Raw genomic sequence first — 56,771 nt, 5'->3', positions numbered from 1 at the left:
GCCCAGCCAGCGCTCCAGCGACGTGACACCGATATCGCCCACCTGGTCCCGGTCGGTGGCGGCCGACAAGGCCCGGGCATAGGTCAGCAGCCGGTGAGTCTGTTCCCGGCTGGAGCGCAACGCCAGCAACCGGCGTCGCCCGCTGCCGGCCAGTTGGCCGACCACCACCGCCACCAGCAGGAAGAAGACCACGGTGAGCAGCTGTCCGTGCTCAACGATGGCGAAGGAGAAGCGTGGCTGGGTGAAGAAGAAGTTGAAGGCCAGGAAGCCAAGCCCGGCACTGAACATCGCCGCCCGGGTGCCGGCCAGGGTGGCACTGGCCAGCACCGCGGCGAGGAACACCAGCGACAGGTTGGCCAGTTCCAGCCAGGACTCCAGTCCCCAGGCCACCACCAGAGCGCCCAGGACACTGAGCAGGGCCACCACCGGCTCGCGAAATCGCAGCGGCTGCCAGACGTGCCGCGGCCGAAAGCGCGAGCGCTGCCGGGCCTCCGCCACCACCACCAGGTCGAAGGTCCCACCGCGGCGCAGCAACTGCTCGGCGAGGGTGCGGCGCCAGACACGCCAACCTGAAGGCCGGGAACAGCCCACCAGCAGGGTGGCAATACGATGCTCGCGGGCATAGTCGTGCAGCTCCGCGGCCCGGTCCTGCCCCTGGAGCACCCGGGTCTCGCCGCCCAGCCGGTGCACCATGGCAAAGTCCTTTTCCAGCACCAGCCGGCGTTCGGCGTCATCGCGGCCGTTGTCCACGTGTATCGCGCGCCAGCGCACGCCGTCGCGCTCGGCCAGGCGATGGGCGGTGCGTACCAGGGCTGCGTCCTCGCTGCCGCCGCTGAGCGCCACCAGCAGGCGCACACCTTTCGCCGCCCCCCGGCGAACTTGCTCGGCATCGCCTGGCGCCGCTGCCGGCGGCGGATCACTGGCGGGGCGTGAATCGGGAGTGGCGTTCATCGATCCGGTCGTCCTCGGGGTTGAGTTCTTCAGACTACTTGCGCCAGAACATTGGGGTCAGCAATACCAGCACGGTAAGTATCTCGAGCCGCCCCATCAGCATACCCACACATAACAGCCATTTGGCCGCATCCGGTAGCGGTGCAAAATTGCCGGACGGGCCGATGGTGTCACCCAGCCCCGGCCCGACGTTGGCCACGGCGGTGGCCGCACCGGAAAGCGCGGTGACCAAATCGAGGCCCAGCAAGGAGAGCCCCAGGGCCAACCCGGCAATGGTAAGAAAAAAGAAGAAGGAGAAGGCCACCACGCCGCGAGTGACTTCATCGGTCAGCGGTTGGTTATTGTAGCGTGAGGCAAACACACCGCTGGAGTGGGTCAGGTAACGCAGCTGGTTGCGCAGCAAAATGGTCGACACCTGGAAGCGGAATATCTTCATGCCGCCACTGGTGGAGCCGCTGCAGCCGCCGACGAAGGTCAGGTAGAAGAACGCGACGAAGGCCAGCGGCCCCCAGACACTATAGTCATCCGAGGCGTAGCCGGTGGTCGTAACGACGGATATCACATTGAAGGCGACATGGGTGAGCGCCTCGAAGGGCGGCGTACCCAGCCACATTCTCCATAGGGTAAGGCTCAGGATGACGATCAGCAGAAGCAGCAGCAGCCCCTGCACCTGCTGATCTCGCCACAGTGCCAGCCGGGAACCGCGCAAGACACGGATATAAAGCACGAAGGGAAGCGCACCTGCCAGCATGAAGAGGCTGGCCGCCCAGAGCAGGAAGGGGCGATCGCCATAGGCCCCGAACGAGGCATCCGAATTGGCAAAGCCGCCCGTAGCCACCGAGGTCATGCCGTGCACCACCGCATCGAGCAGCGCCATGCCACCCAGCCAGTAGGTCAGCATGGCGATCAGGGTGAAGCCGCAATAGATGCCCAGGGTAGCCTTGGCGATACCACCGGTGCGAGGCATCACCTTGTCGGACCAGTCCGAAGACTCGGTGTGAAAGAGCCGCATGCCGCCGACCTTGAGGAACGGCAGGATGGCGATCCCCATCACGATGATACCGATGCCCCCCAGCCACTGCATGATCCCCCGCCACAGCTTGAGGCCATCGGAGAGGGACTCGATGCCCTCGAGAATCGTCGAGCCGGTGGTGGTGATCGCAGACACCGACTCGAAGACGGCATTGGTGAAAGAAAGCTGGGGGGCACCCAACACCAGGGGCAGGCTGGCAAAACCACTGATACTGACCCAACTGAAGGTCGTCAGTACGAACATCTGCCAGGGTTTGAGTTCTATCGCTACTTTCAGCGTGGCGAGCCAGCTCAGCGCCACCGCACTCAGCACGATGACCATCGACAGGCCGAATGCCGTGGCATCGGGCTCCCCCTCGATCAACAACACCACCCAGGGCAATGCCATGAACAAGGCCAGCACCATCCAGAGGACGGACAACACCTTGAGCACCGGCGCCCAGCTCCGCCATTGATAACCGAGCCGCTGATGCAGCCCCCGCTGTTCGAACATGCCGTCTTCGCCCATGACAATCCGAGTAAAAACCCGAGCCCATCACTCTCAAGCCGACATGACATCACGCCAACGCCTAAAAAGTCCGTAAAAAAACCTGCCTGCCAGTCAGGTCGATTTTATGGTCGGAAAGAGATGCGTCGGCACCAGTCGAAGGAAGGCCAGCATCCCGAACAGTTCGACCAGGGACTGGAAGACCACGACGACGACAGCCACCTCGAAGCCAGCGGGCAACGCCAGGGCCAGCGGCAGGATAACGAAGGAGTTGCGTGAACCGAAGCTGAAGGCAAGTACTCGCCCCTGGGCCGGGGGCAGCCGGAAGGCAGTGGCCAACAGCCGTGCCAGCAGCAGGGCCGCCAGCAGGAAAGCAACGAACAGCAGGGCCAGCCGGGGCAACAGGGCAAGTGAGCCGGTTACCTGACCCACCTGGCCCGCCGCCACCGTGAACAACACCAGGCCCAGCAGCGGTATCGGCAACCAGCCCAGCCCCGCGACCCAGCGCTTCCGCGCTGTTCGTTCCGCCGACCAGTGCTCGAGCGCCCAGGCTCCTGTCAACGGCAGCAGGATCAACCCGCCAAAGGCCAGCAGCAGCTCACGCTGGACGAGACCAGCCATGGCCGTATGGCCGAGAAACAGCCAGAGATAAAGGGGCAACAGCAACAGTTGCAACAGCAGGCTGAGCGGGGTGAACGCCAAGGCCCTGGGGGCATCGCCGCCGCCCAGGTGGGTAAAGGTGAGAAACCAGTCGGTGCAGGGAACCAGCAGGACCAGCAGAACCCCGAGCCGCAGCGCCGGATCCGCCGGCAGCCACTGCACCATCAGCCAGACGATCAGCGGGATCGCCACGAAGTTTCCCAGAACCGCTGCCGTGAGAAAGCGCGAGTCAACCAGCGCCCGGCGCAGTCGTACCAACGGAACCTGGGTAAACGTGGAGAAGAGCAGGACGGCGAGCAGCGGCCAGAGCAGGCCTTCCACAACGTCGGCGACATCGGGCCGGTGCAGCCCCAGCCCCAGGCCGGCAAGCAGCGCTAGCAGATAGAAGAGAACCTGGTACTTTTCGATTTGCTCACGCAGTGGCATGGCCCGCTCGCGCCTGGGACAGGGTGGACCAGCAATCAGGCCTTGGTGACGTAGCGCAGGATCTCGACCACCTGATCGGTCGTGGTCGCCCAGGCCATGGCCGAGGCGTCGACTTCCTTGAGCGGATGGATGATTTCCTCGCCATGCAGGGTGACATACGGCTTGCCCAGTGCCGCGCAGTAGCCGGCATCGAAGGCGGCGTTCCACTGCTTGTACTTGTCGCCGAAGCGAACCACCACCAGGTCGCTCTGTTCGATCAGCGTCTTGGTGCGGATGGCGTTGACCTTGGACGACTTGTGGTCACGCCAGAACGGGTTGCTCTCCTCTCCGAGGTGGTCGCCGGCGGCATCGCTGGCCGCGTGGTCGGTCACCGCCGAGGTGAAGACGATATCCAGGCCAGCCGCCTCGGCGCCTCGCTGAATCTCGTCACGCCAATCGGTGTGGATTTCACCGGAAAGATAGACATAAAAGCTCATTGGGACTCCAGCAGATGTGAAATGGGGACTCATCATAGCCTATGGAACCGCCGTTGACTCCCGACCGGTCTCGGTACCATCACGTAAGCCATATCACACAAAAAGGAACACATCGTACTGACAGGCAACTATTCATGAACCAACTACAATACAGCACAGCCTGCATAGCAGTCGTAAGCTCCCTTGCTTTTGCCCACCTATTGGGGGTCAGTCCAGCCTCTTTGGGTTTGTTTTACTGGTCTTGTAGATCAGTGATGAGCCGCTTCATGTCTGCAATCTCCTCACGTTGCGCCTTGATAATCTCATCTGCCAGCTCTCTGACTCGCGGATCGGAGATGTTAGCGCGCTCACTCGTCAGGATGGCAATCGAATGATGGGGGATCATCGCGCTCATGTAGGAGACGTCATCGACAGTGGCCTGGCTTCTAACCAACCAGAGCGAAAGGCCAAATACCAGTGCGCTGCCCAGATAGATGCCAGCGTTGAGCTTGCGGTTAGGGTACATACCGATCATGTAGGTCAGCATGATGATCGCCATGCACGAACCCATGATGAGCGCCATGTATGCTCTCGTCTCACTGAAGGTGAGGTGGTCGAGACGAAAGGTATTCAGATACATGAGGCCGTACATGATCACAGTGGATGTAAGTATCATGGCGGCAAATTTAAGGTACATTTTCATGCTTATGTCCTTGATGCTGGCCCTGGCCAGCGCCTGCCGGGGCGTCCTTGAATGCAGCTTCGACGATGTTCGTCACCCCTCCCTGCGAACCAGTTCTTCGCGTATGGGAGTCAGATCGTAGCCTGCCGCCTCGGCAGATGCCTGCAACTCAACTAGCGGGCAATGGGGCGCCTTGGCCAGAGCCCATAAATGGGCCACCCGCATGCCTGTACGACAGAAGCCTACAATAGGGGGCGGTCCATCCTCCAAGGCACGGCTAAAGGCATGAATGTCCTGCTGCGCATATTCTCCTGGCTTCACAGGAACCTCTTTCCAACTCATGCCCAGCGCTTCCACTTTGGCCCGCAGATGTTCCGGGTCCGGCTGGGCCTCGTCTTCGCCTCGTGGCCGATTTGAAATGACAGTCCTGTAGCCACGCTCAGCTAACAACTCCAACTCCTTTTCGGTTGGCTGAGCCATGACACTGAGACGATCATCCAGTAACTTGACGTCCATGATCACATCTCCTTTCCCAGAGTAGCGAACGATTAGTCATCCCAAACCGCACCCGGTAGGGCATCCAACGGGATCTTGAGGTAGCGTCGGCCGTTGTCTTCAGGCTCCGGGAGGCGGCCACCCATGATGTTGACCTGCAGAGACTGCAGGATCAGCTTAGGCATGGGCAATTGGGCATCGCGTTCGTTGCGCAACGTAATAAATGCCTCTTCCGTCTGCCCCTCTGCCACATGCTTATTGGTTGCTTTTTGCTCTCGCACCGTACTCTCCCACTCAGGCTCACGTCCGTCCGGCATGTAGTCATGTCCAGTAAACAGGCGCGTGTCGTCCGGCAAGGTGAGGATTTCCTGGATCGACTGCCAGAGCTTACGTGCGTTCCCACCCGGAAAATCGGCCCTGGCCGTGCCCGAGTCGGGCTGGAATAGCGTATCGTGTACGAAAGCGGCATCGCCGATCCAGTAGGTGATCGACGCCATGGTGTGGCCAGGTGAGAACAGCACACGCCCTTCCAGATCACCAACACGGAAGGTGTCGCCTTCAGCGAACAACCGGTCCCACTGACTCCCATCAGCAGGGAAATCGGGCCAATGGTAGAGCTCGCTCCAGAGCTCCTGGACCTTTTGGACATAGATCCCGATGGCAGTGGGTGCGCCGGTTCTGGCTTTCAGGTACTGGGCGGCCGAAAGATGGTCGGCGTGCGGATGGGTATCAAGAATCCATTCCACCTCGAGCTCATGCTGCTCCACATAGCGCAGAAGCGCATCGGCATTATGGGTAGCGGTCGCTCCCGACTTCTCCTCGAAGTCGTGCACGGGGTCGATGATTGCGCACCGGCGCGTGGCCATATCGGACACCACGTACTGAACGCTGGAGGTACGGGGATCAAAAAACCCTGCCACGCTTGGCGTACCCTTGGATTCAGTAAATGTCTGCATGCTTCCTCCTGAACCAATGCTCGTCTGGTTATTACGTTAGTTCAGAATGGAAGAAGTTAAAGGGGTGGAGATAGAACTCAAACAATAAGTAACACTCCGCTACGTGGGTGAGTTCTCATACGCAGAGTACATCCCCAACGGCAATGGCTTGTTCAGCTCCGGCCAGCAGGGTGGCATTCTGGCCAAAGTAGGCCCCGGGGCGAAACGGCTGGGTCTTCAACTCCATCAGGGTCTTGAGTGGCTCACCGGGAACAGCGATGCTTCCGGTCGACTGATCCACCGTGGTGATCTTGCAACGCTGGCAGGGCTTGCGAATGCCGAACCGGTAGCCCTCGGGAGAGCCAAGTTCACTCCACCCATCCTCGGCAAAGGGGGCGGCTCCCTCCACCACGATATTGGGGCGAAAGCGGTTCATCGGCAGAGGCGCCAGCCCCTTGCCCTGAAGCGCTTGATTGAGCGCCGCCAGTGACGCCTTCGAGGCTATCAGGAAGGGATAGCCATCGGCGAAGGCAGTGTGGGCGTTCTCTCCCTGCTGGTGGAAGGGCTCGACGGCACGACGCTCATCGGGAGCAAAGCGCACCAAGCGCAGTCCACTGCCTTTCCAGTCGCCCAGCACGTTTTTCAACCATTCCGACGCCTCGGGGCCTTCGTCCAGTGCCCGGCAGGCATCTTCCCAGACATAGGCGGTCAGTGACGGCTGGTCGCTGCGCGCCAGCTCGATGACCAGCGGCGCCGCCTCGGGATGCTCCAGCAGCAGCCGGTCGCATTCCAGATGGACCGCGACCCGGGCCATAGCCGGGATCTGACGCTGGGTCACGAAACGCCCCACATCGTCCACCACCATCCAGTTTCGGTCATGGGCGATACCTCGTTCGCCAAGTACCGCGCGCTCCAGGGAAATGCCTCTCAGCGACTTGACCGGGTAGACGTTGAGCTCCGTGACTCTCATCGTGTGCTTCCTCTGCTTTACATTTAATGACTCGCTTTCGGGGCTGAGCAGCCTGAGCGATCTCGAGGATTAACCTTGCCCGCCTTGCGTGGCAGACACTGACAAGCGGGCCGGCATTGGCGACAATGTGAGCTCGCCTACATTACGAGGACAATCGGCATGACTCAGGCCTGGCAACAGTATCGTAGCGCACCCGCACTTGGCACGCGCCTCGCCAGGCTCGACGAAGTCAATGTCGGCAGCACTCATAGCCTGACGCTGAAATGCGAAAAGGGGAGCTTTCCCCTGCTGCTGGTCCGCCTGGACGATACACTGCTCGGCTACGTCAACGCCTGCCCGCATCAGTACCTGCCCCTGGACCAACGCGGCTCGCGAATTATCAGCCGAGATGGCGAAACACTGCGCTGCACCAACCATGATGCCAGCTTTTCTAGCCGTACCGGTGAGGGTATCGGTGGATTTGGCGTTGGCTGTAAGCTCGACCCGGTGCCGGTGAGCGTCGACGAAGAGGGCTGGATCGTCGTCGGCACGGCCGCTTGACGTATGCATATCATTGATAGCTAAGATCATGATTATTGATGGATCGAGGGCTTTCCATAGTCTGGCAGCATAGATTACGCTCCTCCTTCTGCCATCGCCTGTACAAGGACGCCGCATGACACCGGCCGATTCTCTGCGCCTGATCCTGCTCTCGTCGCTATGGGGCATGTCGTTTATATTCATGCGGGTAGCGGTGCCCGAGTTCGGCCCCGTGCCGCTGATCCTGGTGCGGATGGGCGTGGGCGCACTGCTGCTGATCCCACTGCTGCTCAGCCTGCGCTACCTGAAGCTGGTCTGGGAAAACAAGGGCGGGCTGCTGCTGCTGGGCCTGGTCAATCACGTGCTGCCCTTTGTCCTGCTGGCACTGGCCACGGTGCGCCTGGAGGCTGGCTTCACCTCACTGATCAACGCGACCACCCCGATCTTCACCGCGCTGCTGGGAGCCCTGTTCTTTACTACGCCGGTGCAGCGCCAGCAGTACCTGGGACTTGCCCTCGCCTTCGTCGGGGTCTATGTGCTCTCGGCCAATCGCCTGGACTTCGCGCTGGGTGGAGACGGCTGGTTCATTCTGTCGGCGCTGGGGGCCACCTTCTGCTATGGAGTGGCCAGCAATTATTCCAAGACCTATCTCTCGCATCTTCCAGTTCGCGTCCTGGCGGCGGGCAGCACGGCAATGTCGGCCCTGATCCTGCTCATCCCCGGCCTGTTGCTGTGGCCGACCGAACCCATCAGCGGACTGGCCTGGGCCAACGGCCTGAGCCTTGCGGTGTTCAGCACCACCGTGGCATTCCTGCTCTATTTCGGGCTGATCGCCAGCGCCGGCGCCACCGCCACCTCGACGGTCACCTTCCTGGTGCCCATCAGCGCGCTGTTGTGGGGCTATCTGCTGCTGGGCGAGCGACTCAGCCTGCAGATACTGGTCGGCATGGCAATCACTTTGGTGGGTACCGCCATCGCCACGCGGATGATCCGGCTGGGCCACAGGAAAGTGGCCTGAATAATCGTCTGCGCAGCAGGGGATAAAAAAAGGCAGCAGTGGCAAACAGCCACTACCGCCTTTTCGCGTTCCGCAGAGGCTCAGAAGTTTGGCTTGCGCTTCTCGACGAAGGCGCTCATACCTTCGCTCTGCTCATCACTGGCGAAACAGAACGCGAACAGGGCCGTTTCCAGCGCCAGGGCGCTGTCCAGATCTTGCTCCATGCCGTCGTGAACCGCCAGCTTGGCACCGCGCACTGCCAGCGGGCCGTTGCCGGACAGCTGCTTGGTCAGTTCATCGGCATAGGCTTCAAGCTCGGCCTGGGGCATGACGCGGTTGACCAGGCCGATACGAAGCGCCTCCTGGGCATCGATCTTGCGGCCGGTGGTGACCAAATCCAGCGCCATGGCCGGACCGACCCGGCGCGGCAGGCGCTGAGTGCCGCCGAAGCCGGGAATGACTCCCAGCAGCACCTCGGGCTGTCCGAAGACGGCATTATCGCTGGCTACTGCCCAGTCGCAGGCCAGCGCCAGTTCGCAGCCGCCGCCAAGACAAAAGCCGTTCACCAGGGCGACCACCGGCACCGGGAGCGTTTCCAGTCGCTTGATAGTGCGCAATGCCTGGCTGGCGAAGGCCCGCGCCTCCTCCGGCGTCTTCTCACGCATTTCGGTGATATCGGCGCCGGCGACGAAGGACTTCTCGCCGGAGCCGGTAATCAGCACGGCGCGTAGGTCGTCGCGCTTTTCCAAATCCGTCAGAACCGCTTCCAGTTCAGCGAGCACTGCACTGTTCAGCGCGTTCAATGCCTTGGGGCGGGTGATGGTCAGGCGTACGATGCCATCGCGATCGTCAATCTCAATCAGCTTCTCGCTCATGTGGGGCTCCTGATCAATGCAAACGCATTCTTGTTGAAGGGATACCGACCTACCCTAGCGAACGCTTGGTAGGTCGGCAATCCCCATTTTCGTCGCAGTGAAGAACATGATTACTCGATCCATCAGGCCGATGGGATGTTTGTCGCGGCGGGGCGCGAGCGCGAGCGCGGCACTTTCTCGCTCGGCGGCGGCGCCGAGCTGGCTTTGGCGATCCGCACCTCCAGAACCTATGTGCGAACTGCGCAGGGATGGCGACAGCTGCACCATCATGGCTCCATCGAGTCGCCGGAACTGTTGCGCGACTACCAGAACGCCATTGCTGGCATGAATCCATAACGACAAACTGCAGGAGACGACACCTGACATCAATATACGCATAATACGCGGGCCGGTCTCAGCAGAGCAGAAGGCCGCCCTTATCGAGGGCGCGACTACGCTGCTGGTGGAAGTCCTTGGCAAGAATCCGCAGACCACCGTCGTGGTGATCGACGAGGTCAGCGAGGAGAACTGGGGCATCGCTGGAAAGACCGTGGCCGCGCGCAAGCGAGGGCCCGGGTGATGGCGCATCGACTGACCAACTGATGTTTTACTGGGCGGCGGATTTGGCAATCCAATAGATCCGCAGCCCAGTTCATGCAATCCAGGAACAAAACCTCGATTGCCAGTTGGGCTACTCGACTGAACTCGAAGAATCCTTGTCGGTGGCCTTCAACATGGCCCGAATGCGGTCGATGTGGATTTGAGAATCTTTGGCCCGCTGGTGGACTGACGAGGTCGTTTTTTTGCTTTCATTTTTGCTCATGGTTACCAGTAGGTTCTGGCGTTCTTCAAACATTCGCAGTGCGACCCAGAGTGTCTCTTCCACTTTTACCGTTTGCTGAGCCAGCAGCGCCGAGGAGGTAAACGCATGGCCCGTATGGCAGCGGTATCTGAGCAGGTTTCCTTCCTGCATCTGCCATAACACGCCACCACAGTCCGGACAATTGAATGGCACCTGATCACCGAGTGCCTCAACGGACGGTAAATCGCTTAAAACCCGCCGTGCGATCTTTGCTTCGATGACGATGTCTTCGGGCGCTGACTCGCTCTTGGGTAGTTCGCGTTGTACAAGCTCGGACAGCAATGCCCCCATCTTGGCGACCGGCAAGCAATAATCCACGCCAACATTCGCTATCACCGATTGCGGCATGTCAGGGTAAGACGCATCGTCAGGGTCTTGCGCTATGCAGACGCCCCCGCATCGCTTGATTGCCATCATGCCGCTGGTGCCATCATCCAGGTATCCGGTAAGGATGATGCCAATAACCCGGTTGCCGTAGGCGACCGCTGCGGAGCGAAACAAGGGGTCAATAGCAGGGCGTGATCGGTTTTCCCTGGCGCCTTTGGTAACCAGGATCTTTCCGTCAGCCACCAACATATGCTGATCGGATGGCGCCACATAGATATGGCCGCTTTCAAACGCCTGTTGATCATGCCCATGCATGCAGGCAAGACTGCCGCTTTGATCCAAGACCCTGACAAGCGCCTCGCCGGTGGTATGCGCCCCCATATGATTGACAACAAAAATGGGCGCCGGAAAGTCTTTCGGAAGTTGCGCTACCAAGGCTTTTAACGCCGCCATGCCTCCAGCGGATGCGCCAATAACAACGAGCATTGGCTCTCTGCTTTGATCCATCGCCACCTCCATCAATGGAGCAGATTCCATAAGTCGGGCCCGACCAGGCTGGATAAGCCACGCATCCCTCGGAAATCAAGGAATTTCGAAGACCTGCCAGATCACTGGTACCTAGCGTCCACCTTACTCCGCCAACCGTTAGGTGTCATATGCAGGTTTGGCTCTTGAGGGAACCCAAATCTCGATCGCAGCGACGACAAACCCGCCGGGAACACCCACAGACACGCGGATGGCTGGTGCCCAGTTGTGCCCCCACCTCGTGGTCAATCGGTTCGAATGCCAAATTCTCAACACCACGAAGAACACGAAGAGCACGAAGCTGTTCGCCGTTGGCTGGGTTGGCGGCGAGTTGTTACGGGCGCTCAGCTATGCCAGTGGGTTCCTCGGCACGGCACTGGCTTTTTTGATTGGTTTTCGCAACAACATGGTGGTTCCCAGCACAAGGGGCGCCGAGAATGGGTCCAAAGAGGAGGTCATTTGCCATGGATGGCAAATGTAGCGCCCATGGAAGGGTTCACAGCGCCTCCTCGATGGACCCGTTGCCGGGATAGCCCCGGGCTACGGTTAGCTGTAGACGTGGAAGCCTCGCCCCGACTTCCGCCCCAGGTAGCCGGCGGCCACCATGCGCCTGAGCAACGGGCAGGGCCGGTACTTGGGATCGCCGAAGCCCTCCTGCAGTACCTCCATGATCGCCAGGCAGACATCCAGGCCGATCAGGTCACCCAGCGCCAGCGGCCCCATGGGGTGGGCGGCACCGAGCTTCATCGACTGGTCGATGTCCTCGGCGGTCGCAGCCCCTTCCTGCAGCAGGAAGGCCGCTTCGTTGATCATCGGCACCAGCAGGCGGTTGACGGCGAACCCGGGTGAGTCGGCAATGGCCACCGGCGTCTTGCCCAAGGCCTCGGCCAACGCCTCGATCTGCGCCACGGTGGCATCAGAGGTCTGCTCGGCGCGAATCACCTCGACCAGTTTGAGCACCGGCACCGGGTTGAAGAAGTGCATGCCCACCACACGCTCGGGACGCTCGCACACCGCGGCAAGCCGGGTCAGCGACAGCGATGAGGTATTTGAGGCAAGGATCGCCTCATGGGTCAGCCGGCTGAGGTCGCGGAACAGCTTCTCCTTCAATGCCGGCTGCTCCGGCGCCGCCTCGATGATCACGGCACAGTCGCGCAGGGCGTCCAGTGCCGTGGTCACCGCCAGCCGCTCCAGGGCCGCCCCCTTGTCGGCCTCGGAGAGCTTCTCCTTGGCCACCAGCTTGCCAAACCCCTTGTCGATAGCCGCCTGGGCACGGGTAAGCTGTTCGTCGGCCACGTCATAGAGCTGAACCGAGAAGCCGCTTGTCGCCAGAACCTGTGCAATGCCCTGCCCCATGGTCCCCGCGCCGACCACACCAATCTGCTGTGAGTTCATCTATTCACTCTCCTGTAGGCGTTATGACTTGCGCGCTTCTTCACGCAGCACGAACTTCTGGATCTTTCCGGTGGAGGTCTTGGGCAATTCGCTGAAGATCACCGTCTTGGGCACCTTGAAGCGGGCCAGGTGCTCCCGGCAGTGCGCGATGATGTCCGCTTCGGTGACCTCGCCGAATCCCACCTTGAGCTTGACGAAGGCGCAGGGGGTCTCGCCCCACTTCTCGTCGGGCTTGGCCACCACCGCGGCCTCTTCCACGGCCGGGTGCGAATAGATGGCGTTTTCCACCTCGATGGTGGAGATGTTCTCGCCTCCGGAAATGATGATGTCCTTGGAGCGGTCCTTGATTTCGATGTAGCCGTCCGCATGCCAGACCGCCAGGTCGCCGGTGTGATACCAGCCACCCTCCAGCGCCTGCTCGGTTGCCGCCTCGTTCTTGAGATAGCCCTTCATCACGTTGTTGCCACGCATCAGGATCTCGCCAACGGTCTCGCCGTCCTTGGGTACGGGCTCCAGGGTATTGGGATCGGCGACACAGAGCGCCTCGAGCATGTGGTAGCGCACACCCTGGCGCGACTTGATCCTTGCGCGCTCCTCCACCGGCAGCTCATCCCACGCCTCGCGCCAGGCACAGACGGTCACCGGACCATAGACCTCGGTGAGGCCGTAGACGTGGGTCACCTCGATGCCCATCTTCTCCACCCCTGAGATCACCGAGGAGGGAGGCGCGGCGCCGGCGGTGGTAACCTTCACCGGATGGTCGAAGTCGCGCTTGTCCGCGTCGGGGAGATTGACCAGGCCGTTGAGCACGATGGGCGCCCCGCTGAAATGGGTCACACCCTCGTCGGCGATAAGCGCCATGATCTTCCTGGGATCGACCCTGCGCAGGCACACGCTGGTACCGGCATTGGCGGCGATGGTCCAGGGGAAGCACCAGCCGTTGCAGTGGAACATCGGCAGCGTCCAGAGATAGATCGGGTGGTGCGGCATGGCCCACTCGAGGATATTGCTTACCGCATTCAGGTAGGCGCCACGGTGATGGTAGACCACTCCCTTGGGCTTGCCGGTGGTACCGGAGGTGTAGTTGAGCGAGATCGCCTGCCACTCATCCTCGGGCAGCCGGTAGGCGTAGTCCGGGTCGCCTTCGGCCAGCAGCGCTTCGTACTCCAGCTCACCGATATGGCGGACTTCACCCTCGAAGAGGGCATCGTCCACGTCGATTACCAGCGGCTTGATGGCCAGCTGCGAGACAGCCTGCTCGACGACGTCGGCAAACTCCGGGTCCACCAGCACCACCTGGGCCTCACCGTGCTCGAGCATGTAGGCGATGGCCTCGGCATCGAGGCGGATATTCAGCGTGTTTAGCACGCAGCCGGCCAGCGGCACGCCGAAGTGTGCCTCGAACATGGCGGGCACGTTAGGCAGCATGGCGGCTACCGTCTCGCCGGGCTTGATGCCGCGCCTCTCCAGCGCCGAGGCGAGCCGGCGACAGCGCGCCCAGGTCTCGCTCCAACTGCGGCGGACATCGCCATGCACCACCGCCGGATAATCCGGGTAGATGGAGGCGCTGCGCTCGATGAAGGTCAGCGGCGACAGCGGGACAAAGTTGGCCTGCGTCTTGGGCAGGCCCTGTTCGAAGATGCTGTTGTTCATGGTGGGCTCCATTATGGCGTTGTTATCGTAGTGCTGTGCTTTGCCGCCTGGCTCCTGTGGCCTGACTCTTGCGGACAGTACCGGCGGCGGAATCAGATGGCCTTGACATCGAAGCTGGCCAGACTCGCCATACCGGCATCGATCACGCTGCGATTGGCGCGGCCGGCCGGCAACCACTGGCGCAGGGCGAAGTCGGCAGCGACCAGCTTGGCCTGGTAGAACGGCTCGCCGCTGCCGGCAGCCTGGGCGGCAGCGGCCTTGAGGGCGGACTGCCCCATCTGCCAGGCGCACAGCACGTGGCCCGCCAGATTGAGGAAGGGCGTGGCATAGGCCTGGATGGCATCCACACCGCTCTCGGGATCACTGCCCTGTTCCAGCACAATGGCCATGGCGGCGCGAAGGTCGGCGGCCCCGGCAGCCAGGCTCTCGCCAAGGGCGGCCAGTTCACCATTGCCGCGCAGTGCCTCGGCGGTGGCTTCGACCCGCCCGAGCAGGTCGTTGAACGCCGCGCCACCGTCGCGCTGCAGCTTGCGCCCGGCCAGGTCGAGCGACTGGATGCCGTTGGTGCCTTCATAGATCGGTGCGATGCGGGCGTCCCGCAGCAGCTGGGCGGCGCCGGTCTCCTCGATATAGCCCATGCCGCCGTGAACCTGCACCCCCATGGAGGCGATATCCACCGCCTGGTCGGTGGAGAAGCTCTTGACCACGGGAATCAGCACGTCAACCCGGGCCTGGGCGGCCTTGCGCTCGGACGCGTCGCCGGCATGACGAGCCACGTCGAGTTCGGCGGCGCAATAGAGCGCCAAGGCACGCAGGGCGTCGGTGCGGGCACGCATGGAAAGCAGCATGCGCCGCACGTCGAGATGCTCGCTGATGGTGGCGTCACTACCACGGACCTTGCCCTGCACGCGGTCCAGCGCATAGGCGAAGGCATGCTGGCAGGCACGCTCGGCCACGCCGATACCCTGAATGCCGACCTTGTGGCGCGCCTCGTTCATCATGGTGAACATGTGGTTGAGGCCGCGCCCCTCCTCACCCACCAGGTAACCTATGGCACCCTCGCCCTCGCCGAAGCTCAGGGTGCAGGTGGGCGAGCCGTGGATGCCGAGCTTGTGCTCGATGGAGGCGCAGACCACGTCGTTGCGCTCGCCCAGCGAGCCGTCGGCATTGACCAGGAATTTCGGGACCAGGAACAGTGAGATGCCCTTGTTGCCCTCGGGGGCATCGGGCTTGCGCGCCAGCACCAGGTGGATGATGTTCTCGGCGGCGTCGTGCTCGCCCCAGGTAATGAAGATCTTCTGGCCGAACAAGCGATAACGATCCGCCTCTTCATCCGGGCATGGCACCGCGCGGGTACGCACCCTGGAAAGATCGGAGCCGGCCTGGGGCTCGGTGAGGTTCATGGTACCGGTCCAGCTCCCCTCCACCAGCCTGGGCAGGTAGGTTTCCTTGAGCGCGTCGCTGCCGTGGTGTGCCAGCGCCTCGATGGCGCCGGCGGTCAGCATCGGGCAGAGCCCCAGCGCCATGTTGGCGCCGTGGAGCATCTCCTGCACGCTGCTTGCCACCACCTCGGGCAGGCCCTGGCCACCCAGAGCCTCGGAGACGCCGATGCCGTTCCAGCCGCCTTCGGCATAGGCCCGATACGCCTCGATGAAGCCGTCGGGCAGGGTCACGCTGCCATCGTCACGGCGGGCACAGCCCTGCTGGTCACCGCTGGCATTCAGCGGCCCCCATACCTCGCCCGCCAGCTTGGCAGCCTCCTCCAGTACCGCCTCGACCAGATCCGGGCTGGCCTCCTCGAAGCCAGGCAGGGCCAGCGAGCGATACTCGAGCAGTTCCTCGAGCACGAAGCGAAGATCACGAACGGGGGCAGCAAAGGGAAACATGACAATACCTCGGAAAAATGATAGCCGGAATAGTAGATTCACTACTTTTCGTTAACCATTATCCCTAGGTCGCAGGCAATTCACCAGACAAAGGCGAACCACCTGACAAAGACAGTGCGCCCGATACACAAGGCATCGGGCGCAGAATAACGACGGGCGGAATAGTCAATCGCTTCAGCCGCGGGAGGGGCTCGTCGCCTCGTCAGCTACCTGCTCCTGATCGGGCTCTGCCGCGTGGCGCGGTTCCTCATCCTCATAGTAAGCGATACGCGCCTCATCGGGAGGCGGCGGGCCAACCAGTGGCTCGACCGTCTCCACTTCCGGTACTGCGTCGGACAGGTCCTCGACATGCTCATGCTCGGTGGCGCCTTGCATCAACTCCTCGGTCACCGCCAGTTCGGCGCCAGCCGACGACATGGGCGTCGTTGGCGAGAACGGCGCCACCGGCAGCGGCGCCGGACGTACGCTACGCCGCCAGCTGAAGAAAGCCACCATGCCGATGCTCATGACTCCGAAGGCCCAGAACAGGCCGGCATCGCCCATCGCCGCCATGACCGGCGAAATCAGCGGCGGGCTCACGGTGGAGCCGATGGCATTGATCAGCAGCAGGCCCTGGCTCATGCGCACCAGCGCACCTGCCGGGGCCCGGTCTGCGGCATGGCCGACCGCAACCGGATAAAGCGCGAAGACGCCGCCACCGAGCAGGAAGAGCAGACTCGCCATCACCCAGATATTAGGCGGCAACAGCAGCATGCCAGCCGATATCAGCGCACAGAAGGTGCCGATCAGGATCAGCACCATCTGGCGATCGTGGCGGTCGGACCAGCGGCCGATGGGGTACTGCAGCAACATCGCCCCCAGGATCACCACCGCCATCATCTGGCCGATCTGATTCACCGTCAGGCCGATACGCTGCAGATAGAGCGGCAGCAGCGAATAGACGGCTGCCACCGCCAGCCCGGAGCCGAAGCTGCCCATGACCCCGGTAGGTGTCAGGGTAATCAGGCGCATCGGCGAGAGCGGCTCGGCATGCTCGATCAGGGGGGACACCCGCGGGATCATCGCCATGGGCAGCACCGACAGCGAGGCCAGCATGCCGATCACCATGAACGGCGCAGTGACACCCATGGCGTCCGTCACACCCAACAGCAGCTGGCCGAGGACACCGGCGGCATACAGCGAAATCATGTAGAGCGCCAGCAGTCGGCCGCGAACCTTCTGGTCGCCCGACGTGAGCAGCCAGCTCTCGATGACCAGATAGACCCCCACGGTGGCCCAGCCGCCGATCAGGCGCAGCCCGAACCAGGAGATGGGGTCGAGCCATAGCCCCTGCAGCAGCACGGTGACCGCGACCAGCGAAGCAAAGGTGCCGTAGGCACGGATATGACCAATGCGCAGCAGCAGCCGGTCGTTGAACATCGCCCCCAGCGCCAGGCCGATGAAGTAGGCCGACGAGACCCAGCCGATGACCACCGGAGACTCGCCGGCGGCGTCCAGGCGCAGTGTGATCAGCGTGGCCAGGAAGCCGTTGCCGATCCCCAGGATGAAAAGCCCCAGCAGGGGTGCCAGGGCCATGGCCAGCAGTTGCCGCGACATGAAGGGCCTCTCGACAGCAGTGGAAGAAACAGGAATTAACGCATGGATGGGAAACAGTGTGGCAGGACCTGCCGAGAATGCCTGCCAGGCTTCTCACGCTATACAAGCGCCCGTGAGGTGGGATGACGCGGCGCAAATCATACGCCGCCGCCCCCATAAGTCAACGCCAAAGCAACACTTCCAGGCTTTCATAACAGCAACTTATCGAAAAACGACCGCTACCCACACTGACCGTTGGCTTTCGGTCTGCACTACCTTGGCCTGCGCTGCAACAGGGCCACATCGGCGGCCGGCAGCTCAAGGCGCATATCGAGATGACAGGCCAGCCACTCGAAGGTGGTGTCGCTGAAGAAAACCACATGGGTGGGGTCGAGAATGTAGTGCCAGCGGGTAAAGGCTTGCAGCGTAGTGACCCGCTTGGTCATCAGCCCCAGCCAGCCATCGGGCCTCAGCAGGCTGGCCAATCGCTCGAGCTCACGCCCCGGTTCGAAGAGATGCTCCGCCACTTCGGTGGCGGTCACGAAATCGTAGTGACACGCCAGGGCCGCGGGGTCGGGGGCATAGAAGGGATCGTAGATCGCCATGGGGTGTCCCGCCTCCTCGAACATGACCGAGAGGGTCGGGCCGGGGCCGGCACCGAAATCGAGTCCGCAGGCACCCGGTGCCAGCCGTTCGCGCAGCGGCGTATAAAGCCGTGACAGGAACTGCCGATAACCGGAGTCGTCGGGACTGTTCCGATGCTGATCGTAAACCGCTTTCTCCGCCGCGGGAGCAAGACGCTGGACGGGAGGCACGAAGACCAGCTCGCACCGTTCACACTGGTGGTAGTCGCGTCGGACATCGCGATGGTAGTGGCGCGTATCGCGAGATCCGCATAGCGGACAGGTCTGCATCATCGTATCCTCTGTGCCAGTACAACCTTTCAAGGAGATGTGAATGCTGTCAGGTCTGGACCACCTGGTCATCACCGTGACCGACATTTCCCGCGCCGTGGACTTCTATTCCCGAGTGCTGGGTCTGGAGGTGCGCTACCGCGACCGTGAGCGCGTCGACCTGATGCTCGGCGACGTCGCCCTGCGCCTGCACTGGACGGCCACCGACATCGAGCCCCGTGCCGCCACCCCAACACCGGGGAGTCTCGACCTGTGCCTGCGCAGCCTGCTGCCGCTGGACGAAGTGCAGCGACACCTGGAAGCGCTGGATGTCGAGGTGGAGCTGGGCCCGGTCGACCGTCAGGGCGCCACCGGCCCCATCGAGTCGCTCTATCTGCGCGACCCGGACGGCAATCTGCTGGAGATCAGCCGTCCGCTGAAGACGGCCAGCGAATAGCCGCTCCACTGGTATTGTTTCATCTGGCCGGTATCATTGGTGTTACTGGCCAAATCAGCAACATACCTCGCCATTCAATTGCTGGACGTGACATGACCGATAACCTGCATCCTGATGATAACCGTGACCAACGGGCCGTGACCGATCCGGGTTCTCCCGACACCACCATTCCCATCGTCATCTACGCGCTGTTTCTCGCCGGCATCATCAGCGGCGGGCTGACTCAGGTGGTCGGTGTGGTGATCGCCTATGTCTACCGCGGCAAGGGGCCTCACTGGCTCGACGAACATTATCGCTATCAGATCCGCACCTTCTGGATATCGCTGCTCTATTTTGCGGTCTCCGGCCTGCTGACGCTGATCATGATCGGTTTCGTCACCTGGCTACTGGCGGTGGTCTGGCTGGTGATTCGCTGCGCCAAAGGACTCAAGAACCTGCAGGAGAAGCGCGCGCCCGATAACGTGGACACCTGGCTGTTTTGACGCTCATGAGCGCATCACGATCCTATTCCAGCGTCATTCAGGCACGTCTCGCCACCACGCTGTGGCGCACCCTCGCCGGCCGCCGCCTCCCCGGCCTGTGGCGCCTTTCCCGGCTGGTCGGTCCGCTGGTGTATCGCCTCAGTCGGCGCGAACGCGACGTCACCGAGATCAATCTCGCCCAGGTCTATCCAGACCAGAGCGAGGCAGCACGTCGCGACCTGGCCCAGGAAAGCCTGACGCACTCCACCGCCACCATGCTGGAGCTGGGCTTCGCCTGGATGGCCCAGCCGGCCAGGGTCGAGGCCTCGATCATCGAAGTCCATGGTCGGGAGCTGCTCGACGAGGCCCGCGCCCAGGGCCGTGGCGTCATCGTGCTGGCGCCGCATTTCGGCAATTGGGAGGTACTCAACTTCTGGCTCTCCAGCCACTTTCCCTTCACCGCCATGTACGAGCCGCCCAAGGTCGAAGGGCTCGACCCCGTGACGCGTGAGGGCCGTGAGCGCATGGGTGCGACGCTGGTACCCACCAACCCACGCGGCGTGGCGGCACTGCTCAAGGCACTCAAGCGCTGCGAAGCCATAGGCATCCTGCCCGACCAGGAACCCAGTTGGGGCAGCGGCGTCTTCGCCCCCTTCTACGGCCGCCTGGCCTATACCGCCACCCTGCTGCCCAAGCTGGTGGCCCGCACCGACGCACGCGTTGTCACCGGCGTGGCGCGGCGCATTCCCGGCCGCGGCTTCGCCATCCACTTCCTGGCCGCCGACGAGCGGGTCTACTCTCCTGATGAAGAGCAATCGGCGACCGGTGTAAACGCTTGCGTCGAGGATGCCATCGCGCTGGACCCGGCCCAGTACCAGTGGGAGTACAAGCGCTACCGCAAGGTGATCGAGGAGCAGGAGGGGCATCCGGAGCATCGCTCCTTCCGGCTGTACTGAGAGCTGCTGTCTTACCGTACCTGTGGTGCACAAGCCGCGCGGATATCGAGATCTGCGCCGTAAAAGCTCCCAGCCTCGCGGGTGGCTATCCGGCAGCTGCGGAGGAATTTATGCATTCCCTTTTTCGCACAACCATTCTCCACCACTAATAACTCATCGAAATACCGTTCTTCACACAGTCCTTCATAATTCCACGCGTTGTAGCGGCAACGTCATTTGACATGAAAAGCTTCTTGCGCTCATTTTCAAGAAAGTCAGCCCCAAAGTCTTTCGTCAAGTGGATAGAAGCATAAGTAAGCCCATCAAAATCTTCTCTACTAAAATACCACCCACCTACATAGCCGCCTATTTCATAATACCGAGAAAAAGCCCACTCCATTTTTTTAGAAATCTCGTGCATTTCATCTTCGCACTCAGCTGGAATATAATAACTTATCGCCACCTCCCCCACATTAACCTGCAATCGCATAACTATAGACTCACCACTCTCACGAGATATATGATAATACGCATCAATTTGACCAGGGATATGATTGACCCGGATAGTAGTCTTGCTATTCCTCAATGCCTGTGCAATATCATTGCCATTTACCTTCTTGCTCTCCCACAGCTTAAACTCGCCTTCTGGAAAATCAATAAGCAAACAGGCTCTTGGGAAAGTTTCTAAAAAAAGTCGTTCTGCACGTTTCTGAAGATTTATCACATTCACATCTTTTTCAGAAAAAAACACCACAATTGCTATCACAATACCGGAGGCCGCCACTTGCCCAAGCGACATAGCGACCAATATCCAGTCTTGCCGATTTTCTTTTCCAAGAAAATAGACAGAAACCCCTATAGCACTTATAAGCGCAAAGGCAAGAACACTTAAAGCAACCACCTTGACCCAGCCGGGGGCATAAATAAAATTCTTACTTTCCATGCCTAAAACCCCTAATAAATATGCAACAAGACAATAAGGAATGAGATGACAAACAACCCCGCATCTCAAGGATTAACTATCGCCTACACATAACACCTATATACGAGAGTCATTATAGAATAATGGATGGCATGATTTTTTACAAAGCCATTAACCAGATAATGGCGGCCTTCACTGCCTGCTCCGTCAATTCCCACCAGCGCCCGAAGCGACTGGGGGATGATCTGCGGGGTAGACAACGGCATCGTCGGCGACAAGGTGGATCTGATTTTTGAGTTGGATGCGTTCAGGCAATAGACGGCCCCAGATATTCGCGGGCTGGCATCTGCCCCCTACCCTGCTAGACTGCCTGCAATGCTTGACGGGGTGCCGGTGATTCCGGCTGAGATGGCGCAGGGAGCCCAAGGGCGACCTCAGCGCCGATCCCGTGGAACCTGATCCGGGTGAGTAGGGCCGCTGGCCCCGCATGAACCGGCGTAGGGAATCAGGCGAAGGGGTTTGATGACACGTCTCTCTGCGCTCCCCTTCTCTCACGATCTCCCCTGCCCGACTTCAGCCTCGCTCCGGATCCTCGATCACCCGGAGGCTAGATGGGCTACCGCTTTACCGACCTCACCGCCGCCTGCCAGGACGACTGGCGCGCCTATATCGAGCACGACTTCGTGCGCAGCCTCGGCGCCGGCACCCTGGCCGAAGGCGCTTTCCGACACTACCTGCAGCAGGACTACCTGTTCCTGATCCACTTCGCCCGTGCCTATGCCCTGGCCGCCTACAAAAGCCGCACCCTGGCCGACCTGCGCCAGGCCCACGAAGGCTTGAAGGCCATCGTCGACGTGGAGCTGGGCCTGCACGTGGGCTACTGCCGCGAATGGGGAATCAGCGAGGAGGCGCTCGCCAGCCTGCCCGAGGCCCGGGCCACCCTAGCCTATACCCGCTATGTACTGGATACCGGCAATCGGGGCGACCTGCTCGACCTACACGTGGCCCTGGCGCCCTGCCTGATCGGCTACGGCGAGATCGCCAACTGGTTGAATGGCCGGCAGGACACCGTCCGCGGCGAGGCCAATCCCTATGACGCCTGGATCGCCATGTACGAAGGCGAGGAGTTCCAGAGCGCCATGCGCGCCGAGCTGGAGTGGCTCGATGCGCGACTGGCCGACGTCACCCCGGCACGCTTTCAGGAGCTGTCGGAGGTATTCCGCGATGCCACGCGACTGGAGATCGATTTCTGGCAAATGGGGCTGGACCGCGCGGACTAGCCCACTGCCATGCAAGACCGTTGCCGCTGCGACGACGTGAGGGGCGCCGGAGGCAGGTCTAAGAGGGGGTCCTATTCCAGGGGTGAGGCGGAATCAGAAGAACATCCAGTGAGTGTTCTTCCCGCCGAACGGGTTGGCCATGGATGGCCAACCCCGGCCTTGCAAGCGAAGCGGGATGCGAGAGCGCAGCAGGGAATCGGTAGCGCCCAGGGAGGGGTTCACAGCGCCCCTCGCAGACCTGTCACCGGATCAGCCCCGGGCTTGAGGCGCAAATGTAGCGGCGACGAACCTGCCCACCGATGATGGCGGGCACCACACGCTTGACGGGGTGCCGTTGAAAACGGCTGAGATCATGCAGCGCCAGCCGGCGTTGGAGCATGGATCCCGTTGAACCTGAACTGGCTAGGACCAGCGTAGGGATCAAGCGACACGCAGAGAGGCCAAGGCCGCTCTGCCCCTGTCCTCCCAGCTGTCCTCCCTGACAACGCACAACAGCCGCAATACCCTAGGGAGAACACTCCATGAGCAAGACCCAGCACTTCCTCGCCGATACCGCCATGGTCGACGAGGCCGCCATCCAGCCGCTGCCCGGCTCACGCAAGATCCATATCGAAGGCTCACGCCCCGACATTCGCGTGCCCTTCCGCGAGATCTCGCTGTCACCGACCAGGACCTCCGGAGAGGACGAAGAGAACCCGCCGCTGCTGGTCTACGACACCTCGGGGCCCTATACCGACCCCGAGATCAGCGTCGATCTGCGCCGTGGCCTGCCGGCGCTGCGTCGTACCTGGATCGAGGAGCGTGGCGACACCGAATTCCTCGATGGCCCCACCTCCGAGTACGGCAAGCGCCGGGCCAACGATCCCATGCTGGCCAAGCTGCGCTTCGACCTGAAGCGCACGCCACGGAGAGCCAAGGCAGGGAAAAACGTCACCCAACTGCACTATGCCCGCCAGGGAATCATCACCCCGGAGATGGAGTTCATCGCCATTCGCGAGAATCAGCGCCGGCAGGCGCTCGGCACCGCGGAAGTCGAGCGCATCCTCGGCCACCAACACCCGGGCCAGGGCTTCGGCGCACGCCTGCCGGAAGAGATCACCCCGGAATTCGTGCGTGCCGAAGTGGCCGCCGGGCGGGCGATCATCCCCTGCAATATCAACCACCCGGAGTCCGAGCCGATGATCATCGGTCGCAACTTCCTGGTGAAGATCAACGGCAACCTGGGCAACTCGGCGGTCACCTCCTCCATCGAGGAAGAAGTCGACAAGATGACCTGGGGCATCCGCTGGGGCTCGGATACCATCATGGACCTCTCCACCGGCCAGAACATCCACGAGACCCGCGAGTGGATCATCCGCAACGCCCCGGTGCCGATCGGCACCGTGCCGATCTACCAGGCCCTGGAGAAAGTCAACGGCGTGGCCGAGGACCTCACCTGGGAGGTGTTCCGCGACACCCTGATCGAGCAGGCCGAGCAGGGCGTGGACTACTTCACCATCCACGCTGGGGTGCTACTGCGCTACGTGCCGCTGACCGCCAAGCGTGTCACCGGTATCGTTTCCCGCGGCGGTTCCATCATGGCCAAGTGGTGCCTGTTCCACCACCGGGAGAGCTTCCTCTACACCCACTTCGAGGAGATCTGCGAGATCTGCAAGCAGTACGACGTGGCGTTCTCCCTGGGTGATGGCCTGCGTCCCGGCTCGGTGGCCGACGCCAACGACGAGGCCCAGATGGCCGAGCTCAAGACCCTGGGCGAGCTGACCCACATCGCCTGGAAACACGACGTCCAGGTGATGATCGAGGGCCCCGGCCACGTGCCCATGCATCTCGTGAAGGAGAACATGGACAAGCAGCTGGAGTACTGCGACGAAGCGCCCTTCTATACCCTCGGCCCGCTGGTCACCGACATCGCCCCGGGCTACGACCACATCACCTCCGGCATCGGCGCGGCGATGATCGGCTGGTTCGGCTGCGCCATGCTCTGCTACGTGACGCCCAAGGAGCACCTGGGACTGCCCAACAAGGACGACGTCAAGACCGGCATCATCACCTACAAGATCGCCGCCCACGCCGCCGACCTCGCCAAGGGGCACCCGGCCGCCCAGCGCCGCGACAACGCGCTGTCCAAGGCGCGCTTCGAATTCCGCTGGGAGGACCAGTTCAACCTCGGCCTGGACCCGGACACCGCCCGGGAGTACCACGACGAGACCCTGCCCAAGGACTCCGCCAAGGTGGCGCACTTCTGCTCCATGTGCGGGCCGAAGTTCTGCTCCATGAAGATCAGCCAGGAAGTGCGTGATTATGCGAATGAACACGGGCTGAACGGCGATCAGGAAGCGGTGATGCGCGGAATGGAAGAGCAGGCAGAGAAATTCAGGCAGGAGGGGGCCGAGCTCTACAAGGAGGTCTGATCTTTCTCGATGACAGGAAAACGTTGCACGCCGGCCAGTGCCCGGCGTGTTTTTTTTCATCCCATGGCGACAGCGAAGAAGGTGCGGATGTAGCCTGTAGCCATGACGGTGGCCGGTACCTGCTTATGCCACCCCCTCGTGCAAGGTACTGTCTGAAAAGTCGGCGAGCGCAGCCAGTTTTCGGACAATGCCTAGGACCCGGTGCAGAAGGACAAAGACCATGCCCCACCTGCATGTAGCGCTAGTGACAGAGCATCCCGAAGCCAGCCTGATCCCCCTGTTGCAGCTGCGACCCCAGCGGGTCGTACTGGTTGCCGGACGACAGCAGCAACAGACCGCCGAGCGGCTGCAGATCCTGCTGCAGCATGAGCTGTCCTCCCATACAGAGATCCATCGGTGGGACGAGATGCCGGAGCGCGACCCGCAACGCATCAGTGCGTTCGCCACCGGCCTGGCCCAATGGCTGTCTCGGCAACAGCGGGACACCCCAGAGCTCACAGTCACCTATGACCTGGCCGATAGCGACAAGCTCACCGCCCTGCTATTCCAGCAGGCCATGCGGCACTGCAAGGCCGACTGGCTCTATGTCGACAGCCGTGCCGGCGCGCTCTACCGTATGGGGCCGGGCCTGAACCCATCGACGCTGGAGGCCGTGGCCATCGAGCCCGTGCTTGATGTCGATACCTTCCTGCAGGCCAACGGCCGCAAGCGCATCAAGGCACTGTCCGACAACCCGGCCTGGCGTAGCGCCGCCGAGCGGCACAAGGCCCTGACCCGCTACCTTGGTCACCAGGCCGACAAGCTGGCGTGGCTGTTGAGCGAGCTCCATGAACGGATTCACGGTTCCCAAGGCGTACTCGGCATTGCCGACCCGGGCGAAGGCCCACGCCTCGACCCAGCCGCCCGCCAGCAGCGGCTGAGTCGTGCACCGCACTTCCCCTGCACCGACGCGCTGAACGAGTTGAATACCGCCGGCATGCTCGAGTGGTCGAGTGCCGACCCTCAGCGGGTGAGCTTTTCCTCCCTGGCGGGGGCCCTCTATCTCGGCGGTGGCTGGCTAACCGAATACGCCTGGCTCTGCGCCCAGGAAGTCGGGCTGCACCAGGCCTGCTGTGGGGCCCATGTACTCGATCTCAGCGGGCAGCACAACGGCGAACCCGTGGTCTCCGACTGCCTGGCCGTACACCACAACCAGCTGCTGTTCATCGAGTGCCTGACCACAGGACCCGGTCCCGATGCCTGCCTTCAACAAGGGCTCAAGCGGCTGCACGACATGCTCGACCACTCGGCCGGACTGGCCAGCACCCGCCTGCTGCTGGCCTGCGGCGAATTCGACCGCGCATGCCAGCACCTGACCGACCTGCAGCGCAGCCAGGGGCTAGAGGTGGCCGTCATTGAATGCGGCGAGCTGAAGCAGCTGCCCGTCTATCTTCGACACTGGATGGAGACCGGCCGCTGGCCACAGCCCTGAGCGTGTGGACAGCCCTGAGCTGGTAGACAGCCCTGAGCCCGTAAACCAAAACGCCCCCATCAGGCGACAGGGGCGAGAAAATGGCTGATGAATTCCGGGATCTGGCAGATGCCGATGCCGTCTGATCAGAAACGGAAGCGCACACCGACGCTTGCCGCATCGAAGGTGTGGTCTGACTTGTCCAGGTAGCGCATGTAGTCGGCGCCGACCGCCAGGTTTGGCGCCACGTCGAACTCGGCGCCGGCTCCATAGGAGAAGCCGCTCTCACGGTCCACGTCGAAATCCACTTCGGTCATGCCAACCATGCCGTAAAGCCGGAACTCCTGGGAAATGGGTGCAATACCCTTGGCGTAGGCACCCACCAGGTAGTCCAGCTCGACATCACCATCGGAACCGCCGGTACCGACGTGAGCCTCGGCGGCAAGGAATTCATTGAATTGGGCACCACCTCTGATGCGTAGCCCCGTCGAGTTGGCGGACGAAGCGCCATCCGGATCGAGATCCCAGAACATGGCATCGCCACCGACATATCCCTGAGGATACATCGGTGCCTGGTACTGGGCCTGTGCTGCGGTTGCGAAGGCGCCGGTGATCAATAGAACAGCGGGGATTGCTATCAGTTTCATGATGCACCTCCAATTAAAAAACAGCGTTTCCTTACACGCAGAGCTAGTCTGGTACAGCCATGGCAATCGCGCAAGTGAATTTACCGGCTGAAAAAGCTCCCCCCTTGTCAGGGGCGCCGCGAAAGACTCAACAGCACGATGCCCCCCAGCACGATACCCCCACCGATCAGTTGTATGCCGCTCAACATCTGCCCCAGCACCAGGTAGCCCAGCGCCAGCGAGGCCACTGGTTCGACGTTCATCACCGGTGCATTGCGGGCCATCTCCAGCCGCGGCACGCTGATGAAGAGCACCGAAAACGCCACGCTGTAGAGTACGGCCAGTGACACCAGCCCCGCCCAGCCGGTAGCGCTCGCCGGCAGCGCCATGCCACCGGGCACCAGGCTCATCGCACCGGCCAGCAGCATGGCGACAAGTACCGTCAGCATGGTAAGCAGGCTGCGCAGGGTGCTGCCCACCTCGGCAAGGCGATGCTCGGTGATCCACAGCGCAAAAGAAAAGGCAGTAGCGGCGCCGAGACCGAAGGCCACACCCGTCAGCCACTCCTCTCCCAGGGCCTGGGGCGAAGCCACCAGGGTCGGCACATCGAGTACCACCACCAGCCCCGCCAGAATCACGGCCATGATCAACGCCGCCCGCAGGGTCGGGCGCGGGCCTCCCAACGCCCAGGTCAGCAGCGCCAGCTGTATGGGAAAAGTGTTCATCAGCAGCAGCGCTACCACCACCGGTATGCGTGCCACCGCCGAGTAGAGGCAGAGGCTCTGTACCGCTACCATCAGCCCCGCCAGCAGCTGCCAGCGTCTTGCCCCCGCCGGCAACACCAGGCGCTTGCCCTGCGCCAGGAACAGGACGATGAGCACGGCCAGCGCGACGGCGGAGCGGACGAGTACGGCCAAAAGCAGCCCGGTACCCTCGTCGAAGGCCAGGCGAGCCGCCACATGATTGCCGGCAAACAGCGTGGCGACACCGGCCAGCAGCAAGACGGCAACATGGCGGGGCAGCAAAACGGGTACGGCCATCGCCGATGACGGTGACGACATGAGTGGTTTTCCAGTGTTTGAAGGGTGGCGGTCAGCATGCCAGCGTTTTCAACAGAAGCCCATTCTCCCCTGCTCATGCACAATGGGCGCGTCGAATGATAGCCTGCAAATCATTACATGGTAGACTAAGGTCTAACGTCTATGCTACCCCTAACTCATACCACCGGGAGAACCGATGAACTCTTCGGTACTGGTCATCAACTGTGGTTCGTCCTCGATCAAGTATGCGCTGATACCCGCCGCAGCGGACCAGCCGCGCCTCGCTGGCATTGCCGAACGCCTGGGCAGCAGCGACGCCTTCCTGAAGGGGGTCGATAGTCGCGGCGAGCGTTTCGAGAAGGCCCTGCCCAGCGCCGATCATACCCGGGCGCTAGAGGCCATCCTGGAGCATCTCGAGGGCCACCGGCCCACCGCCGTTGGCCATCGCATCGTTCATGGCGGCGAGCGCTTCACGCGGGCCGCACGGATCGATGATGAGGTGATAGCGGCCATCGAGGCCACCGCAGCCTTGGCCCCGCTGCACAACCCCGCCAATCTGGAAGGCGTGGCGGCCACATGCAAGCTGTTTCCCGATCTCCCGCAAGTGGCCGTGTTCGACACCGCCTTCCACCAGTCATTGCCGCCCCAAGCCTTCCGCTACGCCCTGCCGGAAGCACTCTATCGCGACCATGGGATCCGTCGCTACGGCTTCCACGGCACCAGTCACGCTTTCGTGAGCAAGCGTGCCGATGCCCTGAGCGGCATCGAGGGTGGCTGGCTGACCGCACACCTGGGTAATGGCTGCTCCACCTGCGCCGTCTGGGAGGGCCGCAGCCTCGACACCAGCATGGGCCTGACCCCGCTCGAAGGCTTGGTGATGGGCACCCGCAGCGGCGACGTGGATCCCGGCCTTCACGCCCATCTGGCACGCCAGCTCGGCTGGAGTCTGGAGCGCATCGATGAGGTCCTCAACCGCGGCAGCGGCCTGCTGGGACTCTCCGGGCTTACCAACGACATGCGCGAACTGGAAGTCGCCGCCAGCGAAGGGCACGAGAATGCCCGGCTGGCCATCGAGGTGTTCTGCTATCGCATTGCCAAGTCACTGGCTGCGCTCTCCTGCGCCCTGCCCCGCCTCGACGGCATTGTCTTTACCGGCGGCATCGGCGAGAACTCGCCGCTGGTCCGCGAAAAGGTCGTCAGCCATCTGCCCCACTTCGGCCTGGGCCTGGATCGTGCCGTCAACGCCCAGACGGTGCGTGGACGCGAAGGCCGCATCGACGGGGGGCATCCGGCGGCACCTCACCTCTGGGTCATCCCCACCGATGAAGAGGGCCGTATCGCCGAAGAAACCCGCCAGCTACTGGACGAGACCACCCCATGACACCACGCAATGCCCGCCCGCAACCCCAGGTCCTGCTGATGGTGCCGACCAGCGTGGGTGTCGGGCTGACATCGGCCAGCCTGGGCCTGATGCAGGCCCTCGACACCATCGGCCTCAAGGCCGGCTTCCTGAAGCCGTTTCGCCAGGACGAACTCAACGGCCCCGGGCCCGACCGTTCCACCGCCTTGGTCAGCAGTACCCTGGGGCTGGAGGCGCCGCCACCCATGCCCCAGGCCGAGATGGAGCGGCTGCTGCGCCAGGACCGGCTCGATGTACTCATGGAGCAGGTGATCGAACTGCATGACCAGGCCATCGAGCGCCAGGCGGGAACAGCACCGGAACTGATCGTGGTGGAAGGGGTGGTGCCGACGGCTCACGGCACCTACGCCACACAGCTCAACACCCACTTGGCCCATGCCCTCAATGCCCGCATCATCCTGGTGGGCAGCGGTGACACGGTCGAACCTCAGGCTCTGGCCGAGCAGCTGGACATGCATGCCCAGGCCTTTGGCGGCATCGGCTCCGCTCGCACCCTGGGCTGCATCCTCATGCGCATGCCCAACCCGCCCGGCAGCGAAGCGCCGCCCCTGCTCGCTCCCGGCGGCCGAATGCAGGTCGATGACCGCCTGATGGCCGAGCTGCGCCGTTATTCGCCAGCCCTGGCCACCGACCGCTTCCACCTGATCGGCGTGGTGCCCTATAACGCCGCCCTGATCGCCCCGCGGGTCGTCGACGTGGCCCGTGCCCTGAACGCGCGCTTCCTCAGTGAGGGCGACGCAGCCAACCGCCGGGTGCTCTCCACCAGCCTCTGCGCCCGTAGCGCCGCCAACGCCCTCCATGCCTTCCGTCCCGGCAACCTGATCGTCACCTCGGGCGATCGTGACGACATCGTGCTCGCCTCGGCGCTGGCCACCATGAACGGTGTGCCCATGGCCGGGGTCCTGCTGACCAACGGCTACATGCCCAACGACAACATGATCGAGATGTGCCGACCCGCCCTGAAGACCGGCATGCCCGTGCTGGCCGTGGATACCGACAGCTTCACCACGGCCAAGGACCTGGGGCGGATGGGCAATGACATTCCCATGGACGACCTGGAGCGTGCCGAGCAGGTGACGCGCTTCGTGGCCGAGCACATCGACCTGCAGTGGCTGAAGGACCACCTGAGCCGAGGCTATGCCAGCCGGCTCTCGCCCTCGGCCTTCCGCTACCAGCTGGTCAAGCTCGCCCAGCAGGCGGATCGACGCATCGTCCTGCCCGAAGGCAGCGAACCGCGCACCGTGGAAGCCGCCGCCATCTGCCAACAGCGAGGGATCGCACGCTGCGTGCTGCTGGCGCGTCGCGAGGAGGTCGAGGAGGTGGCGCGAAACCGCGGCATCGAGCTGCCGGAAGGGCTGGAGATCATCGACCCGGAATCGATACGGGCCCGCTACATCGCGCCCATGGTCGAACGGCGCGGCGGCAAGGTTAACGCGCTGACCGCCGAGGATCAGCTCCAGGACAACGTGGTGCTGGGCACCATGATGCTGCAGCTCGACGAGGTCGATGGCCTGGTTTCGGGCGCGATTCATACCACCGCCAATACCGTGCGTCCGGCCTTCCAGCTGATCAAGACCGCCACCGACTACCGCCAGGTATCGTCGATCTTCTTCATGCTGCTGCCCGAGCAGGTAGTGGTTTATGGCGACTGCGCGGTCAACCCCGACCCGGACGCCGAGGCGCTGGCCGAGATCGCCATCCAGAGCGCCCGCTCCGCCCAGGCCTTCGGTATCGAGCCCCGGGTCGCCATGATCAGCTACTCCACCGGCGAGTCGGGCAGCGGCGTCGACGTGGAGAAGGTCCGCGAGGCCACCCGGCTGGCACGCCAGCAGGCGCCGCACCTGCTGATCGACGGGCCGCTGCAGTACGACGCCGCCGCCATCGAGAGCGTCGGCCGCCAGAAGGCGCCCGATTCACCGGTGGCCGGGCGCGCCACGGTGTTCGTCTTCCCCGACCTCAACACCGGCAACACCACCTACAAGGCGGTGCAGCGCAGCGCCCGGGTGGTCAGCGTCGGCCCCATGCTTCAGGGCCTCAACAAGCCGGTGAACGACCTCTCCCGCGGCGCCCTGGTGGACGACATCGTCTATACCATCGCCCTCACGGCGATCCAGGCAGCGCAGCGGGTGAAACCCTAGAGCGAGAATGCCCGGCTCTCCTCCGTGTCACTACAGCCCCGCTCCCGGAGGCGCTTCGACGGCTGGTAGGGAGCGGGGTCGATCCGGGTGGGTCGACCCAACAGCTGGTCGACCAGCAATCGTGTCGCCGCCGGCGCCAGCACCAAACCGTTACGATAGTGCCCGGCGTTGACATGGAGCCGCTCGATGTCGGGCACCGCGCCGATGAACGGAATGCCATCCGGCGCCGCGGGCCGGAGCCCGGCCCAGTGGTGCTCGATCTCGCACTCGGCCAGTGCCGGCAACATGGCGATGGCGCTCTGTCGCAGCGACTCCCGCGCCGCCTCGGTGGGACGTTTGTCGAAATCCGCCTGCTCCAGGGTCGAGCCGACAAGCACACGTCCATCGGCTCGCGGAATCAGATAGCGTCCATCGGCCAGCACCACGCGCTCCAGCAGCTGCCTGCCACCGGGCATCGGCGGCGTGCGGAACAGCATCATCTGGCCCTTCACGGGCCGCACAGGTAGCGCGACCCCGATGCTACCCAGCAGGACCCCGCTCCAGGCACCACCGCACACAATCACCTGCCCTGCCGTGATACGCCCCAGGGAGGTATCCACCCCTGTGACACGCCCCTCTTCCATGCACAGTGCTTCGACCGATGCCCCCTCCTGCAGGGTAACGCCGGGCAACGACATGAGATGGGCTCGCAGTGCCTGACAGAGCCGTGGGTTGCGGACACTGCCCAGGGTCGGCATCCAAAGGCCGCTGGCCACGCCTGCCGCCAGCCAGGGCTCCTTGCGATAGATGAATGCCGCATCGACGGCCTCAAGCGGCTTGTTGGCACGTTTCGCCCACTCGAACGCCCTGTCGCCGTCGTCGACCCGCAGGTAGAGCAGCCCCTTCTGGCGATACTCGGCATCGATACCCGTCGCCTCCAACAGCTGTGCCGTCAGCGCGGCGTACTCGTCCTCGGCCTGCCGTGCCAGGTTGGAAACCGGCTCGCTGTAGCGCCAGGGATAGAGGGGCGAGACGATGCCTCCCCCGGCCCATGACGCCTCCTGCCCACACTTTCCTCGCTCCACCAGGGTGACGGTATGCCCGGCTGCAGCCAGCTGCCAGGCAGTCATCATGCCGATTACGCCCCCACCGATAATCAGAAAGTCTTTCACCATGGCCCCTTAAGTCGTGAAGCCGAGTACCAAACCAGCGGCCCGGCCGGCATCGCCATTCCACCTGCCGACATAGCTTACCTTGCCAGCTTCCCCGTCGTCTTCAGCACATGTGCTCCGAACGAGATACGCCCCAAACGCAATACGCCCCACGAAGGCGGGGCGCAGAGGGTAATGGAGCGGAAACTTCGCTGCGTCGTCACAACAGCTCCATGGGCATCACCTTTAAACGTAGGCGCTTTTTCAAGCGCCCATCTTGGACGAGTCACGCTGTCAAAATAGCCCAGCCGAGACGTGACGGACGAGGCAGCAGCACAAAGCGTCCTTTCCCACGTGCGTCCGCTAGCCTAGAGTGGAGTCATGTTACGCTGTAAATCAGGAGGCTAGCCCATGACGGCTCAAGACCGACCCTCGGTCATGGCAGGAACCGAGCGACGCGCTCAGCTCTCGCTATTCGCTCGCAACTTCTTCAAGCACCCCCGGATGCTGGGCTCCATCATACCCAGCTCGCCCTATCTGGTGAGGCGGCTGCTCGAGCCGGTCGACTGGGAGCGCGCTCGCGTCATCGTCGAGTATGGTCCCGGGGTCGGAACGATCACCAGGGAGATCCTGAGCCGCCTGCATCCGGAGGCGACACTGGTGGTCATAGAGACCAACGAGGAGTTCGTCGACTTCCTGCAGCGCTCCATACTCGATCCACGCCTGCAGATAATCAGCGGCTCCGCCGAGACGATTCAGGCCGAACTCGAACGACTCGGCCTGCCCGCTGCCGACTACGTGGTGGCGGGCATTCCTTTCAGCACCATGCCAGCGGAGATTCGCGAACGTATCCTCGAGGGCAGCCGGAAAGCGCTGCTGCCGGAGGGCGCCATGCTGGTCTACCAGTTTTCACCCAAGGTCCTGCCCGACCTGCGTCAGGTCTTTTCCGCCGTGGAATGCGGCTTCGAACCCATCAACATCCCCCCGGCGAAAGTCTATTTCTGCCGCCCCTGAGCCGCCCTCACACCGGGGCGGCATGCGAATGCACGTCCCGGCCAGGCATCCCCCACCTATCCACGACGGTTCACCCCAGGCACCGAAACTGGTTCAGGAAGTTCAATGGGAATATCCTCTAGGGATTGCCTACCCCCGAACTGTACACAGGGAGAAAGAAATGCCCGGCCTGCTGCCCGATGTCGACCCCGATGGCCTGCTCGAATACTCGGTGGTCTATACCGACCGTTCACTGAATCATATGTCCCAGCGCTTTCAGGGCGTGATGCGGGACATTTCCACTACCCTCAAGCAGGTCTACCAGGCGCATAGTGCCGTGATCGTGCCCGGCAGCGGCACCTTCGGCATGGAGGCCGCGGCACGACAGTTCGCCACCGGCAAACACTGCCTGGTGATCCGCAACGGCCAGTTCAGCTACCGCTGGTCACAAATCCTCGAAATGGGCGCCATTCCGGATTCCACCACGGTACTCAAGGCACGTCGAATCGACCCGGCCGATCCACAGTCGCCCTTTGCCCCGGCGCCTATCGAGGAGGTCGAACGCACCATCCAGGAAGAGCGCCCTGCCGTCGTCTTCGCCCCCCATGTCGAGACCTCCGCCGGCATCCTGCTGCCCGATGACTATCTCAAGCGCATCGCAGCCGCCGTGCATGCGGTGGGAGGGCTCTTCGTCCTCGACTGCATCGCCTCCGGCACGCTCTGGGTGGATATGCGCGAGATCGGCGTCGACGTGCTGCTGAGCGCGCCGCAGAAGGGATGGAGCGGCCTGCCCTGCTGTGGCATGGTCATGCTCTCCGAGCTGGCCCGAGAGCGGATCGAGGAGACCACCAGCACCAGTTTTGCCTGTGACCTGCGCAAGTGGCTCACCATCATGGAGACCTACGAAAACGGCGGCCACGCCTACCATGCCACCATGCCCACCGATGGCCTCGCCCGACTGCGCGACATCATGGAGGAGACGGCCGCCTACGGTTTCGACAGGGTACGCGAGGAGCAATGGGCGCTGGGCGAGGGTGTACGCTCGCTGATGGCCAATTACGGTTACCGCAGCGTGGCGGCTGCCGGGTTCGAAGCGCCCGGTGTCGTGGTCTGCTACACCCGTGATCCGGGTATCGCCGGCAAGTTTGCCGGCGCCGGCATCCAGGTGGCGGGTGGGGTACCGCTGATGTGCGACGAAGGTGAGGGCTATCAAGCCTTTCGCATCGGCCTGTTCGGCCTGGACAAACTGCACCATCTCGAACGCAGCCTGGCCAATCTGGAAGCCGCCCTCAGGCAGGTCGACTAACGGAAACAGGTGACGATGAATTGAATGGATGAATCGAACGGGGCGGCCATGAGGCCGCCCCATTCGTTCATGGCGCTTGTCGGTCGCCCGTCTGGTCAGTAGCCGCCAATTCCCCGAGGTATCATGCCCAGGTTGTTCTCCACCGCCTTCACCCCTTTCATGTTCTCGGCAGCCACCTGTACCGCCATCTTCTCTTCCTGACTCTCGACCAGCCCCCAGAGCTGCACTTCGCCATCGGTCACGATGACGTTGATGCGGTCGACCCAGACGCCGGTACGGTCCTCGATTTCCTTGAGAATGGCATCGCGGATCTCCCGGTCATCCGCCGTAACAGGGGGCTCTCCCTCGCTGGTGGTGGTGGAAAAACCACGCAACAGGTTGGCGCGGCTGACGATACCGACGAGGCGACCGTCGCGCACGACAGGTACCCGCTTGATATGGTGACGCTCCAGCAGCTTGGCGATACGTTGCAGCGACTCGTCTTCGCTGACGGTGACAGGCTTGGGAGTCATGATTTCATGTGCCTTGCGCGCATGGGACTTGATGTATTCGCTGGCGTTATTGGCACCGGAGAAAATCGACTTCAACCACCAGGACTTGCGCCGCTCAGTGCCATTCTCGACCCGTCGCATCAGGTCGCCCTCACTGACGATGCCCAGTACCTTCTGGCTTGCGTCCACCACCGGCAGGGCGCTGATGTTGTTGTCGAGCAACAGCTGTGCGATTTCCCGAACGTCGGCGTCGGGCGATACGGTAATGACCTTGGTAGTCATGACATCAACGGCTTGCATGGCGACATCTCCGAACAAGGAAAACGGGAAGGCATAGGTTTGAATCTAGTCTGACACGGAGGCTCTCACAAACCGTACCCTGGCAGTTACATTAGCAGAGAGGAGGATTCACCACTTGATGTGAGGCAAATATTACCCTGCAAGCCAACCTCATCATGGTGATGCCTTATTCGCCCTAGCCCTCTCCCTCTACTCCCCCTTCCTGATGGACCTGCTCGACATCGACGATCCGGGAACGGCTCATGACGATCTTCCAGCGTTGAATGACCGGCCGCGCATTGATGCCCTCTTCCCGAATGACCAGGTTGAGCAGGTGACGCTTCTCCACCGACTCATGGGTCACCTGCCCATCCTTGAGGCGATAGACATGGTGCTCGCCCTTGTCCATCAGGCGCGCCAGAAGCGACAGGTCCAGCGACAGTGTCTCGCGGGTCTTCTCGTAGCCGCTGAGAAAACGGGTGGGCGACATTCGTGAACTCGATCGATAGTGGAGCACCACCTCCTCTCGCTGTGCCACATTGCGCTTGCGCACCCTTTGGATATCGTCATCGAGCTTGCCGAATCGCTTGTAGTCGAACCATTCGAGCTGGCGGCCCACCAGCGCCCCGCTGGTGGCATCCAGGTATTGGCGTCGCCACTTCGGGCGACCCTTGCGCAACCAGCGCCACAGCGTATTGCGAAGGTCGTCCTTGAACACCTCGCGCATGGCATAGAGAACGGCTATTACCAGCACCAACAGGGCCGTGATGTCGCCCAAGGTGGCGCGGGCCTGGAGCAGCCCCAGCGTCACGAAGATCATGACCACCGCCGTGGCCAGTCCCTTGACCGCCTTCTGCTCGCCACCGCCCAGTTCCTGGCTCTGCTGCTTCAGCGTTACAGGGTATTCGATCAGCCGCCGCAGCAGCCGCATCTTGTTGGACATCCGGGTGGGATCCTGGGTGACTCGTCGGGAGTTGTACTCCTCCTGCTCGCGGTAGTCGCTCTCGGTGGTGCAGATCGCCAGCAGCCGCTTGCGAATCGAACGAAAGCCCTTGCCCCGAGGCAGGTTTGCTACCAGCGCCAGCAGCTGCTGCTCGGTGAACCAGGAAAGGTAGTTGTCGATATTCGCGTAATACTTGTGAAGCTTCTCGTCGCCGGGCTGGTTGCGACGCAGCCTGCGAAGTATGCCCTGCGCCAGCTCGCACAGTTCCTCGAGCTGCTCACTCAGGCGCACCGCCGGGGACATCGTCTCCTCGGATCGCTCGTTTTCTGCCGTGGGCGAGTCTTCTTCTGCGCTTGACTCATCCCGAGTGTCCTGGCGCTGCGCCTCCTCCTTCACTTGTCGGGCGGTGTCCAGCAGGGTCTGGGTCGAGCGCTCCAGGGCGATGACGTACTGGTAGGCGTAGAGACTGAGGCTCAGCCGGTACTGGTCACTGGTCAGCTTGCCTCGGCTTGCCAGGCGGCTGAGCACCAGCGGCAGGTGGTGCTTGTCGCTGTAATAGGTGCGCTTGCTGTGAATGGCGCTGTGGTAGAAGGCGTCCTCCGAAATGACGTGATCATTCAGTCCCAGCTCGCCGGGCACGAACAGGAAAACGTCCACTCGGTGCGAGGTTTCCTCCTGCAGTACGCGGGAAATCTTGAGATGAAAGCTATCCTTGCGCTCGACGGTAATCACGTCGTCGCTGCTCCTGGTCCAGGGGGCGATGGAGACCGTATCTGGTTTCGATGGTGGCCGACGCTGATTTCATAGTACGGCGGAACACTACATCCTTACCATGGCTCCACCCAACGCCCTGCGCTGACGACACGCCCGTCAGTCAACGCAGGGTCGCCGTCATTCGGGTGAGGCCCGCTGCGGATTGGTGTCGCCCTGCGGGTCGGCGATGCCCGCCTCGCCGGGCTCACGCCCCTTGGCATCACGGAAGCGTCCCTGCTGGCCTTCGCTGTTCGACCCTGCCCTGATGGCCATGTCATCGTCGGGCAGCCCCTCCATGCTGATACTAAGCCTCGGCATGCCCAGATCGATCTCCTGAGCTTCCATACGCTGCTTGAGCAGCAGGTTGAAGGCGCGCATCACGTCCCACTGCATCTCCGGGGCGGTGCGAAAACGCATGCGCAGGATCGGGCAGCCATCCTCGAACGCCTGGATGCCCTGCATCTCCAGCGGCGACCAGATATGGTGGCGCATCATCGGGTCCTGGCGCAGCTCCAGTGCCGTCTCGTGCATCAGGGTGATAGCGTCATCGATCTTCATGGTGTGGGGAATGCGCAACCGCATCAGGGCAATACCGAACTGCCGCGACATGTTGTGGATAGATTCGATACGGCTGAAGGTGATGATATGTACCACCGCGTCCAGGTCGCGCAGCCGCACGGTGCGCAGGGTCAGGCCCTCGACGGTCCCGATGTGGCCGTTGATCTGGACGAAGTCGTCCACCGCCAGTGAATCCTCGATGATGATGAAGATGCCGGTAATCAGGTCCTGCACCAGCGTCTGGGCACCGAAGCCCACCGCCAGGCCGATCACGCCGGCACCGGCCAGCAGCGGTGTGACGTTCACCCCCAGATTGGCCAGCCCCACGATACTGGTAATGATCACGATAGTCGCGAAGATCACGTTGCGGATCATCGGCGTGATGGTCTGGGCCCGTGCCTGGTTGACCCGGCGGCCACGGGAGCGTCCCGAGGTGATCAGCGCCCGCTGGATCGCGGTATCGGCAAAGATCCACACCAGCCACGCCAGCAGCACGGTGAAACCCAGTGCCAGCAGTGCCTGGCCAATGCGCATACCGGCGACTCCCTCCCGGCCCAGGCCAAAGAGCGAGCCACCCCACACCTGCAGCGAGAGTTCAGCAAAGACAATCCAGGCGACCACATGCGAGAGCGCGTAGCCAAAACGTTCGAGTCGACGCCGATACTCGCTGATGCGCCGCCGCTTGGTGCGCCGCTCGGTGTGGCGCTGGATCAAACCGGTGACCACCAGCGTCAACACCAGCAGGCCGGCAGAGACGATCGAGCGAGCCAGAGCCGTGCCGACATCACCTACGGTAATGAAGATCGCCAGCAGCGAACCCGCCACGATCAGCAACGCCGGTACATGCCACAACCCACCGACGATACGCGCCAGCTCCATGATGCTCCCGCCGTCACGGCGCACACCCCAGGAGCGGTTGCGGATCAGGTGCTTGATCGGTCGCTTGAATCGGAGAATGAAGCGAATACTGAGAATGGCGGCGAGCATATTGGCCAGCACCGAGCCCAGTGCCGCCAGTTCATCCCCTACCATCTGTGACAGCCGTTCCGAATTGAGCGCATCGCCAAGGGCGATCAGTGCACCGATCACGAACAGCATGCGCAGGGCGCGCTGCTGCAGGATCAGCACCGCAGTGAAACGATGGCCTCGGGTAAAGACCGATACCACGCTCTCCACGATCACCGACAGGGTGCGACCGCACAGCGCCAGGTAGGCGACGATCAACGCCAGGGTTCGGCCGGGACTGGGCGGCAACACTTGGGCCAGGCCCATGATCAGCACGAAAGCGAGCGCCCAGGGCAGCATGCGGCGCAGGAAATGCAGCGCCAGCAGCCAGCCACGCGGTTCCCGCGGCAAGTCGAGGGGTAGCCCTCGCCTCACGAACAGCAGCCTGCCCAGGGCGATCAGGATGACCAGCAGCCCCACCCAGATCGCAATCAGCACGGCACTCTCGATCATGAATCGTGCAGTCTCGGCGCTGCCGGTCTCGACCATCAAGTCACTGAGGTCACCCCAGCCCTGCTCCAGCTGACGCCGCCAGTCGTCGATCGGCGACTCGCCGGCCTCGGCCTGTTCGCCCAGTTCGCTGAACGTCTCCGCCAATGCCCCGAGCAGCCCCTGGCGCTGCCCGCCCCCCTCCTCGGCCCGCTCTGCATGCACCTGTTGGAGTTCGCGCAGGTTCTCGAGCAGCGCCTCGCGCTGCTGGGCATCCTCAAGTGTGCCGATCACCTCGTCCAGCGACTGCTGGAACGCCTCGGGGTCGTGGGCTGCGTCCTCTTCGCCTGTCCCCAGTCCGCCAAGCGGCAAGGACTGAGCACTCAGCGGTGTACTGAGGAGAAGCAACAGGACGGCAAAGGCAACCATGAACGGCAACCAGTTCCCGCTGCTGGTACCTCGCCTGACATCCGTCACTGCCTGAAAGAAACCACCTGGCATTACATCATCACTCCTTGTCCATGTTAGCTGCCTCGCTCTGTGACAGTGGCCGCCCAGCACCGATTCCTCCGAGCCAGCCCAGCACTATGCTAGGCTGGCCGCCAAGAACGCGCGACTCGCACAGGATGCCTCCATGCTGCCTCAATCACCACCTGCACCGCTGAGCTATCAAGGTAGTACTCGACGTGTGGGTGTCGAAATCGAATTTGCCGGCCTGCCTCCACAGGGGACCGCAGAGCTGGTGCACAACCTCTTTGGCGGCGAGATCAGTGTGGTGAGCCCCCATCGTTTCAAGGTGGAAGGAACACGCTGGGGGACCTTCGTCATCGAACTCGATACGCAGTATGCGCACCCCGATGCGAAGCTGCTCGAGGAGGTGCCACGCAAGGAGAGCGAATGGGAGCGCCAACGTCATCAGATGCGTGTGGATTTCCATAACCGGACGCGTCAACTGATCGGCGATGTCGTCACCGGCCTGGTGCCGACCGAAATCGTCTGTCCGCCGGTGCCCTGGGATGAGCTCGGTGAATTGGACGCTCTCTTCACGGCGCTCTACAGCCAGGGTGCCAAGGGCACCGATGCCAGCCTGCTCTACGGCTTCGGCCTGCACCTCAACCCCGAGGTGGCCAGCCTCGACGTCGCTGACATTCTCAGGCAACTGCGCGCCTATCTGCTGATGGCGGAGTGGCTGCGCCGGGAGATCGATATCGATATCACCCGCGAGGTGCTGCCCCACGCCAACCCCTTTCCCAAACCCTACGCCCTCAAGGTGCTGGCGCCCGACTATGCCCCGGATCTCGATGGTCTGATTGCCGACTATATCGAGCTCAACCCGACCCGCAACCGGGAGCTGGACCTCTACCCCCTGTTCGCCTTTCTCCGGCCGGATTACCCGCACGAACTATTCCACGACAAGCTGGTGAAGGCGCGCCCAACCTTTCACTACCGCCTGCCCAATGCTCAGCTGTCACAGCTCGGCTGGGGAGCCGTCGTGGAGTGGAACCGGTGGGTGGAAGTCGAGCGCCTCGCGGCCGATAACGAAGCACTCACCAAGCAGGCAGCCACCTATGTCACTTATCACACACGGCCGCGCCTGATCCGCTGGGTCGGAAAGCTGCGCGACTGGATTCGGGAGGCTCGCACACCCTCATGAGCCGCCCCCTCATCGGAATCACGACCTCTGATTACAAGAGCCGAATCGCCTGGTGGTTCGACTGGTTCGCCGTATGGCGCCACGGCGGCCGCCCACTGCGGCTCTCCCCTTCGCGCCCGTTGCCGGCCTACCTCGACGGCCTGATCATCGGCGGTGGCGACGATATCCAGGCCCACCTCTACGGCGGCGAGGTCCAACTCGATGTCCGGGTGGATCCCCAGCGGGACGAACTGGAACTGGAGCTCATCGAGCGCTTCGTGCCCGAGGGCAAGCCGGTATTGGGTATCTGTCGCGGTGCCCAACTGCTCAATGTCCACCTGGGTGGCACCCTCGACCCGGACATCTATACCACCCATGAAGGGCTGAAACGGCGTCGAACCGTACTGCCTCGAAAGACAGTGGATATCGTCGCCGACAGCCAGCTGCATCGTATCCTCAAGGTTACCTGGTGCCGCATCAACAGCCTTCACCACCAGGCCGTCCAGCAGACCGGGCCGGGCATCGAAATCGTGGCCCGCGACCGGGACGGCCTGGTCCAGGGCATCGAATCCCGGGAGCACGAGTTCCTGATCGGTGTGCAGTGGCATCCGGAGTGGCTGATCTTCAATCGCCCCCAGCAGCGGCTCATCAATGCCCTGGTCGAAGCGTCCCGTCGCGGCATGGCCACTGAGTGCTCAGCGAACGCCGAATGACTGTCGAATGCCCCGAACGACAGCGGCCACCCCAAGGTGGCCGCTGGCAGTCGTCATTGTCAGGGAGGTGTCAATTTTCCAGCTTGGCATCCAACGTGATTTCGGCATTCAGCAGCTTGGAGACCGGGCAGCCCACCTTGGCCTTGTCGGCGGCTTCCTGAAAAGCGGCCTGGTCGGCGCCCGGGCTACGCACCCGTGTCTTGAGATGCACGGCGCTGATGCTGAACCCGCCATCGTCCTGGCTCAGCGTGACCGTCGCTTCGGTCTCGATCTTCTCGGGTTCGAGGCCTGCCTCCCCCATGATCATCGACAGCGCCATGGAGTAGCAGCTGGCGTGGGCCGCGCCGACCAGCTCTTCCGGATTGGACCCCGGCTTGCCCTCGAAGCGCTGACCGAAATTGTAGGACACCTCCTTGAGCGCACCGCTCTCGGTCGAAACCTGACCGCGTCCCTCTTTCAGACTACCCTGCCAGACAGCGCTAGCGGATTTCTTCATGCTCATGTCGACTCCTTGCGATGATGGGAACTGGTCAATATGGAATGGCGAGAACGGCAGAGCTTGCCGCCACCATCCCTCACCATAGCGCATGGGCTTGTCTTCGCCATTTCTTTTAGGCAATTATATGGAAATATTTTTCATTAACTTTCAGCCAAGAGCGCCTCACTGCCATGACACACCCTAACACTCCCCGTGTCACCTTGCCCGCCACGGCACACGAAACCGCCATCGAGCTGCCGGTCATCGGCCTGGGAACCTGGTATATGGGCGAAGGGCTGGCCCCACGCCGCGACGAGGTCCGTGCCCTGCAGCAAGGCCTCGATCTCGGCATGACGGTGATCGATACCGCCGAGATGTATGCCGACGGAGGCGCCGAGGAGGTCGTCGGCGAGGCATTGACCGGGCGTCGCACCCAGGCCTTCCTGGTCTCCAAGGTCTACCCCTGGAACGCCGGTCGCCAAAGCGCCATCGACGCCTGCGAACGCAGCCTTTCCCGCCTGGGCACCGACCATCTCGACCTCTACCTGCTGCACTGGCCGGGCAGCATACCCCTGGAGGAGACCCTGGAGGCCTTCGAGCGACTGCGCGAGCAGGGCAAGATTCGCCGCTTCGGCGTCTCCAACTTCGACGTCGATGAACTCGATGCGCTCCATGCCCTACCCGGCGGCGGTGACTGCGCGGTCAACCAGGTGCTCTACCACCTCGGCTCCCGGGGCATCGAGACGGCGCTGCGACCCTGGGCACGCCGTCACGACCTGCCGCTGATGGCGTACTGCCCGCTGGCCCAGGCCGGCCAGTTGCGCCACGACCTGTTCGGTCATCCTGTGGTCCGCGAGCTTGCCGACGGGCTGGGCATCACCCCCGCCCAGCTGCTGCTGGCCTGGGTCACCCGTCCGATCGAGGGGCGTCGCGACGTCATCGCCATTCCCAAGGCGGTGCAGCCGGCGCATGTCGCAGACAATGCCGCGGCGCTGGCGATCGAGCTCGATGACGAAACCGTGGCGCGGCTCGACGACGCCTGTCCGGCGCCGACGCGCAAGGTGCCGCTGGATATCGTCTAGGCACAGTTACTGTTCAGGTACCGCTCAGGAAGCGTTCTTGTCGCGCAGCTTCGCCAGGTTGGCGGCCAGGTGCCCCGCGCCCAGTCGACGCATCACCTCGATGTTGCGCTCGGGAATGGCCTCGGGGTCGGCATAGTGCGCCAGCACCTGTTCCAGGCTCGCCTCCCGCAACAGGTGCAGCATCGGCCAGGGGGAGCGATTGGTGTAGTTGGCGGGGTCGTCCGGCTCGGCATCCTCAAAACAGTAGTCGGGATGGAAACTGGCCAGTTGGTAGATGCCCTCATAGCCCTGGTCGGCCATCAGTGCTTCGGCGACGGCCAGGAAATCGAGGTAGTCGTCGAAATCTCCCAAGCCATGACGCAGCACCAGCAGGGTGGTCTCGATCGCCGGGGTCTCGTCAAGGCGATGGCACTCTTCGATCAGCGTCAGCAGGGCCGGCTCCCACTCGCTGGCCTCCACTTCCGTATAGCGAATGGTGTCGCGGGCAAGCTCCCGACCGGCGAAGGGGCAGACGTCGTGGGCCACCACGAAGCTCTCGACCCAGGTGCGGGTCGCGGCGAGGACGGGGCTAATCGAAGCGGACATGGCAGGGCTCGGCAGGTGACGGAACCCCATGGTCGAACGCGGCGGCCAGGAATGCAAAGCCCAAGGGGACCCTCAGCGACTTTTCTCGTCACGCCGGGAGGCCAACCGGTCGGCCAGCCGCGTCGGTTCGGGCAGCTTGGTGCGTCCCAGGCAGCGCACCACCCAGTCGAGCGAGGTCGCAAGCGAGAGGCGATGACCGAGTGAGACATAGAGAGGCTTCACCCCCAGGCGAGAGCGCAGCACCGCGCCGATGGTCTCGCCGCGATGACGCAGCGGCGTCCACTCCCCCTTCGCCTCGGGCACCTCGCCGTGGGTGCCGCAGAGCCGCGACTTGGCCACGCCGATGGTCGGCAGGTCGAGCCACAGCCCCAGGTGCGAGGCCACCCCCAGGCGACGCGGATGGGCGATACCCTGGCCGTCGACCATGACCAGCTCGGGCCGGATGGTGAGCAGAGAGAAGGCCGCCAGCGCCGCCGGGATCTCACGGAACGACAGCAGGCCGGGCACATAAGGCATGCGGGTCGGCTCGCGGTGGACCACCTGTTCCACCGGCGCAAGGGTCGGCCAGCTCAGCACCACCACCGCGGCCCGGGTCATCTCCCCACCCTCTTCGAAGCCGATGTCGACCCCGGCGATATGCCGCACGGGGTCGATCCGATCCTGCCGTTCGATATCCCCGGCCAGCCGCTTCTGCAGCGCTATGGCCTCCTCCGGGGGCAGGTTCCAGTCATGCGGCGTTGCGATGGGCATGCTCGACCCTCCTGATTCGTCCTTGTGTCTCGCGTAGACTATCGCTTTCATGTCGCTGGTCAATTTATGCAGTGCATCCATAGCAGGGAAAAGGCTCGATGAAACTGATCCACACCGCCGACTGGCACCTGGGCCAGACCTTCCACGGCCAGGAGCGCCATGTCGAGCATGGTGCCTTCCTCGACTGGCTGCTCCAGACCCTGGAGGCGCGACAGCCCGACGCCCTGCTGATCGCCGGCGATGTGTTCGACGTGGTCAACCCCTCCCTGCGCGCCCAGGAGCAGCTGTACGGCTTCATCGTCGAGGCGCATCGTCGCCTGCCCGGGCTCGACATCGTGATGATCGCCGGCAACCACGACAGCGGCAGCCGCATCGAACTGCCCGGCCCACTGATGCGCCGCCTCAATGCCCATGCCCTCGGCCGGGTGAGCTGGTGCGACGACGGCAGCCTCGACGCCGAGCGCCTGCTGGTGCCACTGACCGACGCCGATGGCGAGACCCGCGCCTGGTGCCTGGCGCTGCCCTTCCTGCGCCCCGCCGAGGTCACCGGCAACCGCCGCGAGAACGCGGCCGACGGCGAACACGAAGGCGGCTACATCGCCGGCATCCAGCGCGTCCATCGGGAACTGATCGACGCCGCCCGCCGGCAGCGCCGGCCCGGGCAGGCACTGGTGGCCATGAGCCACGCCCACCTGCGCGGCGCCCAGATCTCCGAGCACAGCGAGCGACCCATCGTGATCGGCGGAGAGGAATCGATCTCGGCGGCGCTGTTTCCCGACGACATCGCCTACGTGGCACTGGGCCACCTGCACCGTCCGCAGCAGGTCGGCGAGCCGCGCATCCGCTACAGCGGCAGCCCCCTGCCGATGGACTTCAGCGAGGTGAACTATCCACACCAGGTGGTAGAGGTCACCCTCGAGGGCGAGTCACTGGTCGGCAGCGAGTCGATTGCCATTCCCCGAGCGGTGGAACTCCTGCGTGTCGGCCCCGCCCCACTGGAGCAGGTATTGACCGAGCTGGAGGCCCTACCACGCGAGGGCAAGGAAGCGACGCCGGACCAGGAAGTCTCGGCCGGGGCCACCCTTCCCCGCGAACGCTGGCCCTGGCTCGAGGTGCGCGTCGAGCTCGACGCCCCCCGCCCCGACCTGCGCCACCGTATCGAGACGGCGCTGGCCGACTGCCCGGTGCGCCTGCTGCGCATTCACACCCGCTTTCCCGCCGCCACCGGCGCCGGCCATGACCCTCGGGTAACACTGGAGAGCCTGGGCCCTCGCGCCCTGTTCGAACGTGCCTGGCAGGAGAGCTACGGCGCGACGCCGGACGCCGACACCCTGCGCGACTTCGACGCCCTGTGCCAGGAGGTGCTGCATCACGCGTCACCCAGCGAGGAAGGCAACCCATGAAGATCCTTGCCATTCGCCTCGAGAACCTCGCCTCCCTGGCCGGCAACCACGAGCTGGATTTTACCCAGCCACCGCTGGCCGACGCCGGCCTCTTCGCCATCACCGGCCCCACCGGCGCCGGCAAGAGCACCCTGCTCGACGCCCTCTGCCTGGCGCTCTACGGCAACACCCCACGGCTTCGCGGGGCACGCCAGGACCAGGCGCGCCTGCCCGACGTCGGTGACAGCGACGTGACCAGCTTCGACCCGCGCACCCTGCTGCGCCGCGGTGCGGCTGGCGGCTACGCCGAGGTCGATTTCCTCGGCCGGGATGGGCATCGCTACCGGGCACGCTGGGCGGTGCGCCGGGCACGCGACAAGGCCGAAGGCCGCCTGCAGGCAGCGGAGCAATCGCTCACCGACCTCGAGGACGGACGTCTTCTCACCGCCCAGAAGCGGGAGTTCGACCGCCTCCTGCCCGAAGTGCTGGGGCTTACCTTCGAGCAGTTCACCCGTGCCGTGCTGCTGGCCCAGAGCGAGTTTTCCGCCTTCCTCAAGGCCGACGACAATGACCGCAGCGACCTGCTGGAGCGCCTGACCGGCACCACCGAATACTCCGCCATCTCCATGGCCGCCTATCGTCGCGCCAAGGAGGCGAAGGGCGTCGTCGATGCCCTGCAGGCCAGGCTGGCCGACGATCTGCCCGCGGCCCCTGACGTAAGAGCCGAGCTGGAACGCGACTCCGAGACCACCCAGCAAGCCCTCACTCACCTGCAAAGGCAGGAAGAGTCGCTCAAGGCACAGCAGCGCTGGCACAGCGACGATGCCCACCTCAAGGCGGCCCATGTCGAGGGATTGAACCAGCAGCAGGCAGCCGACACCCATTGGCAAGCGTTGGCTGAGCAGCGTGCAGACCACCAGTGGCGCCGCCTGATGGCTCCCCGCCGCCAGGACCTCTCCCGTCAGGCCCGCCTGCCCGGGCTGATCGCCGAGGCCGAGCATGCCCGCGACACCACCCGCCAGGCGCTGGTTCGGGCCCAGCGGGAGGCGCAGGACGCTACCGGCATCCACCGCCAGGCCGCTCTGGCCCTGGAGGCGGCCACCGAAGCGCGCCGCAAGGCCGAACCCGACCTGAGCCAGGCACGTGGACAGCACCACGCCCTGACCCAGCGGCGGCGCGAACTGGCTGAGCTGACTGCCGAATGCGAGCGCGCTCGGGAGCAGGCCGCTCGACACCGCGAGCAGCATCGCCAGGAGCATGAAAGGCAGCAGCACCGACTCGAGCAGCAGCGCCAGTGGCAGGCCACCCTGGCCGAATTGATGGGGAGTCACACCTACCAGCCTGCCGCCCGCCAGGCCATTCAGCAGGCCCACGACAGGGCCGCCAGCCGCCAGCTGGCCCTGGGCGAACTGCAGGGCATCTGGCGCGAGTATCACGAGGCCGAACGGTCTCATCGGCAGCGCGAAAGGCGCCTTGCCGAAGCCCATGAACGCCTGGAGATGCTGACCCGGGAGGGTCAGGCCGCTCGCCAGCGCCTGGAAGAGCGAAAGTCACACCATGACAGCCTGAGCGCCTTTATCGAACGGGCCCGGGCTGCCCGGAGCGACAGCGTGGTGATGCTTCGTGAAGGCCTGCAGGAAGGCGAGCCCTGTCCGGTATGCGGCGGGCGCGACCACCCCTGGCGCCAGCATCCCCCGGCCACCCCCGAGGCGGCCCAACTCGCCGCCCAACAGGCCGCAGAGGAGCGCGAGCTCGATGACACCCGGCAGAACTGCGAGCAGGCACTGAATGCCCACCAGGAGCTGCAGGCGCAGTACAAGGTGGTGCGGGATACCCTGCAACAGAACCAGAATGAGCAGCCGGCAGGCCAGGCGCGTCTTCAAGCGGCTCGCCAGGCACTCGATGCCCACCCGTTGACGGAGGAACTGACCGCCGTGGCGGCGGACGAGCGTGACGCCTGGCTGAGCCGGCAGCGCCAGAACAGCAGCAACGAGCGCAATACTCACCAGGCCACCCTTGAACGGCTCCACCGCGCCGAGGCCGAACTGGCACCGCTGGAGGAGTCGCTGCGCCAGGGTGAGCTCGCGCTGACGCGCCTGACGACCGAGAAGACCAACGCCGAGGCACGGCTGGCCGAGCTGGACGCACGCCTCCCCGCCCTGCAGCGCCAGCATGACGAGACCGCCGCCGCCCTGCGCACCCTGCTCGGCGACTACGCCACGCCGGAGGCCTGGCAACAACAACTCGACCACACCGAGGCCCAGGCCCGTCAGGCCCTGGATGCCGCCTTAAGCCGCCAACATGCTGCTGAGCAAGAGCTGCAACGCCTGACTCAGCGACTCGACCACCAGCAGCAGCAGCTCGGCGCCTTGCAGCAGGAGAGCGACCAGCTCGCCCGCTCACTCGACGAATGGCGCCAGGCGCACCCCGAGCTTGACGACACCACCCTCACCCGCCTCCTGGCCCAGCCTCAGGAGGAAGCCGACCGCGACGAAGCCCGGCTGCAGGCGGCGGACGAGGCCAGCCAGCGCGCCGCCGCCACCCTGGCCGAACGCCGCACCGCCCTGCTTCGCCACCGCCGCGCCCAGGGGCTGGCCGATGACGAAAGCGACGATGAGCTACTGGGCGAAGCGTGCGAAGCGAGAATCGCCAGACGCCGGGAAGCCCTGGCCGCTGAACGGGAAGCCCTTGAGCCCGGACTGCAGGAAGCCCAACGAAGACGGGACGACGCCGTTCACGCCCTGCGCGACGACGACCGCCGCCGGACACGCCAGCAGGCTGGCCAGGCTGAACTGGAAGCGGCGCGCGCCGAGCATCAGCGCTGGGGGCGGATCAGCGAACTGATCGGATCCGCCGACGGCAAGGCCTTCCGCCGCATCGCCCAAGCCTACAACCTGGAACTGCTGCTCGACCACGCCAACGCCCACCTGGCTAACCTCGCCCCACGCTATCGCCTGGCGCGGGGCGGCAGCCCGCTGGGCATGCTGGTCATCGATCATGACATGGGCGACGAGCAACGCTCCGCGCACTCCCTCTCCGGCGGCGAAACCTTCCTCGTCTCCCTGGCGCTGGCCCTGGGCCTGGCCTCGATGGCCTCGGGCAATCTGGTGATCGAGTCGCTGTTCATCGACGAAGGCTTCGGCAGCCTCGACCCGCAGTCGCTGGCACTCGCCATGGACGCCCTCGACGGCCTGCAGGCCCAGGGACGACGCGTCGGCGTGATCTCGCATATCCAGGAGATGCATGAACGCATACCGGTGCAGATCAAGGTGGAGCCGCTGGGGAACGGCGCCAGCCGAGCGAGGCTGGTGTGTGCTTGAAGAGAATAGCTCGGCGCGGGGCTTCGCCGCGCTGCCCTACCGAGGTGCCTGCGTCTCCTGGGTAAGGTACTCGCGCATCCGTGTGGCCCACTGACGGAACTGCCCGGCGCGCCGTGAGTTGACCCGGCAGCCGACTCACTTCCTCCAGCTCCTTGTCCCGATAGACATTTTTTCAAGTGCACCAGGACAATCGTAATCAACTTGGCTTTCTTGTGACCGTGCAGTGGCACACATCACCGTCGATGCTATCAATGCGAACAACAACTGGGCGATCCTCAGCCGGATCTTCGGTAAACAGGAGCCAGCTATTGGAATCGAGCCCCCGGACATATTCCCTGCCCACCTCAGGCACCTGCACCTGATCTGTGCCAATCTTCGTGGTCATGCCCACCTCAAGAAGTCTTATATCTTGCATGGGTTTCTCCTATATCAAAGAAAACAGAACAACACCTGCCAAGGCCGGCTCGGTGCGTCTTCGTGCTGACACCACCATACCTTGAAACCAGCGCGATGAGGGGTCCAGCAGCAAACGCCTTGTAGGGTGGGGCGCCATCCTCGGTCGATGTTGCACTGCACAAAAATTCCTGTTATTGTGCACTGCAGCAGAACGGAAATTTCCCGTTCCATCGCATTCAGAACCCCGGAGGTTCTCATCATGACCAACGCATTCGCATTCGACGCCAAGCAATTTGACACCGCCCAGCTCGAGTCCGTTTTCTTCGCCCCGGCTCGCGCCTTCGCCGCCCTCTCCGTCGACTTCACCGAAAAGCTGATCAATACCCAGCTTGAGGCCACCAAAGCCTATGCCGACATCAACCTGACGCAGCTGCGCAGTCTGACAGAGGTCAAGGACGCCGAAGGCCTGAAGAGCTATCTGGAAGGCCAGCAGCAGGTGGTCCAGGACCTGACTGAGCGCCTGAAGGGCGATGCCGAGAAGGTAGTGACCCTGCAGCAGGAATTCGCTCAGGAAAGCCAGAAGCTGACCGAAAGCAGCGTCGAGCAGGCCAAGGAAAGCGCCAAAGAGACTACCGAGACCGCCACCAAGGCCGTCAAGGAAGCCACTCCCAAGGCCAAGTAAGCCTTTGCCCCCGCCGGGGGCCACGATGACGCCACATCCCAGGCCGCCGATCCATGATCGGCGGCCTGTTTTCGATCGGGGGTAGCAGATCGCAAGTTCCGCGAAACGACGCGGCTGGCTCGGCTATGCTGGATGAGTCAGGTAAAACTCAAGGGAGGCGTCATGAGGGGATTTGCATTGCACGGCATGCGTTACCTGGGCCTGGGCCTGGTGCTGCTGTTGGCGCTTGCCAGCCCGGCGCTGGCAGACGAAGTCAACTGGCCGCGGATGGCCGAGTCGGCGGACGGAGTACCGATTGCCTACGAGGTGCAGGGCAGCGGCGAACCGACGCTCGTCTTCATTCATGGCTGGAGCTGCGACGGGCGGTACTGGCGCGGGCAGCTACCGTACTTTTCGCAGACTCATAGAGTGGTGACGCTCGACCTTGCCGGGCACGGCCACTCTGGACTGGGGCGTGAGTCCTTCACTACGCCGGCCTTCGGGGAGGACGTGAAGGCGGTACTGGACGACCTGGAAGTGGAGCAGGCGATCCTCATCGGACACTCCATGGGCGGGCCGGTCAGCGTGGAAGCGGCACGCCTGATGCCGGAGCGCATCATCGGGATCGTGGGCGTCGACACCTTCCACAATGTGGCCTCGGAGATCAGCCAGGAGCAGCGCGACGGGATGCTGGAACCGCTCCAACAAGACTTTGCACCGGCCGCACGCCAGTTCGTTGCATCGATGTTCATCGAGAGCACCGACCCCATGCTCCGCGACTGGGTCATGCGTGACATGGCGGCCGCTCCGCCGGAGGTGGCCATCAGCGCCATGGAAGATATGCTAGCGCGGCATGCCGATGGTGAAGCGGCACGGCATTTCAGGGAGCTGACGATACCCGTGATGGCTATCAACGCCGACCTGTGGCCGACCGACATCGAAGCCAACCGGCTGCTCCTGCCCGAGTTCGACGCCGTTATCCTGGAAGACACCGACCACTTCCTGCACATGGCCAGGCCGGAGGCTTTCAACCGTGAGCTGGAGCGGATGATCGGCACGCCACCATGACGGTCAATGCCGACAGGGCCTCATCGAGGTGGTTGCCCAGTACGGCGTCGAGCTGCTTCAGCCCGCCGTGGTCGATCCCGTGACAGGGGCTGCTCTACCGGCAGCATTCTACTGGTTCCAAAATGACAAAGGCCGAGTGACACTTCACTCGGCCTTTGTTCTATCTATCGGCCTCCAGGCCCTGACGCTCGCATCATGGCGATGGATGCCTGTCCGGTGGCGCCGCACTTCTATCCGTCAGGCAGTGCTTTGCTACCTGGGCACAGACCCAGAAAATGCCAGCAAGTATGATAAAGAACATGCTGCCTGAAACAATATCCCAGCTGAATGGCTGCTGTTCGATAGCGATCAGGTAGGACAAGCCCGCCACCAGAGCGAAAATCACAACGATGGCCGCTGCCCAACAGAGAAAGTACAAGGCTATTCCGAGCTTATTCAGCATATCCATCTCCCCTAGCTGCTCAAGGATTCACCTTCAGCGTAGCCCATGTCGGTAACTTCCTTGGTGGTTCCTGCTTGCGAAAAAAAGCGCCCCGTTGCCGGGGCGCCTCTGTCACCTGTCGTTCGACCACGATCAAGCCAGGTCGAAGCGGTCCGCGTTCATTACCTTGTCCCATGCCGCCACGAAGTCCTTGACGAATTTCTCCTTGGCATCGTCCTGTGCATAGATCTCAGCAATGGCCCGTAGCTGTGAGTTGGAGCCGAAGATCAGGTCTACCCGCGTTCCGGTCCACTTCAACTCGCCGCTCCTGCGGTCGCGGCCTTCGAACACGTCGGCATCCACTGAGGCGGGCTGCCACTGCGTGTTCATGTCGACCACATTGACGAAGAAGTCGTTGGTGAGCGTACCGGGGCTGCTGGTGAACACGCCGCAACGCGACTTGCCGTAGTTGGCACCCAGCACGCGCATGCCCCCCACCAGCACGGTCATTTCAGGTGCAGAAAGCCCCAGCAACTGGGCCTTATCGACCAGCATCTCCTCGTCGGAGACGGTGAACCGCGCCCGGCGATAGTTACGGAAGCCGTCGGCCTCGGGGCGCAACCATTCGAAGGACTCCGCGTCGGTCTGCTCATCGCTGGCATCGGTGCGCCCCGGCGAGAACGGCACTTCGATAGTGTGGCCGGCATCTTTTGCTGCCTTCTCGATGGCAGCACAGCCGCCCAGCACTATCAGATCGGCCAGCGAGACCCGCTTGCCGGACTGGCTTGCATTGAAGTCGCCCTGAATGCGCTCCAGCGTCTTCAATACCTTGGCCAGCTGCTCGGGCTGGTTGGCCTCCCAATCCTTCTGCGGTGCAAGGCGGATACGCGCGCCGTTGGCCCCACCACGCATGTCGGAACCGCGGAAGGTGGCAGCCGATGACCAGGCGGTGTACACCAGCTCGGCAGCGGAGAGACCGGAGCCAAGAATCTTGCCCTTGAGGCTGGCAATGTCCTGTGCATTGATCAGCTCATGATCGACAGCGGGGACCGGGTCCTGCCAGATCAGATCCTCCGCCGGCACTTCCGGGCCGAGATAGCGTGACTTCGGACCCATGTCGCGGTGGGTCAGCTTGAACCAGGCACGGGCGAAGGCATCGGCGAACTCTTCCGGATTCTTGTGGAAGTGCTCGGAGATCTTGCGGTACTCCGGGTCTTCGCGCATGGCCATGTCCGCGGTGGACATCATGATCGGCACGCGCCGGGAGGCATCTTCGGCATCCGGTGCCATGTCCTTCTCGGCCAGGCCCTTCGGCTGCCACTGCTGAGCACCGGCCGGGCTCCTGGTCAGTTCCCACTCATAGCCGAACAGCACGTCGAAATAGCTCATGTCCCACTTGGTGGGTGTCGGCGTCCAGGCTCCCTCAAGGCCACTGGTAATGGCATCGCGGCCCTTGCCGCTCTTGTAGCTGTTCTTCCAGCCGAAGCCCATCTCCTCGATCGGTGCGGCTTCCGGTTCGGCCCCCACATTGGCCGGATCACCGGCGCCGTGGGTCTTGCCGAAGGTGTGGCCACCGGCGGTCAGGGCTACCGTCTCATAGTCGTTCATGGCCATGCGCGCGAAGGTATCGCGAATGTCCCTGGCCGACGCCAGCGGATCCGGGTTGCCATCCGGGCCTTCCGGATTCACATAGATCAGGCCCATCTGCACTGCGGCCAGCGGGTTTTCGAGATCCCGTTCACCACTGTAACGACTGTTGGCCTTGTCACTCGTGGCGAGCCACTCCTCCTCGGCCCCCCAGTAGATGTCCTCTTCCGGCTGATAGATGTCCTCGCGACCACCGGCGAAGCCAAAGGTCTTGAAGCCCATGGATTCCAGGGCGACATTCCCCGTGAGGATATAGAGGTCGGCCCAGGAGAGCTTGTTACCGTACTTCTGCTTGATCGGCCACAGCAGGCGACGCGCCTTGTCCAGGTTGCCGTTGTCGGGCCAGCTGTTGATTGGCGCAAAACGCTGCGAGCCGGTGCCGGCACCGCCCCGGCCGTCCCCCACACGGTACGTTCCTGCGCTATGCCACGCCATGCGGATGAAGAAGGGACCATAGTGCCCGTAGTCGGCCGGCCACCACTCCTGGGAGTCGGTCATCAGGGCCTCGAGGTCTTTTTTCACCGCGGCCAGATCGAGCTGCTCGAAGGCGACGCCATAGTTGAAATCCACGCCCAATGGATTGGATTTCGGGGAGTGCTGATGAAGGATGTTCAGGTTCAGCTGGTTGGGCCACCAGTCATGTGTCGATTTTCCCGTGTCCCCCTGACTGGTACGCGACCCATGCATGACAGGGCACTTGCCCCCGGTGCTGCCTAATTTCTGATCCATATCGCTCTCCACGTAACACTGCTGCTTTAATGGCTACAGCCTCGATGTAAAACCATCGCTCCATGACGGTCAGCGAGGCGGGTTCTTTGCCTTTCCTTAATGTAGGAATAGGTATAACAGCTTTGCCGGCCAGTACGGGATTTGATTTTCGACAACCGCTCAATAGCTATTTTCAATGGCAGACTTACAATTCAATAGTTTATTGGAATGAATTTCCTGGAGTCGCTCGGGATATGAAAACGATCGACACATGCCCCACACCGTATGCCTGCCCACTTATCGCGAGCGTGGTACGCTAACGGCAACACAAGGACAGGAGAGCATCATGACAGCGGCTGAACTGCTCGAACGCTTGGTGGGCTTTGCCACCGTTTCGCGGGATTCCAATCTCGAGCTGATCCGCTTCGTTGAAGAGTATCTGACGCAACACGATGTCGAGCACTGGCGGATCGCCAACGATGACGGCAGCAAGGCCAACCTGCTGGCGCGCCTCGGTCCGGCGGTGGAAGGCGGTGTGGTGTTGTCGGGACATACCGACGTGGTGCCGGTGGACGGTCAACCGTGGTCTACCGACCCGTTCCAACTCGTCGACAAGGGTGATGGTCGCCTCTATGGACGCGGCACCTGCGACATGAAGGGTTTCATCGCCTGTGCCTTGGCGGAGGTGCCGAACTGGGTACGGCAGGACCTCGCGACGCCGATCTACCTGGCCTTCTCCTATGACGAGGAGGTCGGCTGCATCGGCGCACCGCGCATGATCGAACGGCTGATGGCCGATCACCCCCGCCCCACGGCGGTGATCGTCGGCGAGCCGACCTTGATGCAGCCAGTGGTGGCCCACAAGGGCGCCACCAACCTGCGCACCACGGTGACCGGCCGCGCCTCGCACTCCAGCCAAGTCGACCAGGGCGTCTCGGCGATCCATGTGGCCGCACGGCTGGTCACCAGGATCCAGGACGTGATGACCGAACTGCGCGCCGAGGGGCGCATCGACGAGGCCTTCAACGTCGCCCACTCCAGCCTGCACGTGGGCAAGATCGCCGGCGGCACCGCCATCAACATCATGGCCCGCGAATGTACCTTCGAGTGGGAAATTCGCCACCTGCCCCAGGACCGCTTCGAAGACCTGATCGGCCGCGTGAACGCCTACGCCGCCGAGCTCGAGGCCGAAATGCAGGCCAGGGCTGCCGAGACAAGCATCGTCACCGAGGCGCTCAACGTCACGGTGCCGGCGCTGGCCGACGACAACAACGCCGAGGTACTCGCCCTGTGCCGCGAACTCCTCGGCGAGCGGCCCAGCGGCGCGGTGGCCTACGCCACCGAGGCCGGTCAGTTCCAGCGCGTGGGGCTGCCCACCGTGATCTGCGGTCCCGGCAGCATCGCCCAGGCCCACCAGCCCGACGAGTACATCGAGAGCGAACAGCTTGCGGCAGGGAGCGAGTTCATGCGGGCCCTGGGCAAGCGTTTAGCGGCTCGGACCTGAGCGTTCCCGCGACGTAGAGACGGATTGCGAACCTCCTTTCTTTCAAGAGGTACCCCGCATGGCGAAGAGCAGGAGCAAGCGTCAAAAGCCGACAGCCTCCGCACGCAAGCCCCATGCCCGCGCCCCACGGCGGTTCAGCCCCCGCCGCCTGGTGCGCGGCCTCCTGATCGCCCTGGCGATCCTCGCCGTACCGGTGACCTGGCTGATCCTCGAGGAGCGCCAGGCACGCGCGCTAGCCGACCTGAGCGTGATCGGCAACGGCGAGCCGGTGGCGGTGCAGGTCTTCGACCATGGCTGCCCCGACTGTCGCCGGCTGCGCGACAACGCCAAGCAGGCGCTGGCCAATATCGAACAACCACCGGCCTGGCGCGAGGTGAACATCAACACGTCACAGGGAAGGCGATTCGCCGGTGAGCAAATGGTCGACCATGTCACCATCGTACTGTTCGACGGACGGGGGGAGCGCACCGACGTGATACGGGGAGTTGCCAGTGTCAGCGAGCTGGAGACCGCCTTTAGTGACCTGGGCAGGAACGCAAGAGCTCGCCGGGAACGCTAGGCTCTGTCCGAAAACTGGCTGCGCTCGGCCATACGGCGTTAAAAATCGGCTCAAAGTACTCATTTACACCACGTAAACTCCGCCTTTTCCCCGATTTTTGCCTTGTCTGGCCTTCGCTCGCCGACTTTTCAGACAAGGCCTTGTGTCTCTCCGGGCTTGTTGATTAGCTACCAGCAGGCCTTGGCATCAGGGTGAGCATCCACAAAGCCTGAGGCGCTACAGCCTGGGACCTAGATTATGCCCCCTGATGCCCACTAT

The 56,771-nt window shown here is 63.2% G+C and carries 52 protein-coding genes and 2 riboswitches (1 of these 54 running past the window's edge); of the genes, 24 read left to right on the top strand and 28 right to left on the bottom strand.

From position 1 onward, the window contains the following. The 8 genes from DU505_RS22950 to DU505_RS20415 all read right to left on the bottom strand — a co-directional run. On the bottom strand, nt 1–951 hold the start of the coding sequence (locus DU505_RS22950; protein ID WP_114480811.1) for a DUF4118 domain-containing protein. The gene continues 1,077 nt to the left of window position 1, outside the view; only the first 951 of its 2,028 coding nucleotides appear in the window; the start codon lies at nt 949–951; its stop codon lies beyond the left edge, outside the window. Between the two features lie 34 nt (nt 952–985). Further along, on the bottom strand, nt 986–2,476 hold the full coding sequence (gene trkI / locus DU505_RS20445; protein ID WP_114480817.1) for a Trk system potassium transporter TrkI: 1,491 nt from the start codon (nt 2,474–2,476) through the stop codon (nt 986–988). A gap of 108 nt (nt 2,477–2,584) precedes the next feature. Then, complete coding sequence (locus tag DU505_RS20440; protein ID WP_340148285.1) at nt 2,585–3,556, bottom strand: arsenic resistance protein; 972 nt, start codon at nt 3,554–3,556, stop codon at nt 2,585–2,587. Between the two features lie 35 nt (nt 3,557–3,591). Then, complete coding sequence (locus DU505_RS20435) at nt 3,592–4,032, bottom strand: YtoQ family protein (protein WP_114480810.1); 441 nt, start codon at nt 4,030–4,032, stop codon at nt 3,592–3,594. 232 nt (nt 4,033–4,264) lie between these two features. Further along, nucleotides 4,265–4,714 carry a DUF305 domain-containing protein gene (locus DU505_RS20430; protein WP_114480809.1) on the bottom strand — a complete coding sequence of 150 codons (450 nt, stop codon included), beginning with the start codon at nt 4,712–4,714 and terminating at the stop codon, nt 4,265–4,267. A 72-nt stretch (nt 4,715–4,786) separates the two neighbouring features. Next, nucleotides 4,787–5,209: a protein tyrosine phosphatase family protein gene (locus DU505_RS20425; protein WP_114480808.1), complete on the bottom strand. Its 423-nt coding sequence runs from the start codon at nt 5,207–5,209 to the stop codon at nt 4,787–4,789. A 32-nt stretch (nt 5,210–5,241) separates the two neighbouring features. Then, nucleotides 5,242–6,144, bottom strand: coding sequence for an MBL fold metallo-hydrolase (locus tag DU505_RS20420; protein WP_114480807.1), 903 nt, complete (start codon nt 6,142–6,144; stop codon nt 5,242–5,244). Nucleotides 6,145–6,259: 115 nt separating this feature from the next. Continuing rightward, the gene (locus DU505_RS20415; RefSeq protein WP_114480806.1) at nt 6,260–7,093 is read right to left on the bottom strand and encodes an MOSC domain-containing protein; all 834 of its coding nucleotides are present in this window, start codon (nt 7,091–7,093) and stop codon (nt 6,260–6,262) included. A 159-nt stretch (nt 7,094–7,252) separates the two neighbouring features. Here DU505_RS20415 and DU505_RS20410 point away from each other — a divergent pair, with 159 nt between their 5' ends. Further along, complete coding sequence (locus DU505_RS20410) at nt 7,253–7,633, top strand: Rieske (2Fe-2S) protein (RefSeq protein ID WP_114480805.1); 381 nt, start codon at nt 7,253–7,255, stop codon at nt 7,631–7,633. 115 nt (nt 7,634–7,748) lie between these two features. Continuing rightward, entirely contained in the window at nt 7,749–8,630 is an 882-nt protein-coding gene (locus tag DU505_RS20405) for a DMT family transporter (protein ID WP_114480804.1), read from the top strand. 80 nt (nt 8,631–8,710) lie between these two features. On the opposite strand, the gene DU505_RS20400 is transcribed toward DU505_RS20405, so the two are convergent. After that, a complete protein-coding gene (locus DU505_RS20400; RefSeq protein WP_114480803.1) occupies nt 8,711–9,484 on the bottom strand; it encodes an enoyl-CoA hydratase-related protein in 774 nt (257 codons plus the stop codon). A gap of 135 nt (nt 9,485–9,619) precedes the next feature. Here DU505_RS20400 and DU505_RS20395 point away from each other — a divergent pair, with 135 nt between their 5' ends. Then, nucleotides 9,620–9,820, top strand: coding sequence for a nuclear transport factor 2 family protein (locus DU505_RS20395; RefSeq protein WP_114480802.1), 201 nt, complete (start codon nt 9,620–9,622; stop codon nt 9,818–9,820). Next, nucleotides 9,813–10,043 (top strand): tautomerase family protein, encoded by a 231-nt coding sequence (locus DU505_RS20390; protein ID WP_340148286.1) that lies wholly within the window; start codon nt 9,813–9,815, stop codon nt 10,041–10,043. The genes DU505_RS20395 and DU505_RS20390 overlap by 8 nt, the downstream gene beginning before the upstream one ends. Nucleotides 10,044–10,154: 111 nt before the next feature. Here the strand turns inward: DU505_RS20390 and DU505_RS20385 are convergent, their stop codons facing one another. After that, nucleotides 10,155–11,159, bottom strand: a complete 1,005-nt coding sequence (locus DU505_RS20385; RefSeq protein WP_114480800.1) for a chemotaxis protein CheB — start codon at nt 11,157–11,159, stop codon at nt 10,155–10,157. A 229-nt stretch (nt 11,160–11,388) separates the two neighbouring features. Between DU505_RS20385 and DU505_RS20380 the strand changes: the two genes are divergently transcribed. Continuing rightward, complete coding sequence (locus DU505_RS20380) at nt 11,389–11,658, top strand: hypothetical protein (RefSeq protein ID WP_114480799.1); 270 nt, start codon at nt 11,389–11,391, stop codon at nt 11,656–11,658. A gap of 65 nt (nt 11,659–11,723) precedes the next feature. On the opposite strand, the gene DU505_RS20375 is transcribed toward DU505_RS20380, so the two are convergent. From DU505_RS20375 to DU505_RS20355, 5 genes are all read right to left on the bottom strand, one after another. After that, nucleotides 11,724–12,572 carry a 3-hydroxybutyryl-CoA dehydrogenase gene (locus DU505_RS20375; RefSeq protein WP_114480798.1) on the bottom strand — a complete coding sequence of 283 codons (849 nt, stop codon included), beginning with the start codon at nt 12,570–12,572 and terminating at the stop codon, nt 11,724–11,726. 21 nt (nt 12,573–12,593) lie between these two features. Next, on the bottom strand, nt 12,594–14,225 hold the full coding sequence (locus DU505_RS20370; protein ID WP_114480797.1) for an acyl-CoA synthetase: 1,632 nt from the start codon (nt 14,223–14,225) through the stop codon (nt 12,594–12,596). 92 nt (nt 14,226–14,317) lie between these two features. After that, complete coding sequence (locus tag DU505_RS20365) at nt 14,318–16,111, bottom strand: acyl-CoA dehydrogenase (protein WP_114480796.1); 1,794 nt, start codon at nt 16,109–16,111, stop codon at nt 14,318–14,320. Nucleotides 16,112–16,285: 174 nt separating this feature from the next. Beyond that, nucleotides 16,286–17,707 carry an MFS transporter gene (locus DU505_RS20360; RefSeq protein ID WP_114480795.1) on the bottom strand — a complete coding sequence of 474 codons (1,422 nt, stop codon included), beginning with the start codon at nt 17,705–17,707 and terminating at the stop codon, nt 16,286–16,288. Nucleotides 17,708–17,958: 251 nt separating this feature from the next. Further along, nucleotides 17,959–18,603: a class I SAM-dependent methyltransferase gene (locus DU505_RS20355; RefSeq protein WP_114480794.1), complete on the bottom strand. Its 645-nt coding sequence runs from the start codon at nt 18,601–18,603 to the stop codon at nt 17,959–17,961. Between the two features lie 40 nt (nt 18,604–18,643). On the opposite strand from DU505_RS20355, the gene DU505_RS20350 reads away from it, so the two are divergent. From DU505_RS20350 to DU505_RS20340, 3 genes are all read left to right on the top strand, one after another. Beyond that, entirely contained in the window at nt 18,644–19,036 is a 393-nt protein-coding gene (locus tag DU505_RS20350) for a VOC family protein (RefSeq protein WP_114480793.1), read from the top strand. Nucleotides 19,037–19,128: 92 nt separating this feature from the next. Further along, nucleotides 19,129–19,518, top strand: coding sequence for a DUF4870 family protein (locus DU505_RS20345; protein ID WP_181872890.1), 390 nt, complete (start codon nt 19,129–19,131; stop codon nt 19,516–19,518). A gap of 5 nt (nt 19,519–19,523) precedes the next feature. Next, nucleotides 19,524–20,453 carry a lysophospholipid acyltransferase family protein gene (locus DU505_RS20340; RefSeq protein WP_114480792.1) on the top strand — a complete coding sequence of 310 codons (930 nt, stop codon included), beginning with the start codon at nt 19,524–19,526 and terminating at the stop codon, nt 20,451–20,453. Between the two features lie 145 nt (nt 20,454–20,598). On the opposite strand, the gene DU505_RS20335 is transcribed toward DU505_RS20340, so the two are convergent. After that, nucleotides 20,599–21,375 carry a hypothetical protein gene (locus DU505_RS20335; protein ID WP_147273113.1) on the bottom strand — a complete coding sequence of 259 codons (777 nt, stop codon included), beginning with the start codon at nt 21,373–21,375 and terminating at the stop codon, nt 20,599–20,601. Nucleotides 21,376–21,727: 352 nt separating this feature from the next. Further along, nucleotides 21,728–21,876: riboswitch (TPP riboswitch) on the top strand. Nucleotides 21,877–21,965: 89 nt separating this feature from the next. Between DU505_RS20335 and tenA the strand changes: the two genes are divergently transcribed. From tenA to DU505_RS20320, 3 genes are all read left to right on the top strand, one after another. Next, nucleotides 21,966–22,634 (top strand): thiaminase II, encoded by a 669-nt coding sequence (tenA, locus tag DU505_RS20330; protein ID WP_114480790.1) that lies wholly within the window; start codon nt 21,966–21,968, stop codon nt 22,632–22,634. A gap of 314 nt (nt 22,635–22,948) precedes the next feature. Beyond that, nucleotides 22,949–23,071, top strand: a riboswitch (TPP riboswitch). An 84-nt stretch (nt 23,072–23,155) separates the two neighbouring features. After that, nucleotides 23,156–25,045, top strand: a complete 1,890-nt coding sequence (gene thiC / locus DU505_RS20325) for a phosphomethylpyrimidine synthase ThiC (RefSeq protein ID WP_114480789.1) — start codon at nt 23,156–23,158, stop codon at nt 25,043–25,045. Nucleotides 25,046–25,265: 220 nt separating this feature from the next. Beyond that, complete coding sequence (locus DU505_RS20320; protein ID WP_181872889.1) at nt 25,266–26,516, top strand: Card1-like endonuclease domain-containing protein; 1,251 nt, start codon at nt 25,266–25,268, stop codon at nt 26,514–26,516. Between the two features lie 125 nt (nt 26,517–26,641). On the opposite strand, the gene DU505_RS20315 is transcribed toward DU505_RS20320, so the two are convergent. Together DU505_RS20315 and DU505_RS20310 are read right to left on the bottom strand one after the other, a co-directional pair. After that, nucleotides 26,642–27,142 (bottom strand): porin family protein, encoded by a 501-nt coding sequence (locus tag DU505_RS20315; protein WP_114480787.1) that lies wholly within the window; start codon nt 27,140–27,142, stop codon nt 26,642–26,644. 107 nt (nt 27,143–27,249) lie between these two features. Beyond that, nucleotides 27,250–28,182, bottom strand: coding sequence for an EamA family transporter (locus DU505_RS20310; RefSeq protein WP_114480786.1), 933 nt, complete (start codon nt 28,180–28,182; stop codon nt 27,250–27,252). Between the two features lie 175 nt (nt 28,183–28,357). On the opposite strand from DU505_RS20310, the gene DU505_RS20305 reads away from it, so the two are divergent. Both DU505_RS20305 and pta read left to right on the top strand, forming a co-directional pair. Next, nucleotides 28,358–29,542 (top strand): acetate/propionate family kinase, encoded by a 1,185-nt coding sequence (locus DU505_RS20305; RefSeq protein ID WP_114480785.1) that lies wholly within the window; start codon nt 28,358–28,360, stop codon nt 29,540–29,542. Continuing rightward, on the top strand, nt 29,539–31,719 hold the full coding sequence (gene pta / locus DU505_RS20300; RefSeq protein WP_114480784.1) for a phosphate acetyltransferase: 2,181 nt from the start codon (nt 29,539–29,541) through the stop codon (nt 31,717–31,719). Before DU505_RS20305 ends, pta begins: the two co-directional genes overlap by 4 nt. Here the strand turns inward: pta and thiO are convergent. Continuing rightward, complete coding sequence (gene thiO, locus DU505_RS20295; protein ID WP_114480814.1) at nt 31,716–32,870, bottom strand: glycine oxidase ThiO; 1,155 nt, start codon at nt 32,868–32,870, stop codon at nt 31,716–31,718. The two genes, pta and thiO, sit on opposite strands and share 4 nt — an antisense overlap. 390 nt (nt 32,871–33,260) lie before the next feature. On the opposite strand from thiO, the gene DU505_RS20290 reads away from it, so the two are divergent. Together DU505_RS20290 and DU505_RS20285 are read left to right on the top strand one after the other, a co-directional pair. Next, entirely contained in the window at nt 33,261–33,863 is a 603-nt protein-coding gene (locus DU505_RS20290; RefSeq protein WP_114480783.1) for a class I SAM-dependent methyltransferase, read from the top strand. A 160-nt stretch (nt 33,864–34,023) separates the two neighbouring features. Next, the gene (locus DU505_RS20285) at nt 34,024–35,148 is read left to right on the top strand and encodes an aminotransferase class V-fold PLP-dependent enzyme (RefSeq protein ID WP_114480782.1); all 1,125 of its coding nucleotides are present in this window, start codon (nt 34,024–34,026) and stop codon (nt 35,146–35,148) included. A 95-nt stretch (nt 35,149–35,243) separates the two neighbouring features. Here the strand turns inward: DU505_RS20285 and DU505_RS20280 are convergent, their stop codons facing one another. From DU505_RS20280 to DU505_RS20270, 3 genes are all read right to left on the bottom strand, one after another. Next, nucleotides 35,244–35,939, bottom strand: coding sequence for a CBS domain-containing protein (locus DU505_RS20280; protein ID WP_114480781.1), 696 nt, complete (start codon nt 35,937–35,939; stop codon nt 35,244–35,246). A 175-nt stretch (nt 35,940–36,114) separates the two neighbouring features. Then, a complete protein-coding gene (locus tag DU505_RS20275; RefSeq protein WP_114480780.1) occupies nt 36,115–37,593 on the bottom strand; it encodes a hypothetical protein in 1,479 nt (492 codons plus the stop codon). A gap of 159 nt (nt 37,594–37,752) precedes the next feature. Continuing rightward, entirely contained in the window at nt 37,753–40,035 is a 2,283-nt protein-coding gene (locus tag DU505_RS20270) for a mechanosensitive ion channel family protein (RefSeq protein ID WP_114480813.1), read from the bottom strand. 205 nt (nt 40,036–40,240) lie between these two features. On the opposite strand from DU505_RS20270, the gene DU505_RS20265 reads away from it, so the two are divergent. Then, nucleotides 40,241–41,260, top strand: a complete 1,020-nt coding sequence (locus DU505_RS20265; protein ID WP_114480779.1) for an amidoligase family protein — start codon at nt 40,241–40,243, stop codon at nt 41,258–41,260. Continuing rightward, nucleotides 41,257–41,952, top strand: a complete 696-nt coding sequence (locus DU505_RS20260; RefSeq protein WP_114480778.1) for a gamma-glutamyl-gamma-aminobutyrate hydrolase family protein — start codon at nt 41,257–41,259, stop codon at nt 41,950–41,952. Before DU505_RS20265 ends, DU505_RS20260 begins: the two co-directional genes overlap by 4 nt. Nucleotides 41,953–42,022: 70 nt before the next feature. Here the strand turns inward: DU505_RS20260 and DU505_RS20255 are convergent, their stop codons facing one another. Then, nucleotides 42,023–42,454, bottom strand: a complete 432-nt coding sequence (locus DU505_RS20255; protein WP_114480777.1) for an OsmC family protein — start codon at nt 42,452–42,454, stop codon at nt 42,023–42,025. Nucleotides 42,455–42,621: 167 nt separating this feature from the next. On the opposite strand from DU505_RS20255, the gene DU505_RS20250 reads away from it, so the two are divergent. After that, on the top strand, nt 42,622–43,512 hold the full coding sequence (locus DU505_RS20250) for an aldo/keto reductase (RefSeq protein ID WP_114480776.1): 891 nt from the start codon (nt 42,622–42,624) through the stop codon (nt 43,510–43,512). A 24-nt stretch (nt 43,513–43,536) separates the two neighbouring features. Here DU505_RS20250 and DU505_RS20245 read toward each other — a convergent pair whose 3' ends face one another. Both DU505_RS20245 and nfi read right to left on the bottom strand, forming a co-directional pair. Beyond that, nucleotides 43,537–44,097, bottom strand: coding sequence for a DUF1415 domain-containing protein (locus DU505_RS20245; protein WP_114480775.1), 561 nt, complete (start codon nt 44,095–44,097; stop codon nt 43,537–43,539). A 72-nt stretch (nt 44,098–44,169) separates the two neighbouring features. Next, complete coding sequence (gene nfi, locus DU505_RS20240; RefSeq protein WP_114480774.1) at nt 44,170–44,847, bottom strand: deoxyribonuclease V; 678 nt, start codon at nt 44,845–44,847, stop codon at nt 44,170–44,172. Between the two features lie 98 nt (nt 44,848–44,945). Between nfi and DU505_RS20235 the strand changes: the two genes are divergently transcribed. Together DU505_RS20235 and DU505_RS20230 are read left to right on the top strand one after the other, a co-directional pair. Beyond that, complete coding sequence (locus tag DU505_RS20235; protein ID WP_114480773.1) at nt 44,946–46,250, top strand: exonuclease SbcCD subunit D; 1,305 nt, start codon at nt 44,946–44,948, stop codon at nt 46,248–46,250. Beyond that, nucleotides 46,247–49,549: an AAA family ATPase gene (locus tag DU505_RS20230; RefSeq protein WP_114480772.1), complete on the top strand. Its 3,303-nt coding sequence runs from the start codon at nt 46,247–46,249 to the stop codon at nt 49,547–49,549. The genes DU505_RS20235 and DU505_RS20230 overlap by 4 nt, the downstream gene beginning before the upstream one ends. Nucleotides 49,550–49,745: 196 nt before the next feature. Here the strand turns inward: DU505_RS20230 and DU505_RS20225 are convergent, their stop codons facing one another. Continuing rightward, nucleotides 49,746–49,964, bottom strand: coding sequence for a hypothetical protein (locus DU505_RS20225; RefSeq protein ID WP_114480771.1), 219 nt, complete (start codon nt 49,962–49,964; stop codon nt 49,746–49,748). Between the two features lie 240 nt (nt 49,965–50,204). Here DU505_RS20225 and DU505_RS20220 point away from each other — a divergent pair, with 240 nt between their 5' ends. After that, nucleotides 50,205–50,627 carry a phasin family protein gene (locus DU505_RS20220; protein ID WP_114480770.1) on the top strand — a complete coding sequence of 141 codons (423 nt, stop codon included), beginning with the start codon at nt 50,205–50,207 and terminating at the stop codon, nt 50,625–50,627. A 162-nt stretch (nt 50,628–50,789) separates the two neighbouring features. Next, nucleotides 50,790–51,674 carry an alpha/beta fold hydrolase gene (locus DU505_RS20215; RefSeq protein ID WP_181872888.1) on the top strand — a complete coding sequence of 295 codons (885 nt, stop codon included), beginning with the start codon at nt 50,790–50,792 and terminating at the stop codon, nt 51,672–51,674. Between the two features lie 193 nt (nt 51,675–51,867). Here DU505_RS20215 and DU505_RS20210 read toward each other — a convergent pair whose 3' ends face one another. Both DU505_RS20210 and katG read right to left on the bottom strand, forming a co-directional pair. After that, a complete protein-coding gene (locus DU505_RS20210; RefSeq protein WP_114480768.1) occupies nt 51,868–52,116 on the bottom strand; it encodes a hypothetical protein in 249 nt (82 codons plus the stop codon). A gap of 132 nt (nt 52,117–52,248) precedes the next feature. Continuing rightward, nucleotides 52,249–54,471, bottom strand: a complete 2,223-nt coding sequence (katG, locus tag DU505_RS20205; RefSeq protein ID WP_181872887.1) for a catalase/peroxidase HPI — start codon at nt 54,469–54,471, stop codon at nt 52,249–52,251. Between the two features lie 325 nt (nt 54,472–54,796). Here katG and argE point away from each other — a divergent pair, with 325 nt between their 5' ends. Next, nucleotides 54,797–55,954 (top strand): acetylornithine deacetylase, encoded by a 1,158-nt coding sequence (gene argE, locus DU505_RS20200; RefSeq protein WP_114480767.1) that lies wholly within the window; start codon nt 54,797–54,799, stop codon nt 55,952–55,954. 58 nt (nt 55,955–56,012) lie between these two features. Then, on the top strand, nt 56,013–56,513 hold the full coding sequence (locus tag DU505_RS20195; RefSeq protein WP_181872886.1) for a thioredoxin domain-containing protein: 501 nt from the start codon (nt 56,013–56,015) through the stop codon (nt 56,511–56,513). The last annotated feature ends 258 nt before the right edge of the window (nt 56,514–56,771 follow it).

It is taken from the genome of Billgrantia montanilacus (genome assembly GCF_003336675.1).
Lineage (GTDB): Bacteria > Pseudomonadota > Gammaproteobacteria > Pseudomonadales > Halomonadaceae > Halomonas > Halomonas montanilacus.
The sequence above is the reverse complement of the archived record's forward strand: the minus strand, read 5'-3'. Positions and strand labels throughout refer to the sequence as shown.

What these genes read in the sequence shown, in the direction of transcription:
- DU505_RS20260 (WP_114480778.1), top strand. Translation starts at nt 41,257, where the DNA reads ATGAGCCGCCCCCTCATCGGAATCACGACCTCTGATTACAAGAGCCGA.
- DU505_RS20195 (WP_181872886.1), top strand. Translation starts at nt 56,013, where the DNA reads ATGGCGAAGAGCAGGAGCAAGCGTCAAAAGCCGACAGCCTCCGCACGC.
- DU505_RS20210 (WP_114480768.1), bottom strand. Translation starts at nt 52,116, where the DNA reads ATGCTGAATAAGCTCGGAATAGCCTTGTACTTTCTCTGTTGGGCAGCG.
- DU505_RS20395 (WP_114480802.1), top strand. Translation starts at nt 9,620, where the DNA reads ATGTTTGTCGCGGCGGGGCGCGAGCGCGAGCGCGGCACTTTCTCGCTC.
- DU505_RS20345 (WP_181872890.1), top strand. Translation starts at nt 19,129, where the DNA reads ATGACCGATAACCTGCATCCTGATGATAACCGTGACCAACGGGCCGTG.
- DU505_RS20285 (WP_114480782.1), top strand. Translation starts at nt 34,024, where the DNA reads ATGCCCGGCCTGCTGCCCGATGTCGACCCCGATGGCCTGCTCGAATAC.
- DU505_RS20415 (WP_114480806.1), bottom strand. Translation starts at nt 7,093, where the DNA reads ATGAGAGTCACGGAGCTCAACGTCTACCCGGTCAAGTCGCTGAGAGGC.
- DU505_RS20215 (WP_181872888.1), top strand. Translation starts at nt 50,790, where the DNA reads ATGAGGGGATTTGCATTGCACGGCATGCGTTACCTGGGCCTGGGCCTG.
- DU505_RS20235 (WP_114480773.1), top strand. Translation starts at nt 44,946, where the DNA reads ATGAAACTGATCCACACCGCCGACTGGCACCTGGGCCAGACCTTCCAC.
- DU505_RS20340 (WP_114480792.1), top strand. Translation starts at nt 19,524, where the DNA reads ATGAGCGCATCACGATCCTATTCCAGCGTCATTCAGGCACGTCTCGCC.
- DU505_RS20440 (WP_340148285.1), bottom strand. Translation starts at nt 3,556, where the DNA reads ATGCCACTGCGTGAGCAAATCGAAAAGTACCAGGTTCTCTTCTATCTG.
- DU505_RS20220 (WP_114480770.1), top strand. Translation starts at nt 50,205, where the DNA reads ATGACCAACGCATTCGCATTCGACGCCAAGCAATTTGACACCGCCCAG.
- DU505_RS20420 (WP_114480807.1), bottom strand. Translation starts at nt 6,144, where the DNA reads ATGCAGACATTTACTGAATCCAAGGGTACGCCAAGCGTGGCAGGGTTT.
- trkI (WP_114480817.1), bottom strand. Translation starts at nt 2,476, where the DNA reads ATGTTCGAACAGCGGGGGCTGCATCAGCGGCTCGGTTATCAATGGCGG.
- thiC (WP_114480789.1), top strand. Translation starts at nt 23,156, where the DNA reads ATGAGCAAGACCCAGCACTTCCTCGCCGATACCGCCATGGTCGACGAG.
- DU505_RS20225 (WP_114480771.1), bottom strand. Translation starts at nt 49,964, where the DNA reads ATGCAAGATATAAGACTTCTTGAGGTGGGCATGACCACGAAGATTGGC.
- DU505_RS20270 (WP_114480813.1), bottom strand. Translation starts at nt 40,035, where the DNA reads ATGGTTGCCTTTGCCGTCCTGTTGCTTCTCCTCAGTACACCGCTGAGT.
- DU505_RS20355 (WP_114480794.1), bottom strand. Translation starts at nt 18,603, where the DNA reads ATGATGCAGACCTGTCCGCTATGCGGATCTCGCGATACGCGCCACTAC.
- DU505_RS20400 (WP_114480803.1), bottom strand. Translation starts at nt 9,484, where the DNA reads ATGAGCGAGAAGCTGATTGAGATTGACGATCGCGATGGCATCGTACGC.
- katG (WP_181872887.1), bottom strand. Translation starts at nt 54,471, where the DNA reads ATGGATCAGAAATTAGGCAGCACCGGGGGCAAGTGCCCTGTCATGCAT.
- DU505_RS20365 (WP_114480796.1), bottom strand. Translation starts at nt 16,111, where the DNA reads ATGTTTCCCTTTGCTGCCCCCGTTCGTGATCTTCGCTTCGTGCTCGAG.
- DU505_RS20245 (WP_114480775.1), bottom strand. Translation starts at nt 44,097, where the DNA reads ATGTCCGCTTCGATTAGCCCCGTCCTCGCCGCGACCCGCACCTGGGTC.
- DU505_RS20255 (WP_114480777.1), bottom strand. Translation starts at nt 42,454, where the DNA reads ATGAGCATGAAGAAATCCGCTAGCGCTGTCTGGCAGGGTAGTCTGAAA.
- DU505_RS20380 (WP_114480799.1), top strand. Translation starts at nt 11,389, where the DNA reads ATGGCTGGTGCCCAGTTGTGCCCCCACCTCGTGGTCAATCGGTTCGAA.
- DU505_RS20350 (WP_114480793.1), top strand. Translation starts at nt 18,644, where the DNA reads ATGCTGTCAGGTCTGGACCACCTGGTCATCACCGTGACCGACATTTCC.
- DU505_RS20280 (WP_114480781.1), bottom strand. Translation starts at nt 35,939, where the DNA reads ATGCAAGCCGTTGATGTCATGACTACCAAGGTCATTACCGTATCGCCC.
- DU505_RS20435 (WP_114480810.1), bottom strand. Translation starts at nt 4,032, where the DNA reads ATGAGCTTTTATGTCTATCTTTCCGGTGAAATCCACACCGATTGGCGT.
- DU505_RS20320 (WP_181872889.1), top strand. Translation starts at nt 25,266, where the DNA reads ATGCCCCACCTGCATGTAGCGCTAGTGACAGAGCATCCCGAAGCCAGC.
- DU505_RS20310 (WP_114480786.1), bottom strand. Translation starts at nt 28,182, where the DNA reads ATGTCGTCACCGTCATCGGCGATGGCCGTACCCGTTTTGCTGCCCCGC.
- DU505_RS20370 (WP_114480797.1), bottom strand. Translation starts at nt 14,225, where the DNA reads ATGAACAACAGCATCTTCGAACAGGGCCTGCCCAAGACGCAGGCCAAC.
- pta (WP_114480784.1), top strand. Translation starts at nt 29,539, where the DNA reads ATGACACCACGCAATGCCCGCCCGCAACCCCAGGTCCTGCTGATGGTG.
- DU505_RS20430 (WP_114480809.1), bottom strand. Translation starts at nt 4,714, where the DNA reads ATGAAAATGTACCTTAAATTTGCCGCCATGATACTTACATCCACTGTG.
- DU505_RS20305 (WP_114480785.1), top strand. Translation starts at nt 28,358, where the DNA reads ATGAACTCTTCGGTACTGGTCATCAACTGTGGTTCGTCCTCGATCAAG.
- DU505_RS20230 (WP_114480772.1), top strand. Translation starts at nt 46,247, where the DNA reads ATGAAGATCCTTGCCATTCGCCTCGAGAACCTCGCCTCCCTGGCCGGC.
- DU505_RS20290 (WP_114480783.1), top strand. Translation starts at nt 33,261, where the DNA reads ATGACGGCTCAAGACCGACCCTCGGTCATGGCAGGAACCGAGCGACGC.
- DU505_RS20265 (WP_114480779.1), top strand. Translation starts at nt 40,241, where the DNA reads ATGCTGCCTCAATCACCACCTGCACCGCTGAGCTATCAAGGTAGTACT.
- DU505_RS20385 (WP_114480800.1), bottom strand. Translation starts at nt 11,159, where the DNA reads ATGGATCAAAGCAGAGAGCCAATGCTCGTTGTTATTGGCGCATCCGCT.
- DU505_RS20405 (WP_114480804.1), top strand. Translation starts at nt 7,749, where the DNA reads ATGACACCGGCCGATTCTCTGCGCCTGATCCTGCTCTCGTCGCTATGG.
- DU505_RS20360 (WP_114480795.1), bottom strand. Translation starts at nt 17,707, where the DNA reads ATGTCGCGGCAACTGCTGGCCATGGCCCTGGCACCCCTGCTGGGGCTT.
- DU505_RS20425 (WP_114480808.1), bottom strand. Translation starts at nt 5,209, where the DNA reads ATGGACGTCAAGTTACTGGATGATCGTCTCAGTGTCATGGCTCAGCCA.
- DU505_RS20410 (WP_114480805.1), top strand. Translation starts at nt 7,253, where the DNA reads ATGACTCAGGCCTGGCAACAGTATCGTAGCGCACCCGCACTTGGCACG.
- DU505_RS20250 (WP_114480776.1), top strand. Translation starts at nt 42,622, where the DNA reads ATGACACACCCTAACACTCCCCGTGTCACCTTGCCCGCCACGGCACAC.
- argE (WP_114480767.1), top strand. Translation starts at nt 54,797, where the DNA reads ATGACAGCGGCTGAACTGCTCGAACGCTTGGTGGGCTTTGCCACCGTT.
- DU505_RS20335 (WP_147273113.1), bottom strand. Translation starts at nt 21,375, where the DNA reads ATGGAAAGTAAGAATTTTATTTATGCCCCCGGCTGGGTCAAGGTGGTT.
- tenA (WP_114480790.1), top strand. Translation starts at nt 21,966, where the DNA reads ATGGGCTACCGCTTTACCGACCTCACCGCCGCCTGCCAGGACGACTGG.
- nfi (WP_114480774.1), bottom strand. Translation starts at nt 44,847, where the DNA reads ATGCCCATCGCAACGCCGCATGACTGGAACCTGCCCCCGGAGGAGGCC.
- DU505_RS20315 (WP_114480787.1), bottom strand. Translation starts at nt 27,142, where the DNA reads ATGAAACTGATAGCAATCCCCGCTGTTCTATTGATCACCGGCGCCTTC.
- DU505_RS20375 (WP_114480798.1), bottom strand. Translation starts at nt 12,572, where the DNA reads ATGAACTCACAGCAGATTGGTGTGGTCGGCGCGGGGACCATGGGGCAG.